The sequence below is a fragment of the Paenibacillus sp. KS1 genome, assembly GCF_001680695.1.
GTDB classification, from domain to species: domain Bacteria; phylum Bacillota; class Bacilli; order Paenibacillales; family Paenibacillaceae; genus Paenibacillus_B; species Paenibacillus_B suaedae.
Window position 1 is genome coordinate 1 of record NZ_MAIS01000035.1, and the last position, 57,671, is coordinate 57,671.

Annotated in this window: 57 protein-coding genes and 2 riboswitches (1 of these 59 running past the window's edge); of the genes, 1 reads left to right on the forward strand and 56 read right to left on the reverse strand. The window is 48.5% G+C overall.

Translation table 11 applies throughout. From position 1 onward, the window contains the following. Positions 1-546: 546 nt before the first annotated feature. The 51 genes from lysS to BBG47_RS13735 all read right to left on the reverse strand — a co-directional run bounded on the left by lysS (position 547) and on the right by BBG47_RS13735 (position 53,034). Positions 547-2,052 carry a lysine--tRNA ligase gene (gene lysS, locus BBG47_RS13485; RefSeq protein ID WP_065292137.1) on the reverse strand — a complete coding sequence of 502 codons (1,506 nt, stop codon included), beginning with the start codon at positions 2,050-2,052 and terminating at the stop codon, positions 547-549. A gap of 224 nt (positions 2,053-2,276) precedes the next feature. Continuing rightward, a complete protein-coding gene (gene greA, locus BBG47_RS13490; RefSeq protein ID WP_021255209.1) occupies positions 2,277-2,753 on the reverse strand; it encodes a transcription elongation factor GreA in 477 nt (158 codons plus the stop codon). A gap of 301 nt (positions 2,754-3,054) precedes the next feature. Next, positions 3,055-4,056, reverse strand: a complete 1,002-nt coding sequence (gene dusB / locus BBG47_RS13495; RefSeq protein WP_021255208.1) for a tRNA dihydrouridine synthase DusB — start codon at positions 4,054-4,056, stop codon at positions 3,055-3,057. A gap of 89 nt (positions 4,057-4,145) precedes the next feature. Next, on the reverse strand, positions 4,146-4,346 hold the full coding sequence (locus tag BBG47_RS13500) for a helix-turn-helix domain-containing protein (protein WP_021255207.1): 201 nt from the start codon (positions 4,344-4,346) through the stop codon (positions 4,146-4,148). Beyond that, the gene (folK, locus tag BBG47_RS13505) at positions 4,304-4,864 is read right to left on the reverse strand and encodes a 2-amino-4-hydroxy-6-hydroxymethyldihydropteridine diphosphokinase (protein ID WP_065292170.1); all 561 of its coding nucleotides are present in this window, start codon (positions 4,862-4,864) and stop codon (positions 4,304-4,306) included. The genes BBG47_RS13500 and folK overlap by 43 nt, the downstream gene beginning before the upstream one ends. A 54-nt stretch (positions 4,865-4,918) precedes the next feature. Further along, a complete protein-coding gene (gene folB, locus BBG47_RS13510; RefSeq protein WP_065292138.1) occupies positions 4,919-5,332 on the reverse strand; it encodes a dihydroneopterin aldolase in 414 nt (137 codons plus the stop codon). Positions 5,333-5,376: 44 nt separating this feature from the next. Next, positions 5,377-6,243: a dihydropteroate synthase gene (gene folP, locus BBG47_RS13515; protein ID WP_028532534.1), complete on the reverse strand. Its 867-nt coding sequence runs from the start codon at positions 6,241-6,243 to the stop codon at positions 5,377-5,379. A gap of 123 nt (positions 6,244-6,366) precedes the next feature. Beyond that, positions 6,367-7,251 carry an aminotransferase class IV gene (locus BBG47_RS13520; protein ID WP_065292139.1) on the reverse strand — a complete coding sequence of 295 codons (885 nt, stop codon included), beginning with the start codon at positions 7,249-7,251 and terminating at the stop codon, positions 6,367-6,369. Next, on the reverse strand, positions 7,251-7,826 hold the full coding sequence (gene pabA / locus BBG47_RS13525) for an aminodeoxychorismate/anthranilate synthase component II (protein WP_065292140.1): 576 nt from the start codon (positions 7,824-7,826) through the stop codon (positions 7,251-7,253). Before pabA ends, BBG47_RS13520 begins: the two co-directional genes overlap by 1 nt. 49 nt (positions 7,827-7,875) lie before the next feature. Beyond that, positions 7,876-9,519 (reverse strand): anthranilate synthase component I family protein, encoded by a 1,644-nt coding sequence (locus BBG47_RS13530; protein ID WP_065292141.1) that lies wholly within the window; start codon positions 9,517-9,519, stop codon positions 7,876-7,878. 231 nt (positions 9,520-9,750) lie between these two features. Beyond that, positions 9,751-10,689 carry a cysteine synthase A gene (cysK, locus tag BBG47_RS13535; RefSeq protein WP_065292142.1) on the reverse strand — a complete coding sequence of 313 codons (939 nt, stop codon included), beginning with the start codon at positions 10,687-10,689 and terminating at the stop codon, positions 9,751-9,753. Positions 10,690-10,893: 204 nt separating this feature from the next. After that, entirely contained in the window at positions 10,894-11,835 is a 942-nt protein-coding gene (locus BBG47_RS13540; protein WP_065292143.1) for a SurA N-terminal domain-containing protein, read from the reverse strand. Between the two features lie 57 nt (positions 11,836-11,892). Further along, on the reverse strand, positions 11,893-12,825 hold the full coding sequence (gene hslO / locus BBG47_RS13545) for an Hsp33 family molecular chaperone HslO (protein WP_065292144.1): 933 nt from the start codon (positions 12,823-12,825) through the stop codon (positions 11,893-11,895). Between the two features lie 63 nt (positions 12,826-12,888). Next, positions 12,889-13,659, reverse strand: coding sequence for a type III pantothenate kinase (locus tag BBG47_RS13550; protein ID WP_021255197.1), 771 nt, complete (start codon positions 13,657-13,659; stop codon positions 12,889-12,891). A gap of 507 nt (positions 13,660-14,166) precedes the next feature. Further along, positions 14,167-16,320 carry an ATP-dependent zinc metalloprotease FtsH gene (ftsH, locus tag BBG47_RS13555; protein WP_065292145.1) on the reverse strand — a complete coding sequence of 718 codons (2,154 nt, stop codon included), beginning with the start codon at positions 16,318-16,320 and terminating at the stop codon, positions 14,167-14,169. Between the two features lie 91 nt (positions 16,321-16,411). Next, complete coding sequence (gene hpt, locus BBG47_RS13560) at positions 16,412-16,957, reverse strand: hypoxanthine phosphoribosyltransferase (protein ID WP_021255195.1); 546 nt, start codon at positions 16,955-16,957, stop codon at positions 16,412-16,414. 90 nt (positions 16,958-17,047) lie between these two features. Then, positions 17,048-18,640, reverse strand: coding sequence for a tRNA lysidine(34) synthetase TilS (tilS, locus tag BBG47_RS13565; protein WP_065292146.1), 1,593 nt, complete (start codon positions 18,638-18,640; stop codon positions 17,048-17,050). Between the two features lie 304 nt (positions 18,641-18,944). After that, on the reverse strand, positions 18,945-19,808 hold the full coding sequence (locus BBG47_RS13570; RefSeq protein ID WP_254659819.1) for a protein kinase domain-containing protein: 864 nt from the start codon (positions 19,806-19,808) through the stop codon (positions 18,945-18,947). 156 nt (positions 19,809-19,964) lie between these two features. Beyond that, positions 19,965-20,732, reverse strand: coding sequence for a vWA domain-containing protein (locus BBG47_RS13575; RefSeq protein WP_065292171.1), 768 nt, complete (start codon positions 20,730-20,732; stop codon positions 19,965-19,967). Between the two features lie 151 nt (positions 20,733-20,883). Further along, positions 20,884-23,403 carry a stage II sporulation protein E gene (gene spoIIE / locus BBG47_RS13580; RefSeq protein WP_065292147.1) on the reverse strand — a complete coding sequence of 840 codons (2,520 nt, stop codon included), beginning with the start codon at positions 23,401-23,403 and terminating at the stop codon, positions 20,884-20,886. Positions 23,404-23,850: 447 nt separating this feature from the next. Then, complete coding sequence (locus BBG47_RS13585; protein WP_021255190.1) at positions 23,851-24,324, reverse strand: S1 domain-containing RNA-binding protein; 474 nt, start codon at positions 24,322-24,324, stop codon at positions 23,851-23,853. Between the two features lie 129 nt (positions 24,325-24,453). Continuing rightward, positions 24,454-24,786 carry an FtsB family cell division protein gene (locus tag BBG47_RS13590; protein ID WP_021255189.1) on the reverse strand — a complete coding sequence of 111 codons (333 nt, stop codon included), beginning with the start codon at positions 24,784-24,786 and terminating at the stop codon, positions 24,454-24,456. 44 nt (positions 24,787-24,830) lie between these two features. Next, positions 24,831-25,475, reverse strand: a complete 645-nt coding sequence (gene yabQ, locus BBG47_RS13595; protein ID WP_065292148.1) for a spore cortex biosynthesis protein YabQ — start codon at positions 25,473-25,475, stop codon at positions 24,831-24,833. Next, a complete protein-coding gene (yabP, locus tag BBG47_RS13600) occupies positions 25,472-25,759 on the reverse strand; it encodes a sporulation protein YabP (RefSeq protein WP_065292149.1) in 288 nt (95 codons plus the stop codon). The genes yabQ and yabP overlap by 4 nt, the downstream gene beginning before the upstream one ends. 157 nt (positions 25,760-25,916) lie before the next feature. Further along, complete coding sequence (gene queF, locus BBG47_RS13605) at positions 25,917-26,408, reverse strand: preQ(1) synthase (protein WP_065292150.1); 492 nt, start codon at positions 26,406-26,408, stop codon at positions 25,917-25,919. A gap of 122 nt (positions 26,409-26,530) precedes the next feature. Next, positions 26,531-27,256 carry a 7-carboxy-7-deazaguanine synthase QueE gene (gene queE, locus BBG47_RS13610; protein WP_065292151.1) on the reverse strand — a complete coding sequence of 242 codons (726 nt, stop codon included), beginning with the start codon at positions 27,254-27,256 and terminating at the stop codon, positions 26,531-26,533. Then, positions 27,253-27,741: a 6-carboxytetrahydropterin synthase QueD gene (gene queD, locus BBG47_RS13615; RefSeq protein ID WP_065292152.1), complete on the reverse strand. Its 489-nt coding sequence runs from the start codon at positions 27,739-27,741 to the stop codon at positions 27,253-27,255. The genes queE and queD overlap by 4 nt, the downstream gene beginning before the upstream one ends. After that, positions 27,738-28,505 (reverse strand): 7-cyano-7-deazaguanine synthase QueC, encoded by a 768-nt coding sequence (queC, locus tag BBG47_RS13620; RefSeq protein WP_083189292.1) that lies wholly within the window; start codon positions 28,503-28,505, stop codon positions 27,738-27,740. Before queC ends, queD begins: the two co-directional genes overlap by 4 nt. A gap of 164 nt (positions 28,506-28,669) precedes the next feature. Then, a riboswitch (PreQ1 riboswitch) is annotated at positions 28,670-28,713 on the reverse strand. A 256-nt stretch (positions 28,714-28,969) separates the two neighbouring features. Further along, on the reverse strand, positions 28,970-29,248 hold the full coding sequence (locus BBG47_RS13625) for an RNA-binding S4 domain-containing protein (RefSeq protein WP_065292153.1): 279 nt from the start codon (positions 29,246-29,248) through the stop codon (positions 28,970-28,972). Further along, the gene (locus BBG47_RS13630; RefSeq protein ID WP_021255231.1) at positions 29,248-29,520 is read right to left on the reverse strand and encodes an HU family DNA-binding protein; all 273 of its coding nucleotides are present in this window, start codon (positions 29,518-29,520) and stop codon (positions 29,248-29,250) included. The genes BBG47_RS13625 and BBG47_RS13630 overlap by 1 nt, the downstream gene beginning before the upstream one ends. A gap of 187 nt (positions 29,521-29,707) precedes the next feature. Then, positions 29,708-31,228 carry a bifunctional methyltransferase/pyrophosphohydrolase YabN gene (gene yabN, locus BBG47_RS13635; RefSeq protein ID WP_065292154.1) on the reverse strand — a complete coding sequence of 507 codons (1,521 nt, stop codon included), beginning with the start codon at positions 31,226-31,228 and terminating at the stop codon, positions 29,708-29,710. A 63-nt stretch (positions 31,229-31,291) separates the two neighbouring features. Then, positions 31,292-32,929 carry a putative polysaccharide biosynthesis protein gene (locus tag BBG47_RS13640; protein WP_254659821.1) on the reverse strand — a complete coding sequence of 546 codons (1,638 nt, stop codon included), beginning with the start codon at positions 32,927-32,929 and terminating at the stop codon, positions 31,292-31,294. A gap of 318 nt (positions 32,930-33,247) precedes the next feature. After that, positions 33,248-33,790, reverse strand: a complete 543-nt coding sequence (gene spoVT / locus BBG47_RS13645) for a stage V sporulation protein T (RefSeq protein WP_021255234.1) — start codon at positions 33,788-33,790, stop codon at positions 33,248-33,250. A 625-nt stretch (positions 33,791-34,415) separates the two neighbouring features. Next, the gene (locus tag BBG47_RS13650; RefSeq protein WP_021255235.1) at positions 34,416-35,480 is read right to left on the reverse strand and encodes a peptidylprolyl isomerase; all 1,065 of its coding nucleotides are present in this window, start codon (positions 35,478-35,480) and stop codon (positions 34,416-34,418) included. Continuing rightward, complete coding sequence (gene mfd, locus BBG47_RS13655; protein ID WP_021255236.1) at positions 35,467-38,997, reverse strand: transcription-repair coupling factor; 3,531 nt, start codon at positions 38,995-38,997, stop codon at positions 35,467-35,469. Before mfd ends, BBG47_RS13650 begins: the two co-directional genes overlap by 14 nt. Positions 38,998-39,131: 134 nt before the next feature. Next, positions 39,132-39,362 carry an anti-sigma-F factor Fin gene (locus BBG47_RS13660; protein WP_021255237.1) on the reverse strand — a complete coding sequence of 77 codons (231 nt, stop codon included), beginning with the start codon at positions 39,360-39,362 and terminating at the stop codon, positions 39,132-39,134. An 86-nt stretch (positions 39,363-39,448) separates the two neighbouring features. Then, on the reverse strand, positions 39,449-40,009 hold the full coding sequence (pth, locus tag BBG47_RS13665) for an aminoacyl-tRNA hydrolase (protein WP_065292156.1): 561 nt from the start codon (positions 40,007-40,009) through the stop codon (positions 39,449-39,451). Positions 40,010-40,180: 171 nt separating this feature from the next. Continuing rightward, positions 40,181-41,134: a ribose-phosphate diphosphokinase gene (locus tag BBG47_RS13670; RefSeq protein WP_005545532.1), complete on the reverse strand. Its 954-nt coding sequence runs from the start codon at positions 41,132-41,134 to the stop codon at positions 40,181-40,183. 151 nt (positions 41,135-41,285) lie between these two features. Beyond that, positions 41,286-42,680: a bifunctional UDP-N-acetylglucosamine diphosphorylase/glucosamine-1-phosphate N-acetyltransferase GlmU gene (gene glmU, locus BBG47_RS13675; RefSeq protein ID WP_065292157.1), complete on the reverse strand. Its 1,395-nt coding sequence runs from the start codon at positions 42,678-42,680 to the stop codon at positions 41,286-41,288. 123 nt (positions 42,681-42,803) lie between these two features. Continuing rightward, complete coding sequence (gene spoVG / locus BBG47_RS13680) at positions 42,804-43,088, reverse strand: septation regulator SpoVG (protein WP_005545528.1); 285 nt, start codon at positions 43,086-43,088, stop codon at positions 42,804-42,806. Between the two features lie 137 nt (positions 43,089-43,225). After that, positions 43,226-43,609, reverse strand: a complete 384-nt coding sequence (locus BBG47_RS13685) for a RidA family protein (protein WP_065292158.1) — start codon at positions 43,607-43,609, stop codon at positions 43,226-43,228. 37 nt (positions 43,610-43,646) lie between these two features. After that, the gene (gene purR / locus BBG47_RS13690) at positions 43,647-44,477 is read right to left on the reverse strand and encodes a pur operon repressor (RefSeq protein ID WP_065292159.1); all 831 of its coding nucleotides are present in this window, start codon (positions 44,475-44,477) and stop codon (positions 43,647-43,649) included. 149 nt (positions 44,478-44,626) lie between these two features. Further along, positions 44,627-45,481 carry a 4-(cytidine 5'-diphospho)-2-C-methyl-D-erythritol kinase gene (gene ispE / locus BBG47_RS13695; RefSeq protein WP_021255242.1) on the reverse strand — a complete coding sequence of 285 codons (855 nt, stop codon included), beginning with the start codon at positions 45,479-45,481 and terminating at the stop codon, positions 44,627-44,629. 167 nt (positions 45,482-45,648) lie between these two features. Further along, positions 45,649-45,825: a small acid-soluble spore protein (alpha/beta-type sasp) gene (locus BBG47_RS13700; protein ID WP_021255243.1), complete on the reverse strand. Its 177-nt coding sequence runs from the start codon at positions 45,823-45,825 to the stop codon at positions 45,649-45,651. 215 nt (positions 45,826-46,040) lie between these two features. Next, positions 46,041-46,316, reverse strand: coding sequence for a biofilm formation stimulator Veg (gene veg, locus BBG47_RS13705; RefSeq protein ID WP_021255244.1), 276 nt, complete (start codon positions 46,314-46,316; stop codon positions 46,041-46,043). 158 nt (positions 46,317-46,474) lie between these two features. Further along, positions 46,475-47,380 carry a sporulation peptidase YabG gene (gene yabG, locus BBG47_RS13710; protein WP_065292160.1) on the reverse strand — a complete coding sequence of 302 codons (906 nt, stop codon included), beginning with the start codon at positions 47,378-47,380 and terminating at the stop codon, positions 46,475-46,477. A gap of 72 nt (positions 47,381-47,452) precedes the next feature. Continuing rightward, positions 47,453-48,364, reverse strand: a complete 912-nt coding sequence (gene rsmA / locus BBG47_RS13715; RefSeq protein ID WP_065292161.1) for a 16S rRNA (adenine(1518)-N(6)/adenine(1519)-N(6))-dimethyltransferase RsmA — start codon at positions 48,362-48,364, stop codon at positions 47,453-47,455. Between the two features lie 5 nt (positions 48,365-48,369). Further along, on the reverse strand, positions 48,370-48,936 hold the full coding sequence (rnmV, locus tag BBG47_RS13720) for a ribonuclease M5 (RefSeq protein WP_065292173.1): 567 nt from the start codon (positions 48,934-48,936) through the stop codon (positions 48,370-48,372). A gap of 166 nt (positions 48,937-49,102) precedes the next feature. Further along, a complete protein-coding gene (locus BBG47_RS13725) occupies positions 49,103-50,230 on the reverse strand; it encodes a resuscitation-promoting factor (protein ID WP_065292162.1) in 1,128 nt (375 codons plus the stop codon). A 319-nt stretch (positions 50,231-50,549) separates the two neighbouring features. Continuing rightward, positions 50,550-50,753: riboswitch (cyclic di-AMP (ydaO/yuaA leader) on the reverse strand. Positions 50,754-50,946: 193 nt separating this feature from the next. Beyond that, on the reverse strand, positions 50,947-51,714 hold the full coding sequence (locus BBG47_RS13730) for a TatD family hydrolase (RefSeq protein WP_028532548.1): 768 nt from the start codon (positions 51,712-51,714) through the stop codon (positions 50,947-50,949). A 36-nt stretch (positions 51,715-51,750) separates the two neighbouring features. Then, positions 51,751-53,034, reverse strand: coding sequence for an HD domain-containing protein (locus BBG47_RS13735; protein ID WP_065292163.1), 1,284 nt, complete (start codon positions 53,032-53,034; stop codon positions 51,751-51,753). A 307-nt stretch (positions 53,035-53,341) separates the two neighbouring features. On the opposite strand from BBG47_RS13735, the gene BBG47_RS13740 reads away from it, so the two are divergent. After that, positions 53,342-53,596, forward strand: a complete 255-nt coding sequence (locus BBG47_RS13740) for an AbrB/MazE/SpoVT family DNA-binding domain-containing protein (protein WP_005545514.1) — start codon at positions 53,342-53,344, stop codon at positions 53,594-53,596. 176 nt (positions 53,597-53,772) lie between these two features. Here the strand turns inward: BBG47_RS13740 and rsmI are convergent, their stop codons facing one another. The 5 genes from rsmI to holB all read right to left on the reverse strand — a co-directional run. Then, a complete protein-coding gene (gene rsmI, locus BBG47_RS13745; RefSeq protein ID WP_065292164.1) occupies positions 53,773-54,666 on the reverse strand; it encodes a 16S rRNA (cytidine(1402)-2'-O)-methyltransferase in 894 nt (297 codons plus the stop codon). 1 nt (position 54,667) lies between these two features. Then, positions 54,668-55,441, reverse strand: a complete 774-nt coding sequence (locus BBG47_RS13750; RefSeq protein WP_065292165.1) for a tRNA1(Val) (adenine(37)-N6)-methyltransferase — start codon at positions 55,439-55,441, stop codon at positions 54,668-54,670. A gap of 164 nt (positions 55,442-55,605) precedes the next feature. After that, positions 55,606-55,989, reverse strand: a complete 384-nt coding sequence (gene yabA, locus BBG47_RS13755; RefSeq protein WP_021255898.1) for a DNA replication initiation control protein YabA — start codon at positions 55,987-55,989, stop codon at positions 55,606-55,608. 33 nt (positions 55,990-56,022) lie between these two features. Then, complete coding sequence (locus tag BBG47_RS13760; RefSeq protein WP_021255897.1) at positions 56,023-56,823, reverse strand: PSP1 domain-containing protein; 801 nt, start codon at positions 56,821-56,823, stop codon at positions 56,023-56,025. Then, positions 56,824-57,671, reverse strand: partial view of a DNA polymerase III subunit delta' gene (gene holB, locus BBG47_RS13765; RefSeq protein ID WP_065292166.1) — the 3' portion only. Its footprint extends 133 nt past the window's final position; the window shows 848 of its 981 coding nt (coding positions 134-981); its start codon lies off the right edge, out of view; the stop codon is at positions 56,824-56,826.

Genomic DNA, 57,671 nt, shown 5'->3' on the forward strand with positions numbered 1-57,671 from the left:
TCTCAGCGGCGACTCATATAATATATCACGACCACCAATAGTATGCAACAGGTAAAAAATTACTATTTCAATTTTATACAATCTCCCCTATTGAACTGTGCATAAAACCGCTCTACAAAAGGCTTTTTCGTGATTCATATTTCAATTGTCCTCACTTATAACTACCCCCTTTCCCCCTGTTTTACACAGCTAAAGGCTATATTCATGATTGTACACAATAATAGCAGCAGCTATCTGCATGCCGCACTAGATCACAAGTAACATCCATCCTATCATCTTCATTCATCCGAGCATACATGTTCTTTCATTTTCCTACATCCAGTGCAAACACCCGACTTCTTCAGTGTAGTCCCATGACACTTCTACATATTTCATCGCTATACCTGATGATTCAACCGCATACGATCACCGTAATTGAAATGAAACTAGTTATTCATTACATCTTTACCTTCTTTCTAATGGAATAGTAGCTATCTCCGAACGAATTAAAAAAGGATCGAACCTAGGCCTAAACCTAGGAGCGATCCTTACTAATGTACATTTATCTTAGTTGCTGCGCTCACGCATGTGAGGGAACAACAGTACGTCACGAATAGACGGCGCATTCGTAAGCAGCATAACGAGGCGATCTACACCGATACCAAGTCCACCTGTTGGCGGCATGCCGTATTCCAATGCACGAATGAAGTCATCGTCCATTTCATGTGCTTCATCGTTACCATGCTCACGCTCTTCCAATTGCGCCTCAAAGCGTTGACGCTGATCGATTGGATCATTAAGCTCTGAGAATGCATTTGCATGTTCACGCGCAACGATGAACAACTCGAAGCGATCTGTGAAGCGTGGATCCTTGTCGTTCTTCTTCGCAAGCGGAGAAATTTCAACCGGATGGCCCGTAACGAATGTTGGCTGAATCAACGTTTCTTCTACGAATTCTTCGAAGAATGCATTCAGAATATGACCGAATGTATGGTGCGGCTCTACCTTCACATTATGTTCCTTCGCAACACGATGCGCCTCTTCGTCTGTCATCTGTGCGGAGAAATCAACACCTGTCACTTCTTTAACTGCATCCACCATCGTTACACGGCGCCATTGCGGCGTCAGATCAACTTCGTGGTTCTGATACTGAATCTTCGTTGTCCCCAACACTTCTTGCGCAATATGCGCAACCAGATTTTCCGTCAGGTTCATGATATCGTTGTAATCTGCATATGCCTCATACAATTCAATCATTGTGAATTCCGGATTGTGACGTGTTGAAATCCCTTCGTTGCGATATACGCGGCCTATTTCGTACACTTTCTCCAATCCGCCCACGATCAAGCGCTTCAAGTGGAGCTCAATCGCAATACGCATGTAGAGTGTCATGTCGAGTGCATTATGATGCGTGATGAACGGACGTGCTGCCGCACCACCAGCGATTGCATGGAGTGTTGGTGTCTCCACTTCCAAGTATCCATGGGAATCCAAATAGCGACGCATCGATTGAATAATACGCGAGCGAGTGACGAACGTCTGCTGAACATCCGGGTTCATAATCAAGTCAACATAGCGCTGACGGTAACGCATTTCCACGTCCTTCAGGCCATGGTATTTCTCTGGAAGCGGCAAGAGCGACTTCGACAAAATCTCAAGCTCCAGCACTTTAATGGACAATTCACCTGTCTTCGTCTTGAATACCGTACCACGAACACCAATGATGTCACCTAGGTCAAGCAGGCTGTAAGCTTCAAATTTTTTCTCATCGATTGTATCTTGACGAACATAAATTTGAATACGGCCGGACAAGTCCTGGATGTGCGCGAAGCTAGCTTTACCCATGCCGCGCTTAGCCATGATACGTCCTGCAAGGCTAACCTCTACACCTGCTTCTTGGAGCTCATCCTTCTCCATCCCATCATACTTATCGAGCACTTCTTTTGCAGTTGCTGTACGCTCATATTTTGTTCCGAACGGATCTACGCCCAGCTTGCGAAGCTCGTCCAATTTGTTGCGGCGAATTTGCAGCAATTCACTTAATTCCGTTTCTTGATTGACGACGTCCGTCATTACACTCCACTCCTTGTATAATTAAATCGAAATATTCCATGATGTATGATAAATGCTTGGGAACGGCACTTATGCTTTCACGTTCTTTCATTTCTTTTCATGAAAAAAAGGGGACAATGTCCTCACTTCCTCACACCGCCGATTGGTGAAAAAAGCTTCCATGTATGGAAGCTTTCATCCCAACTTCTCATGCTTGACGCCACAAGATGCTTAGCCGCAGCCGATTAGCGCTTAATCTCGAGAATTTTGTATTGAATCACGCCTGCAGGAACGTTCACGTCCACAGTTGTGCCCTTTTGCTTGCCCAAAATTGCCTTGCCTACCGGGCTTTCATTCGAAATCCGGTTCTTCAATGGATCGGATTCAGCAGTACCGACAATTGTATATTCCATCTTGTCGCCGAATTCCAAATCCTCAACGATTACCGTCGAACCAATGCTTACAAGATCTGTGTCAATGTCATCGTTGTTAATGATCCGTGCGTTGCGAAGCATTTTTTCCAATGTAATGATACGACCTTCAATGAATGCTTGTTCATTCTTCGCATCTTCATATTCGGAGTTCTCGCTGATGTCGCCGTAGCCGATCGCTACTTTAATCCGCTCTGCCACTTCACGACGTTTAACGGATTTGAGGTTTTCAAGCTCATCCTCCAGCTTCTTCAGACCGTCCTGGGTCAGAATGACTTCTTTATCGCTCATCTTACCGATTCTCCTGTCATGATATATTTCGCATCCAGCCTCAGGGCTGCTAACAACGATCGATGCGAATGCAGCCGATGCGAATGCTATAGTTCATCATATGGCTTGATTGCCACATCATGACTCCACAACTTGGTCGTTCTTTGTCATACATAGTCGTGTAATATACACCAAGCCCGAGGCCAATTTTCTATTGTTGAATTATATGGGATGGATTTGCAAAAGTCAATGAGACCGTACATGCCCTTGAAAACGCTTCGATCCCCTGAACATGCGCCCGTAACAGCTTCTATTGCAGCAATTACTGAACCGTTGATTCAGCTTCTTGCTTCTCATTCACTTGACGTACATACTCCTCCAGCATGCGGGCAACTTCATCACGGCGTGTCTCTTCCATGATGGCATCCTTCACACGCGCGGCAGAAGGCAATCCCTTCAAGTACCATGCCAGATGCTTACGCATCTCCTTCACCGCCACCTGCTCCCCCTTAAGTGCAATGAGGCGATCCATATGAACAAGCGCAATACGAACTTTCTCTTCTGCCGACGGATCTGGGAGCAGCTCTCCTGTCGTCAAATATTCAATCGTGCGATACAGCATCCACGGATTGCCGAGTGCACCGCGTCCAATCATGACGCCGTCGCATCCCGTCTCTTCCAGCATACGCTTCGCGTCTTCCGGAGTGAACACATCCCCGTTGCCGATAACCGGAATCGAGACATTTTCCTTAACTTGGCGAATATAGCTCCAGTCCGCTTGACCCGTATACAGCTGCTCGCGTGTGCGCCCATGTACACTGACCGCTTGACCACCAGCACGCTCAACAGCTTTGGCATTCTCCACTACATAAATGTGATCGTGATCCCAGCCGATTCGCATCTTCACCGTAACCGGTTTATCTACAGCATCAACAACGGCCGACACCATCTCATAGATCTTCTCCGGGTTAAGAAGCCAGCGAGCGCCTGCATCGCATTTTGTTACCTTCGGTACAGGGCAACCCATATTGATATCAATAATATCGGCATTTGAATCTTTATCGACAATTTTGGCAGCTTCAACGAGAGATTTGCGATCCCCGCCAAAAATCTGCAGACTAAGCGGCTTCTCCCTATCATCTACATACAGCATCTCACGAGTACGCTCATTGCCGTGAACAAGCGCCTTGTCACTAACCATTTCTGCGCATACGAGTCCGCATCCGAATTCCTTCGCAATGAGGCGGAAGGCAGGGTTGCACACCCCAGCCATGGGCGCAAGCACGACTTGGTTTTTCATTTCTATATTTGCAATTTTCAGCATTGCTCGCACTCCTTTCAACTCTATCCCTATCCATATGGCTGATATGCCACACGGTTATCTATACAAAACAGGATTACCAATGTTCCATTTTACCGAAAGGAACCCGGTGATGCCAGTTCATCATGTGAAATATTTAATTGCTTGCATATTTCTTTCATTATCTGCTCATCAATCTGCCGATTTCCCCGCTCAATTTCACCGAGCACAGATACTGAGATGCGCACGCGTTCAGACAGCTGCTGCTGCGTCAATCCCCGAAGCTTGCGGAAAGCCCGGATTCGCTTGGCCACTTGCAAGGACTCCACTTCCGAATACCTTCCTTCCCATCCAGTGTTCCCAAGGCATGATGAACGAATGCGTGCAATTCGACAGCCGACTCCGGAACAATATCAGCAAGCGGCACGAGTACGAACAGCCGCTCTCCCATACGAGGATGCGGCAATGTAAGCAGGTCGGTATTCCATGAAGTATCGCCCATCCATAGTAAATCCAAATCAATGACGCGCGGGCCCCAGCGAATATCCCGCACTCGCCCCATTTGCTTCTCAATCGCAAGCATCGCCATCAGCAGTTCATCAGGCTGCAACGTTGGCCGAACACAAGCTGTCATGTTTAGAAAGGCAGGCTGATCCTCATATCCAACCGGATCTGTCTCGTAAATCGCAGAACATCGAACAACTTGAATTTTCTCCTGAGCTTGAAGATGTGTCAACGCATCATACAAGGCCCGCTCCCGCTCACCAATATTTGCACCTAGTGCAATATAAGCAGTCTGCTCTCCAGTATGTGTCACTGGATTGTAATCCATTCCTGCTTTCTCAAGCTCGCTACCGGAGAAATCCGTCTTCATTCCATCCATCTGCTATGCCCCGCTCCCGCTTGAACTCGATTCCGCCCGTACTCTCGTCATCTCAATCGTTACGCCTTGGAAATGTATATCGAACGGCGGGTTCGGCTTCGTTACGCGTACTGTTGCTTCTGAAATCAATGCATATTGCTCCAATAGGACGGCTGCAATACGTTCTGTCAATGCTTCGACAAGCTGATAGGACTCTTCTTCAACAATCTGCTTCACTGTATTATAGATTTCGGCATAATTGATCGAATGCTCAAGCTGATCAGATTTGCCAGCCGTGCGCAGATCTATTTGCAAGTCAAGATCGACAATCCAGCGCTGACCCAATCTCCGTTCCTCTTCGAATACACCATGCCGCCCGAACAATTCAATCCGATGCAACTGCATACGGTCAGGTTTCGATACTTTCGTATTCACCATGAATATACTCCCCTTCTATGCCAAAATAGGGTAATGTCACACCATTACTTCTCTGCGGCTCCATTCCGTTCTCTTGGATACAGCATAGCATCACACATCCGAACGGTCTGAACGATTTCTGATACATCGTGTACCCGCACAATTTGGCAGCCTTGGGCTACTCCCAACACAACCGTAGCTGCCGTCCCTTGAATAAGAGCATCCACTGGAAGCTGCAGTGTCTCACGGATGAACCGCTTGCGTGAAGTTCCCAGCAATACTGGGTACCCAAGCTCAACAAGCTCATCCAAATGATGCATGAGTTCCAAGTTATCCTCGTAGTCCTTGGCAAAACCAATCCCCGGATCCAGCCAAATATTTCGTTCTTCGACACCTGCTGCCTTGGCAATCGCCACACTCTCCAGCAAATCCCGCTTCACATCATCCACATACTGCTCATAATTCCGTTCAGGACGGTTATGCATTAAAATGATGGGACAGTCATAGGAAGCTGCAACACGTGCCATCTCCGGCTCCCGCTTGCAGCCCCAAATATCATTCAAAATATGAGCTCCCGCTTCTAACGCTTGTCTACCGACTTCCGCCTTGTACGTATCGATGGACAATGGGATATGAGGCATTGCCTCATGAAGCGCCTCTATAACGGGAATAACGCGGCGCAGTTCCTCTGCTTCTCCGACCGGTTCATGACCAGGGCGCGTTGACTCTCCGCCTATATCGATAATGTCTACTCCTTGCGCGACCATTTCCTTGGCATGCTCGATTGCACGATCAATCCGATCATAACATCCTCCGTCGGAGAAGGAGTCCGGCGTAACATTCAATATCCCTTGCACCAAGGTACGGTTGCCCAGTATTAATTCTGCTTGATTCCATTTATACGTGTGCTTCCAAAATGTTGGCTGCAACATATACGCATCCCCCACCCTGCCATCGTAGTGATCCAACTTAAAATTTCTTATCCCGTCGTCACCTGACATATCGGAACTTACTATTCGCAAGTTTCATGCACTCTCTAAATCAATCTCGTTTACCTACATCCTGTGAACTGTAGAGGTGCGATACAGATTCAGAAGCTCACGCGTACAAGTTCCTATCCGTCCGTCGCCCACCTGTCTCTTCTCACCTTCCGCATCGACAAGAATCGTCACCGGTACAAGTTCCTGAATGGAGGTTGTCAGGAATACTTCATCTGCCTTCCATAGCTGTTCCCAGCCATACTTACCTTCCTCCACATGCATACCTGCCTGGCCCGCCAGCTCCATGACCCACTGCCTTGTAATACCAGGCAGAATGCCGGTCGATACATCTGGTGTGTACAGACGACCATCTTGAACAAAAAACACATTGCTCACGATGCCTTCGGATACATGTCCATTGCAATCCAGCATGAGCCCCTCAGCTCCTAATACGGATGAATCCATTTGTGATAACTCCCGCTTAGCGACGATATTATTCATATATTGTCCCGACTTAAAGCGAACGTCTGTCTCGGGCCCGCTCCGCCGTGTACGAAGCAGTTGCAATGGCTTGCCGCATTCATACATTTCTTCCTGCAAGGCAGGCAGCGACTTCACAAGCACTAACACATTCGGATGCGTATACGCTTCCTGTGGCAGGCCAAAACCATTCTCGCCCGCACTTAAGGTGTAACGAATATATGCCTCCATCAGGCCGTTCGCATCCATCACTTCTCGAATATGACGTTCAACCTGCCCCATATCCACTACATAGTCGATACCAAGCACTCTGCAAGCCGATGTCAACCGCTCCATATGCCGCTCCAACAAGAAGGGCTTCCCATCGTAGGTGCGCATCGTTTCAAACAAGGTCATGCCGTATAAAAAGCCGTGGTCCATGACAGAAACCGCGGCTTGATCAACAGGTACTACCTTCCCATTCCAACCGATAACATCCATTATACGCTCGCCTTCGACTTTAAAAAGTTGCGCAGCATCTGATGCCCGTAATCCGTAATGATCGACTCCGGGTGGAATTGGACACCTTCAATCGGATATTCTCTATGCCGAAGCCCCATAATTTCGCCTTCTTCCGTAGAAGCCGTAATCTCGAGACATTCTGGCAGCGACTCCCGCTCCACCAATAAGGAATGATAGCGAGTTGCTGTAAACGTGCTTGGCAACTCTTCAAACACCGACTGTCCCTCATGATAGATTGGGGATGTCTTCCCGTGCATCAATCGCTGTGCACGGACAACCTTCCCGCCGAATGCCTGTCCAATTGCCTGATGACCTAAGCATACACCGAAGATAGGGATCTTGCCCTTGAAATGTGCAATGACATCAAGTGTTATTCCTGCTTCGTTCGGGGTGCACGGCCCAGGTGACAGCAGCAGATGATCCGGTTGCAGCTTCTCAATGCCTTCAATGTCGATTTCGTCATTGCGGTATACTTCCACCTGCTCCCCAAGCTCCCCTAAATATTGAACCAAGTTATACGTAAAAGAATCATAATTGTCGATAACAAGTATCATGCTAAGCTCATCCTCTCTCGGCCATGCCTGGCGGCATGCCTTACCTAATCTAGTCTCCCCGCTCCATCATGTCGCGTTCGCTCAACTGTACTGCCTTCCACAAAGCCTTCGCCTTGTTCCAGCTCTCCTTATATTCACGCGCTGGATCGGAATCAATAACAATGCCCGCTCCCGCCTGAATATGACCTACACCATCCTTCACGGTCATGGTGCGGATAATTATATTAAATTCCATGTCGCCATTATAGTCAATCCAGCCGAATGATCCCGTATATGGCCCTCTTCGTACTGGCTCCAATTCTTCGATGATTTCCATCGTTCTCACTTTCGGAGCTCCTGTAATCGTCCCTCCAGGGAATGTCGCTCGCAGCACGTCGAAGGCGTCTTTGCCGGCCGCCAGCTTCCCTTTCACCTCAGAAACCAAATGCATAACATGCGAGTAATACTCAATTGTCATTAACTCATCCACCCGCACAGAGCCGTATTCCGATATGCGTCCAACATCATTGCGCTCTAGATCAACGAGCATAATATGCTCGGCCTGCTCCTTCTCATTCGTACGCAACTCTTCTGCCATGCGGGCATCCTCTTCCGGGGTATGCCCTCTCCGTCTCGTGCCTGCAATCGGACGAGTGCTCACTTCCCCATCCTTCAGGCCAACCAGGAGCTCGGGGGAACAAGATACAAGCTGGAAGTCAGGGAAACGAAGCAGTCCCATGTATGGAGATGGGTTAAGCACCCTCAACCATTCATAGAGCCGTTCCGGAGTTTCACGCAGCGCGCGCATCTGTCTCATGGACAGGTTTACTTGAAAGACATCACCTTGACCAATATATTGCTGAATCTGCCGTACAGCCTCCTCGAAATCCCCCTTCGGGAATGCCGTCTGTACACCTTCCAGCACATCCACATCGAGAAGATTGCCTTCCTTCAGACAGCGGCGACGAAGCTCAGCGGCCTGCTTCGCCTCATCCGTACGGCAAGATTCCCACCAGACATCCCAGCGCTTCTTCAACTTATCTGCACGCTGGTAAGCAATCTCATAGTGGATAGATACCCATTCCTCATATCTGGATTCGGCGGTCTGAGTGGAGGACTTATCCTCCTTCATTTGGTGCTTGTACGCAGGTGAGGCGCTTGGATCAACCTCCGTCATTACCGCACAGTATAGCGCTTGTTCCTCATGATCGACAATCCATAGCTCATTCATTTGCATAAACACATAATCGGGAAGATTCAAATCATCCGCCGCCAATTCGGGGAGCCGCTCAATGGATCTAGCAATGTCGTAGCTTATATAGCCGACACATCCCCCAGTGAACTTTGGAAGCCCCTCTATGCGCGGCCCACGGTAAGGCGACATCCATTCCTTCACCAAATCTAACGGAGCTCCCTCGCGTACCTGTTCATTTCCGTCTGACAGGACGATGTGTGCAGAATACCCCTTCCCTCTAATCATAGATACGGGGTCTAACCCCACAATCGTATAGCGTCCACCCTTCCCGCTCTCCAGTACGAAGGTGCTCTGCCCTGCATCTGCCCATGCCGATTCCCAAGAAGGAATGTGCGTACTTCCTTCCTGCAATTCATACTTAACCACGTACGGAAGGATCGTGTATTGATTATCGATATAACAGCGCCATTGCTCTTGTGCGATAAGCGCCTGTCCCCTTGCTACTGTTGATTGAACCATATGACCACCTCTCCACCCTAGTCCATCATCCCTGCTTATCGATCCCAACTCTCCTTGGATGATAATCATTATCGGATTACTGATTAGTATAAACAATGAGACTACGGATGAAAAGATGAACCACTTACATTTTCTGCATTTCCCTCCATATAAAAATCCCCTCATCTCAGCTATCGTACAGAAGCATTATGCTTCCAAGTACGCAACTGGATGAGGGGATGTATTCATTCCTTAATCTTCGAAATTAAATAACGGTGTGCTTAAATAACGTTCGCCGTTGCTTGGTACGACTGCAACAATACGCTTGCCGACTCCCAATTCCTTCGCAAGCTGCAATGCAGCATAAATCGCTGCCCCCGAGGAGATGCCGACTAAGATGCCTTCTTCCTTCGCAACACGACGCGCTATCTCAAATGCGTCTTCATTCTCAACCGTAATAATTCGATCATAAATCTCACGGTTCAATATATCAGGTACGAAGTTTGCCCCAATCCCTTGGATTTTGTGCGGGCCTGGCTTGCCTCCAGACAATAATGGAGATGAGGCTGGCTCTACTGCTGCAATTTGAATGCCGGGGAAGTTCTCCTTCAGCACTTCACCAGCACCAGAGATTGTCCCCCCTGTGCCAATGCCAGCGATAAACGCATCCAGCTTGCCATCGAGCGATTGAATCGCTTCAACAATTTCTGGACCTGTCGTCTCCCGATGAATCTTGACGTTCGCTTGGTTCTTGAATTGTTGCGGGATAAAATAAGTAGGGTTCTCTTGTGCCAGCTCTTCAGCCTTGCGAACCGCACCATTCATTCCTTCTGCCCCCGGAGTAAGCACAAGCTCAGCCCCATATGCGCGCAGGAGATTGCGGCGCTCAATGCTCATCGTCTCAGGCATAACCAATATGGCCTTATATCCCTTCGCAGCAGCTACCATTGCAAGCCCAATGCCCGTATTGCCGCTCGTAGGCTCTACAATGGTATCTCCCGGCTTCAATATGCCTTCCTGTTCGGCTACCTCGATCATACTTATTGCGATCCGGTCTTTGACACTGGAGCCCGGATTCTGATATTCCAGCTTCCCATAAATTTCGGCGCTATCTTCTGGTACAATTCGATTCAGGCGTACAAGTGGAGTATCCCCGATTAGTTCGGTCACGCTATTGACGATTCTTGGCATAGAGAGCCCTCCCACAGGTTAATAGGAATTGAAATATTTCCGACTAATTCACTAGGTTTTAATTTATATTAGCAAGCCGATAGTCGAATGTCAATAGACCTACTCAAAAATATTCCAAGTTTTCTCGTTCTCTGTCTGAAAAACAACAAAAAGCCCGCCCGAATAAACCATCTTATTCGGACGGACTGCTATTCATGTCACCACTTACTGTGATGAAAAGGCTGCATCTGCAATTGCCGCGCCGTATTTCTCTCGGAGCGCTTTTCTCCATTGTACTAATGGAGGAGACTTCTCCAGCGCGATTTCTTTGCGAATACGCTCACGCATCTCATCATGTTGTTCAGGCCTTACTTCCTTCTTGCCAGTAAGCTGGATAATCGCATATCCATCCTTAATCTTAACCGGCTTCGAAGTATCGCCTACTTCCATCAAGGACACTTGGTTCAGTTCCGCGTGATCGATGAATGGATCATCCTCATCAATCCACCCTATTCTCCCACCCTGCTGTGAAGAGAAGGAGTCAAGAGAGAACTCACCTGCAAGGAAACCGAAAGATTCGCCTTGCTTAATGCGGCCAATAATTGCTTCCGCGTCAGCGACGTTCGATACTGTGATATGTGCCATTTGATAGGAGTTGATTGGCTCGTATTCACCCTTATGTTCACGCATGTACTCGTCAATATCAGCATCACCGATATCAATGCCGTACGTTGCGATTTTTTCCAATAGAAGTTGATTGCGCATGTCTTGGCTTAATTGTTCCGGACTCATTCCTAGTTGTTCTTTCATCGCTTGGTAATAAGCCTCTTCACTTTCATAACCCTTCATTTGACGCTTAATCTCTCGGGTGACTTCTTCAGAAGTCACCTCAACCCCGAGCGACTTCGCTTCCTGCTCAGCCGCTCGGTTCGTCAGCATCTGCTCCAGTACTAACCCACCGTACTGCTGCTCCAATTCTCTGTTCCACTCTGCACGCGTAATCTTATGCGACCCAACTGACGCAACGACTGATGAGGAATCGGATGAAGCAGGCTCGGGGGGCCCGACCGGAACATCGAGCCGTGAAATAAGTATGCCTGCAAGCACGATCACACAGGCAAACAATACAATAATACAGCCCCATAAGCTCTTGACTTCTCTCGTCATATCGCTTGCTTCCCTTACCTCATATTTCCTTGTAGCACGCCTGTGCTTACACTTACTTTACGATTGCGTCTTCTTCGTTACTGCCGCAGCAGCCAGCTTCTCAAGATCATCACGGTTGAAGGCATACGCCTCGTTGCAGAAATGACATACAACTTCAGCTTTATGATCCTCATTTATAATCGCTCGCAGCTCTTCCTGTCCTAAGCTAATAAGCGTGCTTTCCACGCGTTCTCTTGAGCATTGGCATTGGAACACAAGCGGCATCCGATCCATGATATGAACATCCTTCACGATCCATGTTACCAGCTCTTCAAGCTCCATGCCTTGATCAAGCAAGGCTGTTACTGGTGGCAATGTGCTTAACGATTGCTCAATCTTCGTTATCTCTTCATCATACAAGCCTGGCAGCAATTGAATAATAAATCCACCTGCATGTAGTACAGAATTGTCAGTGTCTACGAGTACGCCAAGCCCGACTGCGGATGGCGTCTGCTCCGATGTTGCAAAGTAATACGTAAAGTCCTCACCCAGTTCTCCCGAAATAATCGGAGAGCTTCCACGGTAAGGCTCCTTCAAGCCTAGATCCTTCGTAATGTGAATGAAGCCGCTGCGGCCTACTGCTCCCGCAACATCCAGCTTACCTTCTGAGTTGCTTGCTAAATGAACTTGGGGATGTGTCACATAGCCGCGAACCTCTCCACGCGCGTTGGCATCCGCAACGACCTGACCAATGGGGCCATCACCCTTCACCTGTACCGTAAGCTTCTCTTCGCCCTTCAGCATCGCACCCATCATTGCAGCAGCCGTTACTGTACGCCCTAATGCAGCTGTTGCTGTTGGGTATGTACCGTGGCGACGTTGCAGCTCATTAACCAAGTTAGTCGTGCGCGCAGCAAAAATCCGTACCTTTCCACCTAATCCAGTCCCACGGATAAGCATATCCTGCACGGTATCTTGATTGATGTTCTGTTGTTGCTTGCTCTCTTCCATGAGTGCCTCCTGTTGCCTTACATATTTTAAATACGAATGACAGTTTACAACGATTTCTCTATATTATTGGTTACGATTGTAAATGAGACGCAGTCCTTCAAGGGTCAGCAAGGGATTCGTCGTATCAATTGTACGCGATTCGCTTGCAATGAGCTCCGCCAAGCCACCCGTTGCAACGACCTTAGGTTGTGCGCCTAGTTCTTGGCTTATGCGATCCACGATCCCATCAACTTGTCCGGCGTATCCGAATATGATGCCTGCCTGCATGGAATGAACCGTATTGCGGCCAATAACGGACTTCGGCTTCGTCAGTTCAATACGAGGGAGCTTCGCTGCACGCTGATAGAGCGCCTCAGTTGAGATGCCAATCCCCGGAACGATTGCCCCGCCCAAGTAATTGCCTTGCACATCAATCACATCAAAAGTTGTCGCTGTACCGAAATCGACAACTACAAGCGGCATCTCACCACCGTATTGGTCGATGGCAGCAACCGCGTTCACGATGCGGTCTGCACCAACCTCACGCGGGTTTTCATATCGGATATTCAACCCTGTCTTCACGCCTGGCCCTACGATAAGCGGCGTCTTGTACAAGTACGTCTCACACAAGAGTTCCATCGTAGACATAATCGGAGGAACGACAGACGAGATAATAACTCCGTCGATATCCTTGACCGAAAGCCCTGCCAGTGAGAATAAGTTGTGGATCATGACACCATATTCATCCGCTGTCGCTTGACGATTCGTAGACAGCCTCCAAAAATGCTGCAGCGTCTCCTGCTGATATACACCTAGAACAATATTTGTATTTCCTACATCGATAACGAGAATCACAGTTCTATCCCTCTTTCTTCGCATTCAAGTCAAGATTGATGTCGACCGTTATAACCATGGAAACGCTTATACGGAATTGACATCGACACCGATCAACGCTTTGCCGCGAACGGTAGAGCGTGAACTCGCCCGTTGCTTCAATCTTGATGTATTCTTTACGCAACTAGCAGGAAAGTAGAACACCTGCATGACGCATCATCAACGGTGGCAACGTTGTACGATGACAGGTTATAGTTCGCTCGTACCAACAGAACTTCCATCATTCCATCAGACACGAGCTCCCACATCCAAGTGAAAAATCTATCATGCAGTACGGCACGAAAACCGTGATTATGATCTGCACGTATGGACTCCCGCTTGTTGTAGTCATTAACACTTAATTTACACAACGCCTATGGCTGTGTCAATTCACAATCGAGACAGCGTCAATATTTCAATAGGCATAAAAAAAGAGTGCACGCTATGGTGCACTCTTTACAATCGCCGAATCGGCGAATGAGGGCTATTCTATTGGTTGTTGTTCTTGTTGTCATCCGGATTGCCTGTGGCTTCTGTATTCGTCTCTGACTGCTCGGAAGGAGCATCTGGACGTTCAACCGCCTGTGGCTCATTGCTTCGGAAGTCCTCTGGAGAGGTTCCGTTCGGAATGTCGCCTTCCGGCTTAGCATCCGCTGGGGAATCCCACTGCGTAGGGCCAAGCTTCTCTGGCTTGCCAACAAGGTTCACCTTCACATCGCCAGTTGTCTCAATAATTGGCGTACTGGAAGATGTGCCGCCTGTCACCGATGTGCTAGCAGACTCATCTCCATCCGACTTCTTATCGGAGATGTGGCCATTCTCGATCAATTGCTTGATTTGATCAAGTTCGAGTGTCTCCAACTCAAGCAATGTATTGGCGATGAGGTTCATTTCGCGAGTATGCTTCGTCAGCAATGTCTTCGCACGCTCGTAGCACTCGTTCATGATACGCTGCATCTCCTGATCGATTTCGTAAGCAATCGCATCAGAGTAGTTCTGTTCATGACCAAGGTCACGACCGAGGAATACTTCTCCTTGACGGTTGCCGAACTGCATTGGCCCGAGCTTCTCGCTCATGCCGTACTCCATAATCATGCTGCGCACAATTCGTGTTGCTTGCTGGAAGTCACTATAAGCGCCTGTGCCGATTTCGCCGATGAACAATTCCTCAGCAACCCGACCACCAAGCAAACCTGTAACTCTGTCCAGAAGCTCTTGCTTTGTTGTAAGCATACGATCTTCCTTCGGCAGCATGATGACGTATCCGCCAGCACGTCCGCGAGGAATAATCGTAACCTTGTGCACCATATCTGCATGTTCCAAGAAGTATCCGATAATAGTATGACCGGCTTCATGGAACGCGACAATACGTTTTTCTCGATCGCTGATCATGCGGCTGCGCTTCTCTGTACCTACGATAACGCGGTCGATTGCTTCGTCCACATCTGTCATCGTAATGTCTTTATGGTTTTTGCGCGCTGCAAGCAATGCTGCTTCGTTCAGCAAGTTCTCCAAGTCGGCACCCGTAAATCCAGTTGTACGCTTGGCAATTGTATTCAGCTTCACGTCCTTGTTCAGCGGCTTGTTGCGCGCGTGAACCTTCAATACAGCTTCCCGGCCCTTCAAGTCAGGGCGATCCACTGTGATTTGACGGTCGAAACGACCTGGACGGAGCAATGCTGGATCGAGAATATCCGGTCGGTTCGTTGCTGCGACAATGATGATTCCTTCATTGGCGCCGAAGCCGTCCATCTCGACGAGCAATTGGTTAAGCGTCTGCTCCCGCTCGTCATGACCGCCGCCAAGACCGGCGCCGCGCTGACGACCAACAGCATCGATTTCATCAATAAAGATAATACAAGGTGCATTTTTCTTCGCATTTTCGAACAGGTCACGCACACGGGATGCACCGACACCGACGAACATTTCAACGAAGTCAGAACCTGAAATGCTGAAGAAAGGAACTCCTGCTTCACCTGCAACAGCACGTGCAAGCAATGTCTTACCTGTACCTGGAGGACCGTTCAGAAGAACGCCCTTCGGTATGCGTGCGCCGAGTGCTGCGAACTTGCGCGGATCCTTAAGGAATTCGACGACCTCGACCAATTCCTGCTTCTCTTCATCCGCCCCTGCGACATCCTCGAAGGTAACACGCTTCTTCTCTTCATTATACAAGCGAGCACGGCTCTTGCCGAAATTCATGACCTTGCCGCCGCCACCCTGAGCTTGATTAAAGAAGACGAAGAACAGGATGAACATGATCACAAATGGAATGAAGGAAGTCAGAACCGTCAGCCATAGGCTTTGCTCCTCCATCTTCTTCCACGTAAGCTTGAGGGATTGCTGTGCCGTATCGGCCTTCATAATCTCCTCAATAGCTGGTGAGCTATCTGGAATATACGTTACGAACTGCTGAGATTTCTGTCCATCTGGAATTTTCTTATATTTACCGATGACCAAATATGCCCGACCTTCATATTGAATCGTCATTTCGTCTATATTGTTGGCCGCTAACTCTTTGCGAAACTGGTCATATCTCGGGGTTTCCGTGGCTTCTCCGCCGTTGCCAATGAATTGGACAATGCCGACCACGACTAGAAAAAGAATCAGATAAAAACCAGAGTTCTTAAAAAAGCGATTCATCCCCAACCTCCTCTCAAAGACACGAAATTATTGTATCATAGCACGTATTGCCATCACAACTTGACCATCTAAGCGATGAGAATGAATGATTCTACACCTCGTCGGAATAAATCTCACGCTTCAATACGCCAATGTATGGAAGGTTGCGATACTTCTCTGCAAAATCAAGTCCGTACCCAACGATGAACTCATCCGGCAGAACGAAGCCTTTGTAGTCTGCTTCCATATTAGTGGTGCGACGCGCCGGCTTATCGAACAGAGTAACTACACGGATCGAGTTCGCCTTGCGACCCTGAAGCACCTCAATTAAGTAACTGAGGGTCAGCCCTGTATCAATAATGTCCTCCACAATGAGAACGTCGCGGCCTTCAACCGATACATCCAAATCCTTCATAATACGCACAACGCCCGAAGACTTCGTCGATGCGCCATAGCTGGATACCGCCATGAAGTCCAATTCCAACGGTACTGTAACATTCTTAACCAAATCGGCCATAAAAATGAACGCGCCCTTGAGCACGCAAATAACGAGTGGACATTTACCAGCGTAATCGCGGCTAATCTGTTCACCCAATTCCTGTACTTTTGCTTGAAGCTGTTCCTCGCTAAATACTACCTTCTCAATGTCGTTATGCAATGATGGGCCCTCCTATTGTGAATACTCAATCTTATGTGAACGTTAATCGTTCCATGCGGCAAGCCAATGACCGGCTATGTCTTCGTTACCTCATGGATGGACAGATCGCTCATGGGCTCCGCCCTCCAGTGCAAAATGAACGACCGCTTGTGTCGAAGGCTTCACATATGCCGCATTAGAACGCCGCACTCCAGGTATCCACACAATGTGTCCGTTCGCGTCCGCAACAAGAGGAATCGTGTCACGCAATGACGGCGCGATTTTCAAGTCAACGAACATATCTTGCACTTTTTTGCTGCCATTTAGTCCTTGCACCCGCATCCGATCTCCCGGCTGCCGAGTACGAACAACAAGCGGCCAGCACAGCTGTTCAGCATCGAATGAAGCTTCCCAAGCCTGTCCGTGATGATGTTGACCCGCTGAAAAGCTCTCGCTCCTTCCGGCATCACTGCCAGCCTTCACTTCTGCCACAGCCGTCCACCGCAGTGTGCTGTTGTTATTCGGTAATGACAATTGCCCCATTGCATCGGTTCTATGTATCGTAAAGCCAGTCTTGCAGTCTGCACCTTCTGTAGAATCATGGTGTATCCGAAGCCATAGCAAACGCTCATATTCACGCGCAAATACAATGTCTTGAGCAACATCCACCCTCCACGTAGTCGAACACTCGCCTGCTGCTCTCACTCTTGCTGAGTCAACGGCTTCAAAATCAATCTGATCCGAACCTCGTGTAAGATAATTTAATATTAGTTTAATCAACCTGCGTTGTAAAGCAACATGTAATCCTAGAAAGGTGTTCCGATCAAGAATATATCCCGCCTGCACATGCGGAATAAATAATGCGGCATTGCTGTCACCAGACCTACCATCGTTTACCGCCTTTACGTGACGTTGAAACAACCTGCGGGTCTCCGCTTCCATATAAGCATCTTCATCACGCAGTGAGTCCGCCATCCTGCAGAGCGCTTCAACTAGTCTTGGATTCTCCTCCTCAAGCTGAGGGATAATATCCAGCCGCATCCGATTGCGAAAATAACTGCGCTTGATGTTGCTGCTGTCGTTCACATATGGAATATCCCGCACTGAGCACCAATGGAGCACCTCCATCTTACGCAGCATTAGCAATGGCCGAACAAAGAGCAGCCCTTCTTCTTCGCGGCTCCACGCCATACCAGCTAACCCAGTGCTGCCTGATCCTCTTATTAAGCGCATAAGTACGGTCTCGGCTTGGTCATCCGCATGATGGGCCAGTGCAACATGAGTAGCTCCATAATGACTGGCAGTACGGATGAGGAACTCATAACGAAGCTGCCTTGCTGCCGCCTGAGGATTAAGTCCTTCCCGCTTCGCTAAGCCAGGAGCATCGACCCGGATCATCTCAAATGGCAGCCCCAATCTTGTCGCTTCCTGCTCGACGAATCTGGCCTCTTCATCTGATTCTTGCCCGCGAAATCCGTGATGAACATGGGCAACAATGAGCCTGCCCGGCTTGCAGTCACTTCGTTCGTTCAATGCAGCCAATGCATGTAGAAGCAGCATCGAATCCGGACCGCCTGATACAGCTACTACCATTACAGCACCTGCACCCCAAAGACCTCTCTTACACCAATCGGCTTCCAATTGCTCTATCCATTTGTCCCAAGCATTGAATTGTTCACCGTCCGCTGATTGTCCTGCTGTCATTGTTCATCCCCGATTCCCGCATTCATTCAAGCACCTGCATGCTTCCGCAGAAAGCTCCACTCACGTGCAGGTTCATGTCCCGTCTTGCTATGTATGAAGCATACCAAATCGATGAAGCACGTTCAAAATCTGCGTGCTACCAATCGAGCCCGTGAAGCCTGCACTGCATCCATCGGAAGTCGATTGAGTTCACCCGCTACCATTCTGAAATATCTTCTTAATAAGTATGTATGTATAACTACGTTGTTCCTACGGATAAGATGCATATGATTGTTACCAATATACCACAATTTAGGCTATAAAATTAATAGGGGATTCCTGTCCACCATGCGATACTAATTGCAAACAAAATAACAGATACAGCAAAAAACCACTTCATCCATAGCGGAGTTGGCCGATATGGCCGCATCCCCGATCGATGCAAGCGGCGACTTAATTCATCCCACATCCGGCATGCTTCTTCCGAATTTGAAAATGTCCCCTTTAACGCATGGACAAGCCATGACTCATAATGCCGCAGGACAGGATGGGTATGAACAAGCTCCAGTACTTCCTTTACTTCCCGCGTTTGGGGCAATGCCCGTTTCATGCGCTCACGGAGCTCCTTTCCCCCGAGCACCTGAATCGTCAGTATGGCAAATGAGAACAGATCATATCCATCATCTGCGGTACGCGAGCCCGCATGCCAATACCCCCGATCATACATTTCAGTGAATTGCTTTACGCTCTTCCCTCTGCTCGTTAATCCTCCATAATCAACAAGCTCAACCTCTCCGCCATTACCTACAATGACATTTTCCGCCTTAAGATCGCCGAAAACCCATCCATGCCGATGTACATTATGCAGCTTCGCCAGCAGTTTGCTCCCCACTATACCGTACCACCTGGGGCCCTTCTTCCGGATGTAAGCTTTAATACTTTCACCTGGAACATAGCGCATTACATAAAAGGATATACGCTCCCCATTCATATCTGCATCATCTACATCAACAAGGAAGGGGCGATTGTCTTGGTGAGCTGATGATCGGGAGGATGTTCGCCGCTGCTTCTCCAGACTGCCAAGGGCATTCACTTCCGATTGGAGATCAACGGCGTTGGCGCTTATTTTCAACGCAAAGGTGCCTATCGCTCCCCCACGTCCATCATTAGGGGCCGACAGCAGCGTCACCAGATAGACTACCCCATTGGCGCCACTTCCAAGAAGACGCTAATCCGATAGGCACGGTGATTCCATACCCCATGCAGCACCATGCCTGCCCGCAACTGGTGGTGGGAGTCTCCCTTTTGGGATTTTTGGGATGCTCTATTGAGTTGTCGCCTTTCCTTAAACGATGTAGTCACTCCATACCCCGTCCATTTCCATTCTTTCATGATGATTAATAGGCACCACTTCTGGTTCCTTGTTCACAGTACGAGGTGCCGCAAGATAATAATCTATGACTTGCAGCAAAGCCGGGCCAGTCGGTGTTGTCCCACGCATATTCAGTCGCTGGAACAACTTCTTCGCACGCGTGATCTCATCCGTCCACTCCAAGTCCTGTACTGCTTCCTCTCCCCCATATGGGCCAGGAAAATGAAATACACACAGCTCACTCTTGCCGCTTCGAGCTTGCAGGCTAAGCATTAAATCTCGTATCGCTTCCTCGACTGCGGCCAGCTTCGGCTTCATGCTTGCACTAGCATCAATAAGCAGCGCCACCTTGAGCGCTGACTGTTCCGTCATATCGTCCATGACACGAACCACTTCAGAACGCTTCTCCAGTGGAAGTGCTTGCACGCCATCAGTTGCAGCATCACCCAGAATTAGCTTCAATTCCTTATTCACAGCCTGCTGTATCGTCTGCACTACTGTCTTACGTGTCATCATCTGAATCGTCTGTGACAGCTCATGCGATTGCACGATGCGGCTTACACCACCGCCTGCACTAGCAATCTCCTCAATCTCGCAAGCACCCAATTGTCCAATTGTACCATAATCAACAATGCCGACTACATTGACCGTTATTCCGTTCTCCCTTGCCTCCGCGGCGGCAATGGCGGGCTGAATGCCTACATTGGAGCATCCATCCGTAATGAGAAGAATTTGCTTCATCATCCTTCATTCATCTCCCTATGGTCAACTATGAATCTAGTTCTAGTGTGCCCCATAATAGGAGAGTTTAACCATAGTGTGAGTCCTCCCCTCTCGGGAGAAGTCTTAGAAGCAAATGAGGAATAATCGTTCATTGTCTGTTTATGGATAATCAACTGACAGGCATCGGCCGTTCGATTCGATCACCCCCACTCCAGTGCAAAGTCGCCCATTGTGGTCGATGTCTCGTTACACGCGTGACAACAATGGTCATATCATCATCAATACGTCCGCCCGAATGCCGGATGACAGTCTCTAGCAGGAGATCAGCAATTTCCTGCGGGTCGTCCGTCTCGAGCTCCTGGATGAGCCGCTTCATCCATAATTCCTTATTAACGGCCGACCCAGGCGCATCAAATACCCCGTCTGTCATCATTACCACGATATCACCCGGTGATAGAGAGGCGTCAACCAGTTCAATTTCAATATCCTGTAATATACCTATCGGCAAATTGTTCGAGGAAACTAAATGAACCTCTTCGCCTCGCTTAATGAAGCTTGGCGTTGAACCACTCTTAATCAACATCGTCTTGGCAGAGAATAAATCAATAATTGCTAAATCTAGCGTAGCGTACACTTCATCAGGAGATCGAAGGGTCAGCACCGAATTGACGGACTTGATCGCCAACTGCTCCTCAATTCCTGCCTGAAGCAGCTGAGCAAGCAAGTGAAGTGCCGTGCTGCTCTCCAAACGCGCCCTCTCTCCATTCCCCATTCCGTCACTTAAGGCAACTGCGAACTTACCGCTGCCCAGCTCGAGCGCACTAAAGCTATCTCCCGACAGCATTCCACCTCCCTTGGCAGTACCCGCCATCCCTGTATCAACCTCAAAGGCCTTCGCGGTTACGAAGGAGACCACCCCCTGCCCTTCCGATCTGGTAATGGATTCGTCCCGTACGGCAATATGCTCGCCCAATATATCTGACAGCAGCGGAGCGATCAGCTTGCGGCATTCATCATATCCTTCCGTGAAGGAATGCACCATTTCAATCTCCACACGCCCAGGATCCAGTGACATGATATCTACACGGTGAACCGACAATCCTAGATCTTCTACGGCCTGACGGATCTGCTCCTCCTGCATGAACAGTTCTCTGCCCTCGCGCTGAATTTCATTCGCTAAGTCGTCCATGACCTGTGAAACCCCTGATAACTGCTCAGCTACAAACTGGCGACTGTCCTGCAGCTGCCTGCGCCAATGTTCCTCATGTATGTGTCGAATATGCTGATCTCGCAGCACCGTAAGCATCTGATGCGCCCGCAGACAATGTGTCTTCCAAGAGTGTGGGAGCGGCTTGTCCTTCCATGCGAACTCCGGGTTCCCCTCCACCTTCACGAGCATTTGCTTCATCATCGTCATCGTCTGGATCGACTTGCGGCCCCAACATGCCTGCCTTCGCGGGCATGCCCCGCATGTAACCACAGATGCAGCCTCAATAACCCCATCCGCTATCTCTTCCTCACCTGCCTGCGCAGGTGCATCACCAGCCGTCGTAGGTGCGGCCTGCTTGAAGCTGTGTGACAGCTGATCGAATACCTTGGAGAACTGCTGGACACGCTCTGCCGTCATGTCGCGCATGCGCTTCGCATATTCATGCTGTGAATTCGTATGCTCACTCGTCCCTGGGACATACTTAGCCAATGTGCGGCATATGGATTTGGGAGTAAGCAGAAATAGGGCGGCTGCGGCTATTGTCTCCCATGTCGATACCATGACCTGCTCAGGCGGACCAATATAGACCGATAAGATTGCCGTACCTAGCAGCATACCGAAGGCAACTGCCCAGCGCTTCCCTTCCCGAAGCAGTCCTGCAAGCAGACCAGAGAAGGCTAGTACGCTCATTTGCGATAGTGAGCTCGGCTCTGCAAGACCAAGGATTAGTCCAAGCACAACGCCTACTGATGCGCCTAACGGCGCTCCGCCAACTAAGGCAAACAGAAGAACGAAATAGCGTGATAAAATATGATCCAGCTGCATGCCCTGTACACTCCAGCCGACAGCACCTGTCATCATAGAAGCAAGCAGAATCATTAGGCAAATCATTTCATCCACACGAAGCGTATAATTGCGTTTACTCATCGTCAGTACGGGTAGGGCTTGAACAAATACGAGCGTTAAGACGAAGCCAAGCGCCGCATCTGTAACATCCATTGCTAGGGCATACCAAGTAAAAGAGTGTGATAGAAAAGTGACGAACAGCTTCACAATAAGACTAGCCGTAAACACCATCAATGGTGCGATGTTCATATCTGAACGTCTATCATAAGCCTTCCATCCACGATACATGAGGACAATGAGCAGCAGCTGCATCCCCATCATTATTGTAATTTGCTCTGGAGCGAACAAGCTTCCGGCTAACAATGCAGTTCCCACCCACGTAGCCAGCTCCCGGCGCGAGAAATATACAACCGCAAAAAAGGCAGCCGCAAACGGGAATAATTCATTCAAGATCATGGCACGACCAAGAAGGAAGCCGATCAGGACGAACATAATCGTCCATTTGCGCGTACCTAGCATACGTTGGAATCCGTCCAGACGCCATTTGCTAGGAGCATTCATCCATCCGGTTCCTTCTTCCTTGATATCCTGCCAGCCTCTTTTTGGAAATGGAATGATCTTTGTCTTACTCATCATTTGGCACCACCTATTCTATGAATTGTGTGCCTCTCATTATAGAAAAGGTGATAGAAATAGTTTGTCATAAAAAGGAAAGGGGTCAAAAAAACTTTCCGACAAGCGTCGCGAGCGCTTTCCAGTGCAGAATATGTGCGGCGTATCAGGGGTTTGGGCGATTTCCATTTAAGCAGCTTTGAAGAGAAGATGTCATATTTTTGTCGTCCATCCGCTAGGGTCGACCGTCATTTGACAATAAAACATACGGAAAGGCGTAAGAACCTGTCGTACAGGCAGGCCGACACGACAAAAAAAGTTTTGCCAGCAATTTTGCAGCAAGGAAACGGCGATCCCGTCAGATTGTGGCGTCCAAATGTCTACATGTTTTGCTTATATGCACACGCAAAAAAACCGCAAATCCGGTTGCCCGGCTTGCGGCTTTATTTACGTTGTCGTCCTGGACGATTACATGCGGCGTGCTCCACGGCCTCCACGCTTGGATTCCGTATTCTTCTTTAAAGAAGAAATGCGTTCTTCACTATCCTTAAGGAAGCGCGACATCTTATCCTCAAAAGAAGCGAAACTAGGCGACTTGCGTCCCCCTCGATCCCGGTTCCCGTGTCCATACCTGCTATTGCCCCCGTCTCTTCCTGGAGGACGGTCCGGACGAGGTCCTCTTGGAGGTCTCTGTTCCGTTACAGGTTTATCGACTGCTTGCTTAATAGACAAGCCGATCTTGCCGTCCTTGTCGACGTTAATAACTTTGACCGTGACTGTATCGTCAATCTTCAAATGGTCATTCACGTCCTTGACATAGTTATCGGCAATTTCAGAGATGTGAACCAGTCCCGTGACACCTCCCGACAGATCAACGAACGCTCCAAAATGCGTAATCCCTGTCACCTTGCCTTCTAACTTGGTGCCCACTTCAATTGTCATAGAATAAAATGTTCCTCCCTTAAAATGTTAAACGGAACATTGCTCAAAAGCAAAAAAGCAATGCTTATGTCGTGATTATACTGTAATGGCGCAACATTGGTCAACCGACGGTTGTCCTGATTTTACGCTCTATTCGTCGTGTTTGCGGATGAGGAGTTCGTCCGGAAGCACCATACCTCGGCTTCGCGCCAATTGCAGTATGTATTCCGTTGTATTGAGCCGATCGACCTCTTGACGCAGATCGTTGCGAACCTGTTCGACTTCGCCCTTCTCCTTCTCACGCGCCTTCAAATCTGAGCGAAGCTCTTCCATCGTGTTCAATTGACTGAAGTACGTATACGTGCCCCACCCTATAAACAACGCCATGAAGATCAGCCACATGCGCAATCTGCGCTTGGCTCCCGCTATTTTGTTATCTTGGTTGCGGCTTGGAGTATGTCTTCGGGATTTAGACACCGACATACGTGCACCCCCTTGTATCAGTAGCTCACGATACACCTTACCCGCTAGCGCTTACGTCTAAACAGGTCAAGGAACCGCCTCATCTGGCAACGTACACCGATGAGCCACGCGGAAATGCGCTTGCCGGCTGATATCAACCCTTGCCATATGCCCTTGCACCGTTCCGTCATTCTGAATCGGTTCCATAGCGGCATGACAAGCGGCTTGAACAACCATGCGATGAGCAGCCAGAGCGGTCGTAAACATTGTAGCACAATTTTGAGGAGGAACATAGCAGACGATATGAAAAATAATGTAAGTGCTTTTATTCCTGCCCATATCCCTTTGAACGGCAGTACAATAAGCACATACACACACCGCATTGTGAAGCGCCATATGGCCTTAATGGCGGCAACTGCCCATTTCACAATCATGACGGTTATTCTGCTAAGGAAGACAGCATACAGCCATGCGCCTGCTGCTAGACCAAGCAGCACATAAAATCTTAATTCTCCCTGGTTGCCCTTCACGAGCATTTGGAACACGAATAGCGTCGCTGCCAGCCAATAGAGCAGATCAAATACAGGCAGCGTCCACCGTGGAAACTTGAATTGGCCCGCGACGACACGGTAGCTGTCGAACACCAGACCAAGCGCAAGTCCGCTCATCATCATGAGCATCACGGTCATCCATTGGGTGTGGAGGTTCACTTGAATAACTTACCGAAAAAGCCCTTCGACTTGTCCTGCGTATTCGCATCCAAATAGGTCAGGGAGTTGACCGTACCTTCGATGGCAACCAAGCCTTGTTCCAGGCTCAAATTTTTAATATGCAAATTGTGGCCGCGTATCGTCAAGAAGCCGCATTCTGTATCTAGCAGGAACTCCTCACTGTCGAAGCTCTCTACCTTGCTCACTCCGCTAATCTCGAGGAGCTTGCGGTTCATCATCTTCACTTCTTGGCGCTTGGCCGCTGGCTTATTGAAATCAACCATGGCATGTACCCCTCCTTCTCAACACTAGCTTATGAAGGAGATTGAAGATTAGAACTGCAACTATAGCAAAGAGAGAGGTTTATACTATGAACATATACTCTCTCTTCGCCTGCTCTATTTGTAGTGATTGCTCAGTCGCTTACCAGCATTCATATACTTAACGATTGTCTACCTTCTCTGGATACATATCATGGTTCATCAATCGATGAGCAGCCATGTCTTCAAACTTCGTTCCCGGCTGGCCATAGTTGCAGTACGGGTCAATCGAGATGCCGCCACGCGGGGTAAATTTGCCCCATACCTCGATATATCTCGGATCAAGCAGCTTAATCAGATCATTCATAATGATGTTCACGCAATCCTCATGGAAGTCGCCATGGTTGCGGAAACTGAACAAATACAGCTTGAGCGACTTGCTCTCCACACATTTCGCACCCGGGATATAGCTGATGTAAATGGTCGCAAAGTCTGGCTGTCCCGTAATCGGACATAGACTTGTAAATTCCGGACAATTGAATTTGACGAAATAATCCCGGTTAGGATGTTTGTTGTCGAATGACTCCAAAATGTCTGGTGCATAGTCTGACGGGTACTCCGTCTTTAATCCAAGCTGCTTCAAATGCAATTCTGCTTCATTTCTTCCTGCCATCGTCATTGAATCTCCTTCTGTATCATTATTCGTAGGATAATCTGTAATCCTGCATGAGTTGTACGAGCCATACTTGTATTTAGAAAACCATTCCATCTGTGTAGGTAGAGATAGTCATCGCGCTATACGCCACGCTTGTTGCCCCACACCAATGTGTGCAGCTGAGGCAGCACGCGTATCTGGTTCAAGCGCGGTTCTAAGGCAACCTTATCGATCAACCATTCATATTGTCGAAGCAGCTTCTGTACCAACTCCTCGTCATCTCCGCTATGGACATCCTCATTCCCCGTCTGCATGATGAACGGAATCTCAGGGTATCGTTCATGAACTTCTATCGCATACTCCATGTCATCTTCATTGAACACAACGACCTTCAGGCATAGTCCCTTGCGTGCAGACCGATTCCATAGCTTGCCTACGATCTCATCCAAGCGTGTGAAGTTCGTACCCATCCCAGAGCTTGGCGGCTTCGGAGACAGCGTGACGTCATCAATATCCAAGAGCCAGTCCTGCCAGCGTGATCCCTGTGTCTCTACAGCCGTGCGAACCCCGCGTTCACTGAGACGTTGAACCAACTCGCCCATACCTTCCAGCAAGGCAGGATTGCCGCCTGAGATCGTAACATGCCCATAGCGCCCCTTAGCCAGACGATCCAGCTCTTCAATAACACCATCTGCCGTCAACTGACGGATGTCATCTTTGGCAGAACCATCCCATGTAAAGGCAGAATCGCACCAAGAGCAGCGGTAATCACAGCCGGCTGTACGGACGAACATCGTCTTCTGGCCGACTAGAAACCCTTCTCCCTGCACGGTAGGGCCAAATATTTCCAGCACAGGGATCGTCATTGCTCCATCCACTCCCGTCGTGATTCCGCATAGCTGGTCGGAGTCTCATAGAGCCGAACAAATTCTACTCTTCCCCCTTCGCATCGCTCTGCGTAAGGTTCAGTTTGCAATGCAACTTGCATTTGTTCATACAACCACACGACCATGTTCTCTGCCGTTGTATTCATCGGTGGGAGTGTTTCATTCAAGTAACGATGATCGAGATAAGGCTCGATTCTATCCTTCCAAATCTCCTTTATATCTCCAAAATCGAGCGCCAGCCCGATTTCATTTACAAATCCGCTTAACCCAAAAACAACCTTGTACGTATGCCCATGAAGGTTTTTACATTTGCCTTCATAAGCATGTAAATGGTGGGCAGCATCGAAGGTGAACTCTTTGCTCACAAGTACCCGGTGGCGGTGATAACGCAACGAATCCTGTGAAATGTTGGCTCCCAGCACTTGCAGCTTATCGACGATACGGAATGGCCCAGGAGTACTCATCGGCTTGCCCCCTCCTCTTGCTTACGTTCCATCAGGTAACATTCAAGTCCTGCCTTGCGCAGCTTGCAGGATGGGCACTCTCCGCAGCCATCTCCCGGAAGTCCGTTGTAGCAAGTTACTGTCTCGGTACGAACGAAATCGAAGGCACCAAGTTCGTCAGCGAGACACCACGTATCTGCCTTATCCAGCCACATCAGCGGGGTATGCAGTACGAATCCATAATCCATTGCCAGATTCAGCGTAACATTGAGCGATTTGACAAATACGTCGCGGCAGTCTGGATAACCACTGAAGTCCGTCTCACATACTCCTGTAACGATATGGCGTGCTCCAATCTGCTTCGCATAGACAGCAGCGAAGGAGAAGAACAATAAGTTCCGTCCTTCCACAAAGGTGCTCGGAAGTTCGCCTTCTTCCTGTTCAATCGCGATGTCGTCTCGCGTCAACGCATTGGGAGCCAGTTGATTGAGCAAGGACATATCGAGGATCCGGTGCGGTACACCCAACTTGCCGGCAATCGCCTTCGCATGCTCCAGCTCTGACTTATGGCGTTGTCCATAGTCAAAGGTGATCGTCTCGACTTCCTCAAATCGCTGCAGTGCCCAAAACAGACAGGTCGTGCTGTCTTGCCCGCCACTAAAGACGACGACAGCCTTGCCTTGCTTCCGTCCCGCATGTGCTTGGCTACGGGAATCTGCATTCCAAGCTGCTTCGCCGGCTGAGGAAACGTGGTTGTTGCATAGTTGTTCATTTACTTGCTTCATGTGTTCTTCATCCTTTCCTGTCCCCTCACAACCCTATAAAGGGTCTCCTAAGACAGAAGGCCTGTGCTTGCTCAGGTTGACTGTTCGTTGGCTTTAGCCGATATACAGCTCCTGTAAGCACAAAAAAAGACAGCACTAAGGAAAGATAGCCCTGTAGGATGCTGTCAGCCTTAGTTTTTTATAGAGGGAGATTGCGAACCTCTCCCGTGCTGAAGCACGGAATGTTATGATGTTGAATCCCACCTGAGTGGGATTGCTTATTCCATTATAGCGCGTATGTCCTCCGCATGACAGCACCGTCACTGAATACCCATAATGCTCCATATCAATTAGAGACCTATATACAACTGCTCAACAACGCTGAATGTTTCCTCGCAAATCAAAAGAAGCGGTTCCGTCCTCTCAGACGGATAACCGCTTCCTTGCTCGTTGGAATATGCATTTCTATCGCAATGGACTGGCTGTTACCAGTTCAATCCGTTGTCTCTTGGAATTGCTTCTTCCTTCAGCAGCGTATACATGCCCGCCGCCTCTTCCTTCTTCGTCGTCTCTTGGAGACGCTCTACTCGGACGGTGACGAGCTTCTGCCCGAATTGTACCGTAATCTCGTCGCCGACCTTCACTGTCGTGCTCGGCTTCGCTTCACGGCCATTCAGTTCAACACGCCCCTGCTCGGACACATCCTTCGCGATAGTACGCCGCTTGATGAGCCGCGATACTTTCAGGAACTTGTCTAGACGCATTATTTTACAGCTTCTTTAAGCTTGTTGCCCGCTTTGAATGCAGGAACTGTAGATTCAGGAATCTCGATTGTGTTACCTGTTTGCGGGTTGCGACCTGTGCGGCCAGCGCGCTTGCGTGTTTCGAATGTGCCGAAGCCGATCAATTGAACTTTGTCGCCGCTAGCCAAAGCGTCTGTTACTTCACCGAAGAAGCCGTTCAGTACGGATTCAACGTCCTTCTTAGTCAAACCGCTTTTTGTGGAAATGTTGTTGATCAAATCTGTTTTGTTCATGTGTATTGTCCTCCCAATTCCTCTTTTTCATAGTTGAAATGAATAATGGTCTACAGGCGCTTGCCCGAGCCTTGGAATGTTGATGCTTGTATGTATTCTTGCTTCATCACCAAATTCCTTCCCGGGTGCGGCATTTTTTCATATTTTGACGAAAAATAGAGAGCAGTAGTCCGCTGCACCCCAAGCATTATGGCTCTAAGCGCTTCGCTTCCTGCCACCATTGCTCCATTTCTAGTAAATCAGTTTGGTCAAAAGATTTACCCTTTATACGAAGTTGTTCTTCGATGTATTGAAATCGGCGTACAAATTTACGGTTCGTATATGTTAACGACTCTTCTGGATCGGCGTCAATGAACCGAGATACATTCACGACAGCGAATAATAGATCGCCGAGTTCCTCGCGCGCATGATCCAGCTCTTCATCCTTCACGGCATCGTCTTGATCCGATCCCGCATCTCGTATCGCCTCTCGCAATTCTTGCAATTCTTCGGCCACTTTGTCAAGTACATCCTTGGCATTGTCCCAGTCAAATCCGACTTTAGCCGCCTTTTTCTGCAGCTTATAGGCCTTCATGAGCGCAGGCAAATCACGCGGCACACCGTCCAGTACGGAAGGTCTCGCGTCCGCAATTCCCTTGATCTGCTGCTCCTCTGCCTTCATCTGTTCCCATGTTCCAAGCGCGGATTCGACATCTTCTGCATGATGATTACCAAATACATGCGGGTGGCGGAAAATAAGCTTCTCATTCAACGATTGGATGACATCGTATACACTGAATGTACCCACTTCTTCCTCCATTTGGGAGTGCAGCATAATTTGCAACAGCAAATCGCCGAGCTCCTCCTGCATCGCAGTTGGATCATCGTCATCAATCGTTTCTAGTACCTCATACGTCTCCTCGATCAGATTTTTGCGAATCGATTCATGTGTCTGCTCTTGATCCCATGGACATCCTCCAGGGCTTCGCAAGATCGAGACAATCTCATGCAGGCGACCGAATGTGCGCTTGCGCACTTCATCACTGTCGGTGCGTGGAACCCAAATTAAGGATAGGTTGCCGTAGCCTTCAATGCGATCCAGCTCATACAACGGAATGCGCTGCATATGCTCCATGCCTTCTACGCCAAGCGCATGGCCTACTACGACTTCATAGTCTTCCGGATATACTTCCATCAGTCCCAGCTTCACATCAGACGCTGTAAACGTATCATACACTTGTCCAATCACGGTGTGCAACCTTGGGTTCAAGCCATCAGCCTGCAGTCCAGCCGCATCAAGCAGTTGGAACCCTTCAATCGGATCGAATCCGAAACGTAGGAACGCCTGATCCAGGAAGCTCTCTCCCCCGATAATTCGCAGCTCAATGCCCTGTTCCGAGCATTGATCCCGCAGCAAGCGAACCGTTGACTCTGCGACCATCGGATGCCCAGGAACAGCGTATACAATCGGATTCTCGGGACTGACAGCAGCAGCTGCCATCAATTGGCGAACAATTTCTTTGTACACCGATGGGAAATCGTCTTGCATTTCATATACGGAATCGAATGAGCGAAATGCGACTTCATTCTGTTGCAAATATGCGATTACCGGATGGTCAGCCGTGCGTACGTACAATTGCTTTGCCTCGCGCAGCAAGTTCCATACGGCTAACGTCAATTGGCTTTCATCGCCGGAGCCGAGCCCGACGACAGTAATGGTTCCAGGCATGAATGAATCTCCCTTCGATTGTTGCATCACTGTGTATTATTCCCCACACTTCTGCCCACAGAATCACATGCGGGGCGAGAATCGCGCAGCGAATGAAGCAAGCTTCGGCCCGATGCGCGGCAGCTCGGCCAGTTCCTGCGGCCGAACTGCACCGAGTGCGATGGCTAGCAGGGCGAATATAGCCGCGCCAAGCGGCACGCCTACGGCTACGGCGAGCAGGGCCGCTAAGCGGCCAGTAGCGCCGAGCCAAGCTGGAACGGCCGCGGCCAGGCTGACGCCAGCAGCCATGCCGCCAAGCGCCAGCGCAAGGCGCGCGCTGCGAGCGCCCCAGGCGGCGAAGTGCACGCCGCTTGCGACGGCGAGCGCATGCGCGTTCAATGCTGCGGCCAGACCAAGCGAGGCCGCAGCAGAGATGGCTGCCCCGGCAATGCCGTAGGCCGGGATCAGCCATACATTCAGCGCCGCCTTCACGATTGCGGCGCATACAAGATGCACGGCTGGCGCACGCACCGCGCCCATGCCCTGCAGAAGCGCGGCTGATACGGCGTGGAATACGCCGCTTACAGCCGTGGATGCCACCAGCACGAACGTCAGCGTTCCCGCGCTGTCCGTGTACAATGCCACATTGAGCGGCTCCGCCAAGGCGACGAGCCCGACGGTAGCAGCAAGACCAAGCATCCACGACCAGCGAAGAGCTATCTTAATAGTCGGCGCAAGACCGACAGTACCCTCTCTGCGCATGAGCGACGCCACCATCGGGACGACCCCCACAGCAAGTGAGCTCGCCACCATTGTGACAAGTTGCACAAGAGGATACGCCCGGCTGTACACGCCGAACTGTGCGAGTGCCTCTGCCTCACTCCACCCTTGCTGCAGCAGAAACCGAGGCACCGTAAATACATCCACTACATTTACCGCTGGCAGCACAATTGCACCTAAACAAATTGGCAGGGCAGTCCATGTCAGCTTCCGAATCCAGCTCCAGATGGCGCCTGCCTGCTGCCTCATCCCTAATTGCGGTTTTTTCCGCAGTCGACTGTGGCTTCTACGCTTCTCCCTCCAGCGGAAGATCATCATAGTTAGCAACCCGCATAGACCACCCGCAAATGATCCAAACGTAGCTCCTGCAGCGATTGTCTCATCCGCTGCGCCCAGATGACTATAGTACAGCAGAAGCCCAATCATGACCGCTACGCGTCCTGTCTGCTCGATAACCTGCGATACAGCTGTTGACGTCATCCGTCCACTGCCCTGATCGTAGCCTCGGAGAGCAGCGGCCAGCGGCATTACAAGCAGCGAATAGGCAGCACTCTGGATAGCGGCCACCGTATGTTGATTGCCAATCCAACTGGCTATCTGTTCTGCGCCAGCCAGCATAGCGAAGAACCCGGCAATCCCAGTAACCGTCATGAGCAGACTGGATGCTAGAAGCACCTGTTCAGAGCCTACCTCATCCCCAGCTGCCTCGCATTCTGCCACGAGCCGTGCTACCGCAACTGGAATACCCGCACTAGCTATCGCTACTAGCAGCACATAGAATGGGTATACCGCGTTATATATGCCGAATACACCGTCTCCCCCGATATTTTGCAGCGGGATTTTCTGCAGTGTTCCGATTACCTTCGACACTATCGTCGCCATGCCTAGCAATAAAGCGCCGGACATAACTTGCCCCGCAACTCGGGGGGTTCGTTTGTTCAACCGTCATCCCCGCCCATCTCTAACATTCGTAACGTATTATAGCATATCAAGACAGGCCAATTCCTCCTTGCCTGGGCAAGCTCCATGCATAGAAGCTGCAGCACCGTCTATGATGTCTGCAATCTCGTATTTTCAGCGCTCCTGCCCAACAAGAAAAAAATGCGGCTAATCAATATGCCTCTGCAACGGCGAAGGGATAACTGGATATTAGAGCTCAGAGCACAAAAGAGCTCAGAGCACAAAAAAAGCCCCTGCATCGCTCAAGCTGCGTATACACGCATCCTGTATGAGCAGGGACTTTCGTTAGCAAATTTCGGATTACTGCTCCATTTGCTTACCAAGGAAGCCAGCAGCCGTTTCCGACATTTTCACTTCCATTTGGCTCATTTTCACGCTGTCGTCTTTGTTAAGCATAACAACTGTACCGATAGGATCTCCACCAGCAACGATTGGAGCAACAACGAAAGAAGAGAAAGCTTCTTGGCTGTCTTTTACGATTTCATAATTGCCTGCGTTCGTTTCGATCATTGTCTTGCGGTTTTCCATACAGTTTTCAAGCAACATCCCGATTTGCTTGTCCATGTATTCTTTCTTCGATCCGCCAGCAACTGCGATTACAGTATCACGGTCAGAGATCATTGTGATATGTCCTGTGCTCTCATACAAGGATTCCGCATATTCCTTAGCGAAGTCGCCTAATTCACCAATTGGGGAATATTTCTTAAGGATAACCTCTCCATCACGATCAACGAAAATTTCAAGAGGATCTCCCTCGCGAATGCGCAAAGTGCGACGAATTTCTTTAGGGATTACAACACGTCCGAGGTCATCGATACGACGTACAATTCCAGTAGCTTTCATTATGAGTTGCCCCGCTTTCAGTAAGTATTTTCGATTTACTGTATTATTGTTAATTAGGAGGGATGCGGAATGGTTTGTAATACTGACCATAGTATTCATCTGCTCCCAAGTTCTTATACATACACATCATACGTAGGTAATGCCATCCAAGTTGCAAAAAAAATCACATTTTTCGACACTAACCGACATTTTTTTAGAACGAATTCTTAAAATTTTCACATTTTACATCAATATACCGGAATTTTTTAGTTTTTTCCTCTGATTTTGTCGAAACAAAGCTTATCTTTTTCGACATCAATGCGAAATGTTGGATTTGCTTTAGTATCAAACTTCATTATCGTACTTTTGGCATTTTACTTCTGTGTACACAGTGAAAAGATCACACCATCCAAATTACGACCGGTAGTAATTTGAATAGCCGCTAACATAGTATGTCTAATTTTCCCCAAGCCATGACAAATGTAAATAAACGTATTTTTAGAGGATGAAACCGGAAATGAAAATTTTTTATTGTTTTTATGAATATTTCATTCCGTTTCCATACCTTCCGCGAAAAATAGCCCCTTCCCCTTGAGGGGAAAGGGCTACGGCACGAGATGATGACATATCATCTCGCGGCATGCCTTTACTTGCCTGATTCTGCTTTTGTATCTTTAGGAGCTTCTGTATTCTGATCTTTTTTCTCGTCCTTCTTCTCTTCCGGCTTTGTCTCCGTCTTAGGAAGGTCGATTTTCTTGATCAGCTTATCCAGATCCTTCTGCATGAAGTTGTTCATCAGCTCAGAAGCTGCACGCGTACGCAATGCTTCCTTCTCTTCTTCTGTCAACTTGCTGTATTCCTTCTCTTTACGATCTTCCACACGCATAACGTGGTAGCCGTAGTCTGTCTCAACTGGATCGCTCACTTGGTTAAGCGGCAATGTCAAGGCAGCTTCCTTGAATTGCGGTACCCATTGACTTACAGCAGCGTCCTTGTACAGACCACCAGTCTTAGCGGAACCTGGATCGTCAGACGTTGTCTCAGCCAACTTCGCGAAGTCTTCACCCTTCTTCAGACGAGCTTGTACATCCTTAGCCATCTTCAGAGCATCTTCTTTTTTGCGCTCTTTGCCTTCTTTGTCCTTGAATCCAATGAGAATATGACGAACGGAAGCAGTTGTCATATCCTTCTTATTCTTCTCGAACTCAGCCTTGAGCTGATCTTCCGTTACCTTGCCGTTGTAATCCTGTACAACTGTCAAGATGCGCGCCATATACTCCGTAATTTCCTCTTCCGTGAGTTTGCGCTTGTCCAGCATTTCTTTGAACTGCTTGTCTCCGACTTGCTTCTTCATCAAGCCAATTTGTTCTTTGGCTTTATCTTTACCGGTTTGCTTTGCTTTCTCCGGTGCTTTGCCATCCAAATAGCGATACGCGATTTGCTGCTTCACGAAGTAGTCGCGGAATTGATCCATGCTAATAATCTGCTCGTATTCCGGATAGAAGAACAGCATGTTCGAGATTTCTTTGTCGAAATCATTCTGTGTAATCTGTCCTCCCTCATACGTAGCAACGACTTTACTGTTGTCGGTTGCCTTGCCCGCTGACTTCTCGTCTTTGTTGCCGCATCCGGCTAATACGGATATTGCGAGTACCGCAGACAATGCCAGCAACAACCACTTCTTGGAACGCGTCTTGTTATTTTGCAACATTCTGCAATTCTCCCTTCGATTTGATGGCACCCTTAGCTTCCTGCATGAATTGCTCTAGTATCATTAACAGCTGCAGCGCATCAACGCCTCGTGCATTGAACTTCACAGCACCGCAAGCCTCTTGATCGACATTAATCCGTCTGTCGAGTTTAGATGCAACAGCAGCCATCTTCTTGCGGTCTAACCACGGATCCGCCGAAGAATGGACCTTGATCGTGACCACATCTCCACGCTGTACAATTGACTCCCATCCATACTGCTTCGCATGAAGCTTCAGCCTAGCGACAGCGAGTAATTGAAGGACAGCAAGAGGTGGTTCACCAAAGCGGTCGATGAGTTCATCCCGCAGTTCTTCGACTTCATCCAATGTAGCAAGTCCCGCTACCTTTTTATAAATCTCAATCTTCTGAATACTATCATAAATATAATTCGGCGGCAAATACGCATCTACGTTCAGGTCGATGAGGGTTGTAAGCTCCTGCTGATCCTCAATAGCGACACCATCGATCTCCGCCTTGCGCTTGTTCACCTCATCTGCAAGCATCTGCGAGTATAGATCAAATCCAACAGATGCAATAAATCCATGCTGCTCCGCACCTAGCAGATTACCCGCCCCTCGGATGGATAAGTCGCGCATCGCAATTTTGAATCCGGAGCCAAGCTCGGTGAACTCCTTAATCGCCTGAAGACGCTTCTCTGCCACCTCGTTCAGTACCTTGTCGCGCTGATAAGTGAAGTAAGCATAAGCAATCCGGTTCGAGCGGCCCACTCGCCCACGCAACTGATACAGCTGCGACAGACCCATCTTGTCCGCATCATGAACGATGAGCGTGTTCACGTTCGGAATGTCTACGCCTGTCTCGATAATACTGGTGCTGACGAGCACATCGTATTCCCCATCCAAGAAGTCGAGAATTGTCTTCTCCAGCTCTGTCTCGGACATTTGCCCATGGCTTACCGTCACACGGGCATCCGGCACGAGCATTTTAATATGGTCGGCCATCTGATGAATCCCCTGCACTCGGTTGAACAGGAAGTAGACCTGCCCGCCTCTTGCCAGCTCTCGTTCTATTGCCTCGCGAACTAAATTATCGCTGTATTCAAGCACGTAGGTCTGAACAGGGAATCGATTTTCTGGCGGTGTCTCGATAACAGACAAATCCCGGACGCCGAGCATGGACATATGCAGGGTACGCGGAATAGGTGTTGCCGTCAGTGTCAGCACGTCGACATTCATCTTCAGCTTCTTCAACTTCTCCTTGTGCGTTACGCCAAAACGTTGCTCTTCATCGACAATCAGCAATCCTAAATCTTTGAAAACAACATCCTGAGAGAGCAGGCGGTGAGTGCCGATAATGACGTCGACAACACCCGACTTTAGCCCTTTCATGGATTCGTTCTGTTCCTTGCGGGAACGGAATCGGCTAAGAACCTGAATATTAAATGGATAGTCGGCAAATCGCTCACGGAACGTCTCATAGTGCTGCTGTGCCAAGATGGTTGTTGGTACGAGTATCGCCACCTGCTTGCCTTCGATTGCAGCCTTGAAGGCAGCTCGAACCGCAACTTCCGTCTTGCCATACCCTACGTCACCGCACAATAGACGATCCATCGGACTCGCCTTCTCCATATCTTGCTTAATTTCTTCGATGGCACGCAGTTGATCTCGCGTCTCATCATATGGGAACATATCCTCGAATTCCCGCTGCTCTGGTGTGTCCTTCTCGAAGGCATAACCGCTAGATGCTTGTCTTGCTGCGTACAGCTTGATCAAGTCGTCAGCAATGTCCTTCACGGAGGAACGAACTTTACTCTTAACCTTCGTCCACTCGGTGCCACCCAGCTTATAGATCTTCGGCTCCTTCTCTTCCGAGCTCACATAACGCTGGATGAGATGAAGCTGATCCACTGGGACAGATAGTTTATCCCCACCCGCATACAAAATATGCAGATAGTCCTTATGGATACCGTTAATCTCCAGCGTCCCAATTCCGATATACTTCCCAATGCCATGATTCTGATGGACGACATAATCGCCGACCTTCAGTTCCGTATAGCTGCGAATCCGTTCCGCATTGTCCACCTTCGCGTTCAGTTCCGTGCGGCGTGTCTTCCGCTGCTTGCCGGAGAACATCTCACCCTCAGTAATAACTACAAGGTGAATGGACGGGAGCTCAAAGCCTGTCTGCAGGTTGCCCTTTAAAATCGTAGGCTCTGGTATTGCGTAATCCTGAAGCACACGACGCATCCGTTCAATTCGTTCATCACCGTTCGCCAGCATAATGACGTTGGCGCCTGACTTCTTCCACCGTTCCATTTCTGCTTTCAAGACATTCATTTGTCCATGGAAGTTCTGCATGGAGCGGCACATGACGTTCACGATATTTTGCGGCTGCGTATGAGGAACCTGTCTGAGGAACAGCGCCATAAATACGGTCTGGAATGGGCGCTTGCCCATTGCGACGTCAGATGTCACTCCTAGAGGAAGCGCTGGCAATGTCTTGCCATTCGACAACAAGTGTGTGCTCCACTCCAGTTCATCTCGTTCAAGCTGTTTGGCTGTCTCCATGACTCTAGCAGGCTCATCTACGACAAGCAGCGTGTCCTTCGGCATATAATCATATAATGTGTGCTTCTCTGGATAGAGCAGCGCCACATATTTATAGAGCTCTGTAAAATAAACAGAACCTCTCATTCGTTCGATATCATGCCCGATTTCCCGCTCAAGCTTCTCCTTTACTTGGCGATCGGACATCTTGCCCAGCTGTTCTTCAAGACGTGCAAAAGTCGCCTCGGCCGCAGCGGCGAAGCGTGTCTCGTCTGCAATTAAGTCTTTGCAAGGCAGTATTGTCAATTGCTTCAACTTATCGATAGAACGTTGATCCTGGGTGTCGAATGAGCGAATGGAGTCAATTTCATCATCGAACCATTCAATTCGATACGGATAAGGAGCTGTGATTGGATAAATATCTACAATCCCACCACGGACGCTCATCTCTCCCTTGGCCTCGACACGTTCTGTACGCTCATAGCCGCACGCAACCATTTCTGCCAGGAAGGTTTCCAGTGGAAGCTCATCGCCTAGCGACAGAGATATGCCAGCCTCAGCCATCATCTCGCGGGCAGGCAAAAAGCGCCGCAATCCCGCATACGGCGTTACGATTATCCCACGGAATCCACGTGCACACCGGGTGAGCACTTCGATGCGCTGCGCAATCACTTCTGGACTTGATATTGCTGCTTCTGCAGCTACCAACTCATTGGCCGGGTATAAGAGCACTTGATCCGCCGACAAGCATTCTTGCAGGTCATCAGCTACTTTTTGTGCAGAGAACATGTTGTGTGTGACGACGAGTACTGGACGATCCAACTGCATCTGAAGTGCCGCCATCATCACCTGACGAGCTGAACCGGACAAGCCGGATACCAATTGCTCCTTCATTCCTGCACGGACACCCGCAGCAATCGATTCAATATCACGTTCTTCTGATAAAGCTTGCATGAGTGCATTCAACAAAAGATAGGCACCTCTTTCTCACCCACAATAAATACTCAAGGTATAACTAGTAAGGTTATATACGTTACCCTCATCCAAAATAAGCCTCGGCTGACAAGCCAAGGCTGACGCTAACTCCCATTGCCCATCCACCCTCATTGCAAGGGGGAGGAAAGCAAAGACAACTCGGGATGCATCTGAATCGCTTCTGTACAATATTCACATGTCATCCGCACGGTTACATCTCCATTGGAATGAACGACAATATATTGTTGGCGCTCGTCTGGGGTAAGACGGTGGAAGCCGAGGCGTTCCTCATCAATCCCGTTCCCGTCGATGCGCCCAATCATTGTATGACAATGTTTGCACACGTAATTCACAGACATGTATATGCCTCCCAATCTTGGATTATACCGTTCAGTATGTCCAAAAGAAAGGCACATTAGCCCAACATCAGTTTTGATCAGATCATTTATCCATTGAATTTCGCCATCGTCTGCTCGAACGAATGCTTAAGCGAGAATTCGACAGCGTCGCAAGTGCGCTCTACTGTCTGCTTCAAGTCTTCCATACCCGCTTTAGGGAACGTAGACAGCACGTAATCTACAATAGACCGACCAGGTTCCGGACGAGATATCCCCATCCGAACTCGATTGAAGGATTGCGTTCCTAGATGCTGGATGAGCGATTTAATCCCGTTGTGACCACCCGCACTCCCTTGATAGCGCAAGCGAATCTTCCCAAGCTCTGTATCCATATCATCATATAGAACGATAAAATCCTCAATATCCGCCTTATAGTAATCCAGATATGCGCGAACAGCCTCTCCAGACAGATTCATATACGTCATGGGTTTGATAAGAACAACCTTCTCTGTTCCAACGCGTCCCTCTCCGATTAACGCCTTGCATTTGCTCTCACGTACCTGAATGCCGAAGCGATCCGCAAGAGAGTCAATTGCCATAAAGCCGATATTGTGGCGGGTTGCGGCATATTCGGTTCCCGGGTTACCTAATCCTACAATCCACTTCAAGAGCGCTACATCCTTCCTTATTGATCATCGATATGATGATTGAACTGCTTTTGGCATGCATCCACACCTGACTCACAGACACATTCAAATGCCGATAAGGGTTACTTCTCCGGTCAAGACCGAAGACGTAACCCTTCCGTAATGTGCAGCTCAGGTCACTCGACCCACGCTTTATTCAATCTCAAACAATTTACTGATAGACAATTCTTCGTGAACACGAATAATCGCTTCACCCATTAACGGTGCAACCGACAGTACGTGTAACTTGCTAGATGGGTTTTCATGTGTAATCGGAATTGTATCCGTTACAACAACCTCTTTGAATGGCGATTTCTCCAAACGATCCATCGCAGGTCCGGACAGTACTGGATGCGTGCAGCAAGCGTAGACTTCCTTCACCCCTGCTTCAACCAATGCGTTCGCACCAAGCACAATCGTACCAGCCGTGTCGATAATGTCATCGATAATAATCGCTGTCTTGCCTTTAATATCCCCGATAATATTCATAACTTCACTAACGTTCGGCTCTGGACGACGCTTGTCGATAATGGCAAGCGGTGCATTCAGGAAGTCAGCCAATTTGCGCGCACGTACCACACCACCATGGTCAGGCGATACGACAACAACGTTTTCGAGTTGCTTCGAGCGGAAATATTGTGCCAAAATTGGAACACCCAGCATATGATCCACAGGAATATCAAAGAATCCTTGAATTTGTGTGGCATGCAAGTCCATCGTAATAACACGATGAGCTCCTGCTGTCTCGATCAAATTCGCTACAAGCTTCGCCGTAATCGGATCGCGCGAACGCGCTTTACGGTCTTGGCGAGCGTAGCCATAGTAAGGGATAACTACGTTAATGCTCTTTGCCGATGCACGCTTCAATGCGTCCACCATTACAAGCAACTCCATCAAATTGTCATTGACCGGGTCGCATGTCGATTGAACGACGTAAACGTCACAACCGCGTACACTTTCAGACAACTTAACTTGGATTTCTCCATCACTAAAGCTCTTCGTTTCTGCATCTCCCATCGGAATTCCGATGTATTCTGCAATCTTGTTCGCCAAATTAGGATTGGAGTTGCAAGTGAAAATTTTCAACTTGGAATCACAATACGTCATGATATTAAAAACCCTCCGTGCCGGTTCTTGTTCATCGTTGTTTTATACTGTCCGTTAATGGTGCTGCTTAGTCTATCCCTACATGGTCTCAACTAAAAAGGCTCTCAATACCATGCTAAACGATATTGAATGAAAAGTGCAACCTTATCGATCACTTTTCTCGTTCTTTTTTTGCTTTTGCACGGGCACGAATCTTCTCCGCATACCCCGGCTTGTTTACTTGACGCTCACGAGCGATGGCCAAGTCATTATCTGGTACAGGATGTGTAATCGTTGATCCGGCAACGACGTAAGCGCCAGTGCCCACTTGGATAGGTGCAATCAAGTTGACATTGCTGCCAATGAACGCGTCATCGCCAATTTGAGTGAGCGACTTATTGAAGCCGTCATAGTTGACCGTAATCGCGCCACATCCAATATTTACATTCTTCCCTACTTCGGCATCGCCAATATAACTGAGGTGCGATACTTTCGTTTGATCATCAAGCGACGCATTTTTAATTTCCACGAAGTCGCCGACTTTCACCTGCTTGCCAAGACGTGCGCCTGGACGCAAATAAGCGAATGGACCAACTGAACTCTCGTCGCCTACAATCGCTTCACAGAGTACAGATTGCTTAATATGCACTTGATCGCCGATTGTTGAATCAACAATCTCGCTGTTCGGCCCAATAACGCATTCGCCGCCAACCGTCGTGTTGCCACGCAGGCTTGTCCCTGGTTCAATGATCGTATCCGCTCCGATGACAACACCAGACTCAATATACGTATTGGCAGGATCAATAATCGTTACACCATTCAGCATATGGCGTTTGTTGATACGATCACGCATGAAGCGTTCCGCTTCAGACAACACCAAGCGATCATTAACGCCGATTGCCTCACTGTTATCCGGCGTACAATATGCTTGCACCGTATCTCCTTGTGCCTTCATGATGCCGATTACGTCAGTCAAATAATACTCTTGCTGGGCATTATCATTTCTGATCTGCTCCAGCGCCGCGAACAACTTCACATTGTCGAAGCAATACGTGCCCGTATTGATCTCCTTCACGAGCTGTTCTTCGGTCGTACAATCCTTTTGTTCGACAATTTTCAAGACCGAACCGTCTTCTGCGCGAATGACGCGACCGTAACCTGTCGGATCATTCAGTTCAGCCGTCAAAATCGTCGCTGACGCCTGAGCGCGGTTATGCAGTTCCATCAACTGAGCCAACGTTTCTGGTGTCACTAGCGGTGTATCGCCGCAAATGACAAGTGTCGTTCCTTCCTCACCATCAAGAAGCGCCTTCGCTTGCTTAACCGCATGTCCTGTACCAAGCTGTTCCGCTTGCAAGGCGTACTCGGCACGGTTCCCCAGGAATTGCTGTACTGCTTCTGCTCCATGTCCTACAATGACGACGGTGCGCTCACAATCCACACTTTCGACAGCATCAAGAACATGCCCTACCATTGGTTTCCCGCATACGGGATGAAGCACTTTGTACAATTTTGACTTCATGCGTTTGCCTTGTCCGGCAGCAAGCACAATGGCCATTCTTTTCAAAGCGTCCGACCTCCTGCTCTACCTTTACTCCATAGAAGAATATATCTCATTATGGAGAAAAAGAAAAGAGAGCCCCTATGATTGGCTCTCTTTCTTTGCAACCCCAATTATAAAATCATAAAACTACGCGCCCTCTTCGATAACTTCCTCTTCCGTAGCAGCGCGTTCGTATTCAGCCAATACAGCAGCTTGAATCTTCTCGCGAGTCGCCGAAGAAATCGGATGAGCAATATCGCGGAATTCGCCATCTGGAGTCCGCTTGCTCGGCATCGCTACAAACATGCCATTGTTGCCGTCGATTACACGAATGTCATGAACGACAAACTCGTTATCGATCGTAATCGATGCGATTGCCTTCATTCTCCCCTCTGTGTTGACGCGGCGGAGTCTTACATCAGTAATTTGCACGTGTGTTCACCACCTTTTTCCATCGAGACTTGGTGTATAATTCCACACGCGCATGAAAAATCCTTCTTAAATTTGCCAATAATCTAACTTTTTTTAAAAATTTATGCCTGTCTTTAACGGATTCGACAAGCTTCGATTTATATCGCTGCGATCAGTTCAATTTCGACAAGTACGTCCTTCGGGAGTCTCGCTACCTCTACACAGGAGCGTGCAGGCTTGTGATTACCGAAGTACGATTCATAGATAGCATTGATTTGAGCAAATTGATTCATGTCCTTGATAAAAACAGTAGCCTTAATTACCTTATCGAAAGAAGTACCTGCTTCTGCAAGCACAGCCCTCAAGTTGAAGAACACTTGGTGTGTCTGCTCCTCAATTCCGCCTTCCACGAGCACACCTTGTGCAGTCAACGGAATTTGACCCGAAGTGAACAAGAGGTTGCCCAGCTTCATTGCTTGTGAGTATGGGCCAATGGCCGCAGGCGCTTGATTCGTTGCAATTGCTTCTAATTCATGAGACATTTGAATACCCTCCCGAATCAATGTTGTTCTCTATCGCTTATTCCTTATCGAAGTAGTTCCCCGGCTTCACCATAATATGACGAGTCCGTGCATCTACAGTCCCAACGCGAATGAGGGACACATAATCTGTCAACAGCCGTTCTTCGTTCGATACATCCTCCGATTCTACCAATACACCAACACCCGCTACTGTGGCATCGAATTCCTTCAGCAGATCCATCATGCCGTGAATCGTTCCACCAGCACGCATGAAGTCGTCCACGATTAATACGCGTGAGCGCTCCTTCAAGGCACGCCGTGCGAGTGTCATCGTATGGATGCTCTTCTGCGATCCTGATACATAGTTAATGCTAACGGCCGATCCCTCTGTCACAACATGGTCGCGACGTACTAGCACCACTGGCAGGTTCAGATGAGCAGCAGTCGCATAGGCAATTGGAATCCCCTTCGTCTCTACCGTCATCACGACGTCAATATTGCAGCCTGCAAAGGCAGATGCGAACATTCGACCTACATCGTTCATCAAGGCTGGTTGACCTAAAATATCAGTAATATAGAAATATCCCCCAGGAAGCACCCGGTCTGGATGCCCCATTGATGCGCATAAAGACTCAATGACAGGAAGTGCGATATCAGGCGTGCATTTCGGAATAAACTTCACTCCGCCTGCAGCACCAGCCAGCGTCAGTAAATCTCCCGTCCCTTCGCTCTCGAACACCTCTTTAATAATAGCCAAATCCTCGCTAATGGAAGACTTGGCTGCACCGTAACGTTCTGCAAATGTCGTGAGCGGTATGAGCGTATGCGGCTTAGACATCAGATATTGGGTCATCTCAACCAGACGGGCGCTTCGCTTCAATTTTTTCATGATTACTCCTCGCTCAAAACCGAATATTATATTGTAGATATTACATGAATGTACGCTAGTTAGCAAGATGATCGCCGCTTGTCAAGTCAAACATTCCTTGAATTGTAACCATTTCGCCTTCTTGATACACGTTAATCTATTTAAGCCTGTTATCCCAACAAGCGTACCGCGTACACTTCCTTGCAAAAACCGCGCAGTCCATTATAGATCCTTGCGATCTTAGATTCTTTAGACACAAGGCCGAATACCGTCGGACCGCTGCCCGACATCAGCACTCCTTCAGCCCCGAGCCGAAGCATAGCATCCTTCAACTGCTGCACCTCCGGATGGAGCGGCAGCGTGACATCCTCCAGCACATTGCCAAGCGATTCACACACCCCTTGGAAGCTTTGGGCCTGTATCGCTCTGCGCATTTGATCCAGCGATGGATGCTCCGTAATCTGACTCGCTCTAAGGCGCCCATAGACATCAGCCGTCGATACATTAATCGGCGGCTTGGCAAGCACAACCCAGCATTGAGGTGGCTGCTCAATCATCTCAAGTGCCTCTCCGCGGCCGCGAGCTATTGCAGTCCCTCCCGTCACGCAGAACGGGACGTCTGACCCAAGTTCCGCACCAAGCACCTGCAGCTCCTCATCAGGAATCCCTAACTTCCATAATCGATTCAAGCCTCGCAGTGTAGCAGCAGCATCGCTGCTTCCGCCAGCTAGTCCGGCAGCTACTGGTATTTTTTTATCTAAATGAATATATACGCCTTGCTTCACTTCATAACGTTCTTTAATTAGTTTTGCCGCTTGGAACGCCAAGTTCTTCTCATCTAACGGTATGTAACCTGCTTGGCTGGAGATGATAATCGTATCTCGAGGAAGTTCCTCCATCTCGAGACGGTCCGCTAAGTCTACCATCGTCATGACCATTTCGACGTCATGATACCCATCCTCGCGCTTACGCAGCACATCCAACAGCAAATTTATTTTGGCAGGCGCCTTCTCGTACACTTTCACTCGCGTTCACCCTTCTTTATCCTACGGATCGCTTACGTTATTATAACAGACTCTATGGTGCAAGTCATATGTGTACGTATACAGGCAATGAACATGATTTCGTTAATAAAAAAAGCGAACAGAGCGGAATAGATCCGATGCTCGCTGGATAGAAGGTTCATGACTCGTTATTTTTTCGAGGCTGCCTCTTCGGCAAGTTGAATGGCCCGCTTGACCATATCGCCAGCATCCTTCGCACGGATAGCACCCCATCCGTATTTGGACACCGTATCGTAGAAGCCAAGATCTTTAGCCAATTCCACCTTCAGATCCTCAGACATGAAGCTGCGCTTTCTTCGGCTCATCACTGCACCTCCCACGCTTACCTTAAAGTTCATATCATCAGCAAGCACGACATAATCATCGGCCTACCGTTAATGTAAGTAGAAGCCACCTCCATTATACGTTCACTCCTGTTCCGATTTATGGGGGAGCATCTGGGAGAACCGTGACCGTGCGTGCTCATGTCATTCCTTCAAAACAAACAAAAGGCAGCCCTCACAGGCTGCCGTCATGTCGCTTAACCGCGAACATATTCAATCTTTAACTCGCCGTTATCGGCGCATACGGTCACTTGAACCGATTCTGTTAATATATCTGCATAGCTATAGGATACCCGCTTAAACGCGTTCTGATCCTGGTCCAACTTAACAATAAATACAGAAGGGTAGGTTTCTTCCAACACGCCCGTACGCTCAATCGTTTTCCGACGACCGCCATTGGCGCGGAGCAGAATCTTCTGACCGACATGTGCTTCAAGACAACGACGAATTTCAAACAGCGCGTTTTTCGCCATTACAGCTACCACCTCTTTCCTTGTCCATTATAACCAATTCAAGAGGTGTTGTCAAATAAACGAATAATTATAACAATAACACCGTTTTCGTGTCAATGTGTTTTTTTGCCCAAATTTATTAAAATGGTTCTTTTTTCTGTATTTTATACATAGGCCGCTTATATTACGGTTGGTGTAACGTTCAATGTCGATAAATCCTTCAACTTCGGCATGCCCACGCGATAACTTCCCTTTGTCTCAATGCCTCCCACCCCGTCAATGCCACTGACCATATGAGGCGCAATATCCCCAATCTGTACGGTATCACGAATTGAGGTATATGAGGCCTTAACCGCTACGTAAGCTGGATCAAGGGCATGAATCATAATTCGGCCCGGTGAACTTGCAAAGTTGGCTCCTGCTTGCAGAAGCGCCTCGAAGTGAGATTGGCATGCCCCGGCAATTACAGTCAATAAATCAAGATGGCGCTCATACTGCCTTGCCGTCTGTACTGCATTAACGAAGTTCTGGGAGTTCTTATAATTCTGCAAATTTAACAGATCACGGTACCTGCCGTTCTTCAATACACCATCATGTCCAGTAATGACGATTATATTCGGCTTCACTCGCGGCAGCAGCCGATACAACGTATCTGCCATATTGCGTTCATTCACATAATGGCCTTCTGCCGGCACGTTGAGCTGATTATATATCGCCATGCTTTTCTGTAAATACCCGGGATCCCCATCCAGATGGAGTACCGTTCCCGGCATATCAAAGGTTGAAATGGAATTCGGCATCACTGCAAATGGAAGCTCCGTCCGCCTGCGCTCATGCAGCTGCCTACGCTGCTGTTCAAGCACCTCGACAGACTCCAACATCTTGATATGAGCCTGTTCCGTGCGGCGCGCAATCGTTGCCTTCGGTACACTAACTAAATCTTCAACATGGGAATCCGCCAGTAAGCGGTAATCCGTCCCCTTAATAATCGCCGTCTGTCGGAAGATCTCCTCCACACGGAATGTAATATCGCCACCGTACGACTTGCGTACGACCAAATCTCCTTGCTTCACTGGTTCGTTCATAGGATCAATCACCTCTCCGACTATCCTATGGGCAAACGCATAAATTGGTGATGCCTAAGCCTCAAAATTATGTTATTCCGCTTGATCCTCTTCTTCTGCACGTGCAATGGCTTGACCGATCGCGTCGGACAGAGCAGCGAACTCCTCAATCGAGAGTGTTTCCCCTCGGCGATTCGGTTCAATTTGTGCTAAAGCGAGCGCTTCTGTCAGCCTGTCTGTCCCGCATTTGCCGGCATAGCGAGCCTTCAGGTTATTCCAAATCGTCTTGCGACGCTGAGCGAACGAAGCCTGTACAACATCGAATAACAACGACTCATCCTTCACCTGCACAGGTGGAGTCTGTCTCACACGTAGACGGATTACTGCAGACTCTACATTTGGCTGCGGGATGAACACCGTATGCGGTACGGTGCATACAAGCTCCGGCTCTGCAAAATATTGAACAGCCACACTTAAGCTGCCGTAATCCTTGCCTCCCGGCTTCGCTGCCATTCGCTCTGCAACTTCCTTCTGAATCATGACGACGATGTTCTTGAGCGGCAGACGCTCTTCCAGAAGCTTCATCATAATCGGTGTCGTCACATAATACGGCAAGTTGGCAACAACACTTACCCGCTCGACATCTTGGAACTGTTCGCGGAACAATTCATGCAAATCCACCTTCAATACATCCCCATGTACAACATGGACATGCTCATAGGGCTCCAGCACTTCCCCTAATATCGGAAGCAAGCGCTGGTCGATCTCGACTGCTGTTACACGACGAGCGCGCTTAGCGAGCTGCTCCGTAAGCGCACCAATCCCAGGCCCAATCTCCAGGGCACCTGTCACATCATCCAGCTCTGCAGCATCCACAATACGGCGCAAAATGTTCATATCAATTAGAAAGTTCTGTCCTAAGCTTTTCTTAAATGAAAACCCATGCTTGCGTATAATGTCTTTCGTGCGATTCGGTGTTGCAATATCTATTCTCGTCTGCGTCATTCCATCTATTCTCCTTCTGCACATTGTTCCTGCTCGAATTGGTTCAGCTTCCGCAAGGCGTTCTCAAATTCCTCTCGTCCGATCTGGAACACACCGCAGCGCTTGAGCATCTGCTTCGCGTTGCAGTATCCAATGCCCAATATTTCACCTAACTGCCGTCTGCGTTCTGCAGAGCCTGCACGCGTCGTTAATCCCGCTTCGACGAGATCCGTCCACGTCAGCTCTGATGTCATGCTTGGCATCTCGGAGCGAACCTGCTCTAAGGCACGGCGAATCGCTTCTGGCTTTGCATTCTCCACACCAAGATCCCCTTTGGCTATCGCCTCATGTCTAGGCAGGAAAGCGTGTTTGCACCCAGGTACACGTTCTGCTATCGTCTTCCGAATTTTCTCCCCCGCATGATCTGGGTCCGTGAAAATAATAACCCCTCGGCGCTCTTGGGCCAATGCGATGCGTTTTATCGTTGTATCATTAATCGCCGATCCACCTGTCTCAATTGTATCCGCCTCAACGGCACGGTGAATGGCAACGGTATCATCTTTGCCTTCTACAACTATCACTTCGCGTATCAATATGCTTGCTCCTCTCACCACAAGGCTGCTTCCTAATTCCGCATCCTTCTCTTGCTCTCCATTCATAAATAAACAACAAAAGAAGAGGGTGTCCCCTCTTCTTAGCATGACATAAATCATTATTCATTACTATATCCTAATTACACATGGCTGCATACCTTGTGCGTTAGTTCGATTCCGGCTTGACTGGGCCAACCACGTATACGGTGTACCCCTTCTTGCGTCCGAATTTGCTGACCGCCTTCTTGCTGTCGAAGTATACATCGATAATTTTCCCCTTGACCGCGCCACCTGTATCTTCAGCACGTCTGAATCCAATCCCTTCGATATATACCCACCAGCCGAGCGGAATGACCTTCGGATCAACCGCGATAGTACGACCTTCTGATACTATTGCGCCAGATGCCGTCTTCGCACCAGCCGATCCCTCAGATTCCGTATACGCCGTCAGTTGAACGTTCTTCAGCACTTTTTTATAGTTAAAATCTTTGTCGCCACTGGAAACATTGTCAGAATCGTCTTCCTGCGCGTTCACTGACAGAACAGCAACTTCCGGTTCCTTCTTCGTTCCATAGGCTATCACTTGATTCACTTGTTTTGTATGAACGGATTTGTCGACCATCTGCGAATATACGAGCTTACCATCCTCGTACGTTTTCTGTACTTTCTGGACAACCAAGCCTTCTTTTCCATCTTGAACCGTCTTGGTCTTCCCCTTAAGGAGAGTAGCATCTGCCTGCTTCACCACTTGATAAGGAACCTTCACTTTACGCTCTTCCATCTTCTTGCTGACACGGACGATTCGAATATCCATGTTCTTCGAAATAGAGGCACGCTTAGAAGGGAATACCTTATCTTCAGGGTTCACTTGGATTTGCAGCGAACTCAGTGCATCATGCACCGACTTCTTCGTTGTAAATTGTGTTTCTTTCTTCCCATCCGCTGTAATTTGGATAGGCAAAGCGCGTTCAATAATAACTCGATCTCCATCAGCAATTTCTGCATCAAGCGGCTTCGATACTGCATCGTATGCCCCAAGCGCTATCGCATGCTCATCCAAAACATTGCGAAGCGTATCTAGGCGAGTTTCGACTGAACGCTCTTGTCCATCAACGAGCACAGCCACTGTCTTCTTCGTTACATTATACCAAGTCAAGACTGCTATTAATGTGATCACGATTGCTACAGCTGCAATAACGGTGATAACACGCACATTTTCATGCTTCCATCGCAATGCGAGTGACATGCTGGATGATCGGGGTTCATGGGTTTCGTTGTTCACGATCTGTCCCATTTCTCGGTCCTCCTTACATAGTCCCGCCGTCGAGTGCTCTGCATGATTCCATCTGACGCGACTATTTCAAGAATGTTTACGAGAGACTTCACTTGCCATAAACGAGCATGTAATCGTTCAAGACAATGCTGAAATCTCCGTACCAACGTTTCAGTATTGGCTGCTCCCACCTCCTATTTCTTACACCCTATGACGTCTTTATTCTCATTATTCAAAAAAAGAATGTTTGAGAGTAAACAAAAGAAGCCCTTCGTAAGAGGAGACTCTTTCGCGGCTTCCGTAATAGAAACCCAAACGTCAACAGTGTATAGGACGCGAGGAACCCTCTCTCGGTACGCTGACGAGGTTAGCTGTCGGGTTCGGGCTTGAGAGTCGCCCTATCGGAACCAACCGGCTCATGGCTCGGTCGTCCCTAATTCACCCCAAGGAATTAATCCGTGTGAATGAACATGTACTCATGTCATGTCGTTCACACTCTGGTTCCCCCGCTCTCCACTTCATGGAGATTAAGCGATACTGAATTAGTTGGAACAATATTGAATTGTGTAATAACATCTGTGAGAAATCATATCGTGTTTGCAATCTTCTTGTAAAGACAGTAGCAATTCCGTTTTTCGCGAAAAATGGTTAAAAAAATGTAACTTAATCCGTTTTTCATAATGAAATCCACTTATTTTATGGCCGATGTCTTTTTTTCACTTGTTTTTGGCCCGTTTTCACGCGATGTCAAAACATGTCATTGCATTTTGGGTCGTCATTCTGCAAAATTCTTCAAATTCCATACCTTTCAGCTCTGCTGCAACCTCTGCAACAAGACGAACATATGCGGACTCATTGCGCTTGCCTCGGAACGGATGAGGAGTCAAATAGGGGGAATCCGTCTCCACAAGCAATCGATCATTCGGAACCTTAACAAGTACTTCTTTCGGCTGTTTTGCATTTTTGAAAGTAACAGGTCCTCCAAATGAAAGGTAGAAGCCCATATCCAGGCACATCTTCGCTGTTTCCCAGCTACCTGAGAAGGAGTGCATGATGCCCCCTACTTCGTGAGCCTTCTCCTCGCGCAAGATGCGGATTACATCTTCGTGCGCTTCACGATTATGAATAATGATCGGCATCTTCAATTCTCGCGCCAACCCAATTTGCTCGCGGAATACACGGTGCTGAACATCCTTCGGAGACGTATCCCAGTGATAGTCCAGTCCGATCTCGCCAATCGCCACAACCTTTTCATGCTCCGTTAGCTTGGCGATCCAGTCTATATCCTCCGGCTTCATCGTTATCGCATCTACCGGATGCCAGCCCACGGCTGCATAGATAAAATCATATTTCTCTGCCAGCGCCATCGTCGTCGGGATCGTCTCTCGATTGAACCCGATATTAACCATACGGGTCACCCCTTGTTCAACGGCCCGTGCGATAACCTGATCGCGATCCTCGTCAAAATTGCTGCTGTCTAAATGCGTATGTGTATCAAATAACACGTTTATGCGCTCCTTTTTCTTTCTTGTAAAGTCGATCTAATGATTGCGGCGTATAAACATACGCCTTGTATCTTCCGTAAGGTGATTCGAGACTTCCAGAAGCTTGTCCATTGGGAAATAGATATAGTGTTTTCCACGGCGAATGCCGCTAATGGAACGTACAATATCCGATTTCTTGGACAGCTCTACAATTTGCTGATCCCGCCCCCATAGCATAATATGTTGCTGTGAACGGGCATCTCCCTTTCGATATACATCATAGGGCTTGTCGAAGGGAGAATCGAACATAAGTTCATAGTTCGGATCAAGCCCAATCTGCGACCACTCTGCCCGCAATCGTTCCTGTAAATCTTCATCCATCTGTTCGACTTCAATATATTTATATAGTTTACGCTCCATGAATCGTTGGCACAAGTCAACGAGACGTCCATCCTTCTCCCTTGTCCACTGCATGAATGCGGTCTGCACAAATGCCTCATCCATTTGGACATATTGTTCCGTCGTAATCGTTCCTTCAAATAAAGCATCTAGAGGAGAGAGGAAATATTGAAAAGTATATCCACCCAAATATAATTCTTTGGCTCTTTTGAAAATTAGGCGCAGCAACATCTCCGAGCTTCGGGTTACAGGATGGAAGTAGACTTGCCAGTACATCTCATATCGAGCTAGCAAGTAATGCTCTACTGCGTGCATGCCGCTCTCTTTGACTACGATCCGATCCTTAAGCGGGCGCAGCACCCTTAGAATACGATCGATATCGAATGTACCGTAATTAACACCGGTAAAGTATGCATCCCGCAATAAATAGTCCATACGATCCGCATCAAGGGAGCCGGATACCAAATTCACGACAATCGGCCGCTCATATGTCTTGCGAATCACTGATGCCACCTTGGTTGGGAGCTGTGGATCTACTTGTCTCAGCACGCGATTGATATCGGTATCTTCTATTATAATGCGGTATGTCCAATCTTCATGAAACATATCGAAGGCCTCTTCAATGGAATGAGAGAATGGTCCATGGCCCACATCATGAAGCAGTGCAGCACATAAGGCGACCAGCCTCTCTTCTTGCGGCCAGTCCTCGTATTGGTTTCGTTCAAATTGGGAAATAATTCGCCGAGTAATCTCGTATACGCCCAGAGAATGAGAAAAGCGGCTATGCTCTGCCCCGTGGAATGTTAAATAGGAGGTTCCTAATTGACGAATGCGGCGGAGCCGCTGGAATTCCCTTGTGTTAATCAAATCCCAAATTGTTCGATCTTGAACATGCACATAATTGTGAACCGGATCCTTGAACACTTTTTCCTCTAATAACATTGAAAATCACTCCTTTCGATTCGAACCTTTTCGACATAGTCTGCCTTATTGTCGAAAAGATTTGGTTTATTCTTGTTTCTGTTTATTTTTGCATAAAAAATACCATACGAGTGTAAAAGTGTACGCTACGTCGTTAAAAACAGCTTAATATAAGCTAAAAAAAACCTAAAATCCATAAATTAGCACGCCAAGTATACATTTTTTAGGTTGACTAATTTGGGAATGGTTGGTACGATAAGAATCAGCCAAAAAGAATTTTGTCGAAATATGACATTTCATGCTAAAGCAAAGAGGAGAGCGTTGAACTATGATGAAGTCCACTGGTATCGTCCGTAAAGTAGATGAACTAGGTCGTGTCGTCATTCCGATCGAGCTTCGCCGCACCCTTGGTATCGGTGAAAAGGATGCGCTAGAAATTTACGTTGACGGAGAGCGCATCATGCTTAAGAAATATGAACCAGCATGCATCTTCTGCGGCAATGCAGAGAACGTTACATACTTTAAAGGAAAAATTGTTTGTCACGAATGTATATCAGAAATACCACAACCTGTGACAAAATAAAAAAAATAGGTTATAATAGCTCTAATCACATATGTTAATTCTAACCTTTTTATATCTTCCTTGATGCCTCCATGGTTTTGAACCCAACCATGGAGGTCTTTTTTTTGTTTTACAGCAAGGGTTTTCCCTCAATTGTCTGCATGTTTCTCTTATGATCCATTGTATCCATTCTTGTTCTATAACAATGCCTGATAGATATCCCGTCTGGATACACCACGATCCTTGGCTGCCAGTTTCATTGCATCCTTGCGTGATACTCCCTGTTCACGTTCATAATGCGCAACATGCTCTTCTTCCGTCAGTTCCTGCCACCATGCTTGTCCCGCATCTTGAGAAGCTCCATTCTCATCAGCTCCCTCGACGACGATACAACATTCTCCTAATGGAGGATGCTCGCTTACAAAGGCAATGCATTCACCAACCGTACCGCGGATGAAGTGTTCGTAACGCTTCGTCAGTTCGCGGGCAATCGTAATCCGGCGGCTGTCTCCGTATGCGGAAGCAAGCCGATCGAGCGTCTTCGCAATACGGTGCGGTGACTCATAGAATAACAGCGTTCCCGCTTCCATTCGGAGTGAGGCAAGCACCGCATCTGCATGCTTCTTCTCCCGCGGAAGAAAACCTACGAATGTGAAACGATTCGTTGGCAGCCCAGACGCAATTAAGGCAGATAAAGCCGCATTTGGTCCAGGAATCGGAATAACAGGAATGCCCGCTTCTACAGCCAGTTGAACAAGATCTGCACCCGGATCTGATATCGCGGGTAACCCGGCGTCGCTCACAAGGGCGATACGCTTGCCTTCTTCCATGATACGCACAAGTTCAGGTCCGCTTGCCTGCTTGTTATGCTCATGATAGCTGTACAGCGTCTTCCCTGTAATTTCGAAATGACTCAACAGCTTCCTTGTCTCACGTGTATCTTCCGCCGCAATAATATCAGCTTCCCGCAGTATGCGTACAGCCCGGAATGTCATATCTTCCAGATTTCCAATCGGCGTCCCTACAAGATATAATGCCCCTACATTTTCCTTGTTTTGTTGCTGGTAGCTATATTGTTCCGTCAATTGCATATTACCCATCCTTCAGCTGCGAGGCTTTCCCATAATAGATATCCATTAATTCCTCACGATATTCTTTTCCATCATTATATACGATAAGCGGCGGCAATAGCCGTACATCCGGCTTGCCGTCTCGCGCGGCCTCAATCAATACCATATTGGCCTCTACTTCCTCGCGTGGATGAACGAAGCGAATGCGCTTCGGCTCCAATCGATATGTCCGCATAAGCGCTATGATATCCGTCAATCGGCTAGGACGGTGAACCATGGCAAGCTTCCCGCCCGTTCGCAGCAGCTTAGCACTCGTGCGAATCACATCCTCCAGTGTGCAGGCGACCTCACTGCGAGCTAGTGCATAATGCTCGTTCTCTTTCACATCACCCGCCGTCAAAGGCATATAGGGAGGATTTACTGTAATCATTTCGTAAAAGGGACGCTCTGCATCTGGTGTAAATGCCTTCAAATCCCCTTCGATAATGCGTATTCGCTCTTCCAAGCCATTTAGCCGAACGCTGCGGCTGGCCATATCCGCAAGTCTTGGCTGTATTTCCAATCCATCGATTTGCGCATTAGTCCGTGTGGACAGCAGCAGTGGGATTACCCCATTGCCTGTACACAGATCCATAATCCAGCCACGCATTGGCACGGAAGCGAATCGAGCCAGCAGGACAGCATCCATGGAGAAGCTGAACACCTCTGAGCTCTGTATGATTCGTAATTGATGAGTGAGCAAATCGTCGAGCCTCTCAGATGGATGCAGCCCGATCACATCGTTTCTATTCTCCATAACGCCCCTGCCTTTATCATCTTCATTTAAGTACTACCTACACCTATATCTTTAACGTTTCATAAGGGACTTCCTCATCAGCTATGCTGTAAATTGCCCCTAATATGATGAAAAGCCGTAGGTGGGGAACCCTCTTATCGGTTCCCACTGACCTACGGCCGCGGTTATTTATTGAGGAAGGACAGACAGAACAAACAGTCACCTTCCGTCCGCAAATGTCCATAATACACGTTGCAAATGTGAAACCCTTCATGATACAGCCGCGCCAAATTATCATACCCTTCGCCAACCACGTTCTCTTTGGAATCTCCATTTGGATCAGGATTTACTGCGGGTGCCGAGTCTCCCTTCACCTCAGGTTCAACTTCCAAGTGCTCGTGATGCTCGTGGTGCAGTACTTTGCGCAGCTGCTGATTCTCCATCCACAAGCGTTGATTCTCTTCCAGCAGCTCTTTGACGACGAGTTTCAGCGCACCAAGCTCTTGATGAAGGTCTCCCATATGCGTTTCCAATTCATGAATCTGCGCAAAAATGTCTTTCTTCTCCAAGTTCCCACCCCAGAGCGTGAAAATGTCCGCTATTTATTTTACGACAACGTCGTCGAAAGCAAAATCTTTCACCTTGCCGATATCCGCTAATTGGACGTGCACTTTACGTTCACCGGCATTAATACCGACGACCTTGCCCTCTCCTATCGAGGTAACAACCCACTTGCCGACTGTAGGAAGCTCTTCTTTCACGCTTTCATAATTGTCATGCTCGTATTTCAGGCAGCACATCAAGCGACCGCACAAACCGGATATTTTCGTAGGATTCAGCGATAAGTTCTGGTCTTTTGCCATTTTAATAGATACCGGTTCAAAATCACCTAACCATGAGGAACAGCATAACACGCGCCCGCAAGGCCCAATGCCGCCAAGCATCTTCGCCTCGTCCCGTACACCAATCTGCCGGAGCTCAATCCGTGTCCGGAATACGCTGGCCAAGTCTTTCACCAGCTCGCGGAAGTCCACGCGTCCTTCTGCCGTAAAGTAAAAGATGATTTTGTTCCGATCAAACGTATATTCAACATCTACAAGTTTCATCTTCAATTGATGCGCCTTAATCTTGTCCATACAAGTTGCGAACGCATCCTTCGCAGCTTGCCGGTTCGCATCCACCAATGTAGCGTCCGCTTCATTAGCGATGCGAATGACTTTCTTCAAGGGAAGCACCACATCGTTCTCACCGACGGTCTTCGGACCAATCACGACTTTGCCGTACTCAATGCCGCGCGCCGTTTCGACGATCACATGCTGGTCCCTCTGGACCGGCCATTCGACCGGGTCGAAATAGTATATTTTGCCCGCTCTCTTAAAACGGACGCCGACTACATTATACAATCAAGTACCTCCTTGGATTCCAACCAGAAACTGCTCGCAAGCAAGTTGCGGGCTTACATTGGCGCGCACCCGCTTCTGCGCCTCCGTCGCCGCATCCATGCACCGAATCCATCCTTCAGCCGACTTCGTCCAGGCCAGCTTGCTGATTGTATCAAGCTGATCGATAAAGACGAGACTCTCCTGCCGGTTGTATTGGTAATTCAACATATCTCGAAACCAGAGATGGAACAAACGGAACAACATGTCCGTATGTTCAGCAAGCTCGGTCTTAAACAACTTCTGCTGTGCGGTTAGAAGTGCGGAAGGAAGTCTTGCTTCGCACTCCTTTCCTAATTGTAACATTACGTTTCTCACTTCTGCAAACCAATTCTGTCCACATAGCTCACGCCCAGCTTCTAGGCCGTTTACAAGATAGACAGCTGCACGAGCTAATATAGCAGGACAACCCTCTGCTACTAACGTTTGACAGATAAGGTTCGGATCCTGCGGCGTAAATGGCACCATCTGTGAACGGGATTGAATGGTTGGCAGCATCGCTTGTCCATTCTCTGTAATCAGAATAGCCACTGCAGGACTTGTTGGCTCCTCCAAAAATTTAAGCAGGCTGTTGGCCGCTTGCACGGTCATCTTCTCCGCCTGCTCCATAATGTACACTTTCCGACCTGTAGCTTGGGTTCGATAGGAAAATTCGCGCTGAAGCTCGCGAATTTGATCGATCTTAATCGACTGCCCCTCTGGTGCAATAACATGCACATCAGGGTGGTTGCCGTGCTCAATTTTCCGACAAGAAAGACATTCACCACAAGCATCATCTGTCATGCGTTCACAGAATAACGCCTTGGTGAAGG

Bases quoted from the DNA above. Each gene is read 5' to 3' on its own strand.
- rsmI (WP_065292164.1), bottom strand. From the start codon at position 54,666: ATGCAATTGACGGAACAATATAGCTACCAGCAACAAAACAAGGAAAAT.
- BBG47_RS13750 (WP_065292165.1), bottom strand. From the start codon at position 55,441: ATGGAGAATAGAAACGATGTGATCGGGCTGCATCCATCTGAGAGGCTC.
- BBG47_RS13530 (WP_065292141.1), bottom strand. From the start codon at position 9,519: ATGGTTCAATCAACAGTAGCAAGGGGACAGGCGCTTATCGCACAAGAG.
- yabG (WP_065292160.1), bottom strand. From the start codon at position 47,380: ATGAACGAACCAGTGAAGCAAGGAGATTTGGTCGTACGCAAGTCGTAC.
- BBG47_RS13700 (WP_021255243.1), bottom strand. From the start codon at position 45,825: ATGAGCCGAAGAAAGCGCAGCTTCATGTCTGAGGATCTGAAGGTGGAA.
- queF (WP_065292150.1), bottom strand. From the start codon at position 26,408: ATGGCAGGAAGAAATGAAGCAGAATTGCATTTGAAGCAGCTTGGATTA.
- purR (WP_065292159.1), bottom strand. From the start codon at position 44,477: ATGAAAAAATTGAAGCGAAGCGCCCGTCTGGTTGAGATGACCCAATAT.
- folB (WP_065292138.1), bottom strand. From the start codon at position 5,332: ATGGTGAATACGAAAGTATCGAAACCTGACCGTATGCAGTTGCATCGG.
- BBG47_RS13590 (WP_021255189.1), bottom strand. From the start codon at position 24,786: ATGTCGGTGTCTAAATCCCGAAGACATACTCCAAGCCGCAACCAAGAT.
- spoIIE (WP_065292147.1), bottom strand. From the start codon at position 23,403: ATGAGTAAGACAAAGATCATTCCATTTCCAAAAAGAGGCTGGCAGGAT.
- queD (WP_065292152.1), bottom strand. From the start codon at position 27,741: ATGAGTACTCCTGGGCCATTCCGTATCGTCGATAAGCTGCAAGTGCTG.
- folK (WP_065292170.1), bottom strand. From the start codon at position 4,864: ATGGATTACAATCCAGTGACACATACTGGAGAGCAGACTGCTTATATT.
- BBG47_RS13585 (WP_021255190.1), bottom strand. From the start codon at position 24,324: ATGACAATTGAAGTGGGCACCAAGTTAGAAGGCAAGGTGACAGGGATT.
- rsmA (WP_065292161.1), bottom strand. From the start codon at position 48,364: ATGACGCAGACGAGAATAGATATTGCAACACCGAATCGCACGAAAGAC.
- BBG47_RS13725 (WP_065292162.1), bottom strand. From the start codon at position 50,230: ATGGGACAGATCGTGAACAACGAAACCCATGAACCCCGATCATCCAGC.
- BBG47_RS13540 (WP_065292143.1), bottom strand. From the start codon at position 11,835: ATGACGAGAGAAGTCAAGAGCTTATGGGGCTGTATTATTGTATTGTTT.
- dusB (WP_021255208.1), bottom strand. From the start codon at position 4,056: ATGCTGAAAATTGCAAATATAGAAATGAAAAACCAAGTCGTGCTTGCG.
- BBG47_RS13630 (WP_021255231.1), bottom strand. From the start codon at position 29,520: ATGAACAAAACAGATTTGATCAACAACATTTCCACAAAAAGCGGTTTG.
- BBG47_RS13735 (WP_065292163.1), bottom strand. From the start codon at position 53,034: ATGTTATTAGAGGAAAAAGTGTTCAAGGATCCGGTTCACAATTATGTG.
- spoVT (WP_021255234.1), bottom strand. From the start codon at position 33,790: ATGAAAGCTACTGGAATTGTACGTCGTATCGATGACCTCGGACGTGTT.
- BBG47_RS13670 (WP_005545532.1), bottom strand. From the start codon at position 41,134: ATGACGTATTGTGATTCCAAGTTGAAAATTTTCACTTGCAACTCCAAT.
- BBG47_RS13650 (WP_021255235.1), bottom strand. From the start codon at position 35,480: ATGTTGCAAAATAACAAGACGCGTTCCAAGAAGTGGTTGTTGCTGGCA.
- lysS (WP_065292137.1), bottom strand. From the start codon at position 2,052: ATGACGGACGTCGTCAATCAAGAAACGGAATTAAGTGAATTGCTGCAA.
- greA (WP_021255209.1), bottom strand. From the start codon at position 2,753: ATGAGCGATAAAGAAGTCATTCTGACCCAGGACGGTCTGAAGAAGCTG.
- BBG47_RS13740 (WP_005545514.1), top strand. From the start codon at position 53,342: ATGATGAAGTCCACTGGTATCGTCCGTAAAGTAGATGAACTAGGTCGT.
- veg (WP_021255244.1), bottom strand. From the start codon at position 46,316: ATGGCGAAAAACGCGCTGTTTGAAATTCGTCGTTGTCTTGAAGCACAT.
- yabP (WP_065292149.1), bottom strand. From the start codon at position 25,759: ATGGTTGATTTCAATAAGCCAGCGGCCAAGCGCCAAGAAGTGAAGATG.
- pabA (WP_065292140.1), bottom strand. From the start codon at position 7,826: ATGATACTTGTTATCGACAATTATGATTCTTTTACGTATAACTTGGTT.
- BBG47_RS13625 (WP_065292153.1), bottom strand. From the start codon at position 29,248: ATGCGTCTAGACAAGTTCCTGAAAGTATCGCGGCTCATCAAGCGGCGT.
- yabN (WP_065292154.1), bottom strand. From the start codon at position 31,228: ATGCCTGGAACCATTACTGTCGTCGGGCTCGGCTCCGGCGATGAAAGC.
- ftsH (WP_065292145.1), bottom strand. From the start codon at position 16,320: ATGAATCGCTTTTTTAAGAACTCTGGTTTTTATCTGATTCTTTTTCTA.
- tilS (WP_065292146.1), bottom strand. From the start codon at position 18,640: ATGACAGCAGGACAATCAGCGGACGGTGAACAATTCAATGCTTGGGAC.
- hslO (WP_065292144.1), bottom strand. From the start codon at position 12,825: ATGGAAGAGAGCAAGCAACAACAGAACATCAATCAAGATACCGTGCAG.
- BBG47_RS13685 (WP_065292158.1), bottom strand. From the start codon at position 43,609: ATGTCTCATGAATTAGAAGCAATTGCAACGAATCAAGCGCCTGCGGCC.
- cysK (WP_065292142.1), bottom strand. From the start codon at position 10,689: ATGCCAAGAATCGTCAATAGCGTGACCGAACTAATCGGGGATACTCCA.
- queC (WP_083189292.1), bottom strand. From the start codon at position 28,505: ATGAAGCAAGTAAATGAACAACTATGCAACAACCACGTTTCCTCAGCC.
- BBG47_RS13520 (WP_065292139.1), bottom strand. From the start codon at position 7,251: ATGGATGTTATCGGTTGGAATGGGAAGGTAGTACCTGTTGATCAAGCC.
- BBG47_RS13575 (WP_065292171.1), bottom strand. From the start codon at position 20,732: ATGAAGCAAATTCTTCTCATTACGGATGGATGCTCCAATGTAGGCATT.
- queE (WP_065292151.1), bottom strand. From the start codon at position 27,256: ATGACGATCCCTGTGCTGGAAATATTTGGCCCTACCGTGCAGGGAGAA.
- BBG47_RS13660 (WP_021255237.1), bottom strand. From the start codon at position 39,362: ATGTCTGTGAATTACGTGTGCAAACATTGTCATACAATGATTGGGCGC.
- folP (WP_028532534.1), bottom strand. From the start codon at position 6,243: ATGTTGCAGCCAACATTTTGGAAGCACACGTATAAATGGAATCAAGCA.